Origin of the sequence: Mesotoga sp. H07.pep.5.3 (assembly GCF_002752615.1) — a bacterium.
Taxonomy (GTDB): domain Bacteria; phylum Thermotogota; class Thermotogae; order Petrotogales; family Kosmotogaceae; genus Mesotoga; species Mesotoga prima.
In genome coordinates, this window is record NZ_AYTV01000001.1 from 173,015 (window position 1) to 220,612 (window position 47,598).

The 47,598-nt window shown below is 44.0% G+C and carries 43 protein-coding genes (1 of these 43 running past the window's edge); 21 read left to right on the top strand and 22 right to left on the bottom strand.

The window, feature by feature from the left end; translation table 11 throughout:
* The 3 genes in view from V513_RS00775 to V513_RS00785 are tightly spaced (each overlapping or abutting the next) and all read right to left on the bottom strand, a layout consistent with a single transcriptional unit that may run on beyond the window.
* Window positions 1–227, bottom strand: partial view of an L-erythro-3,5-diaminohexanoate dehydrogenase gene (locus V513_RS00775; RefSeq protein ID WP_099771265.1) — the start only. The gene continues 805 nt to the left of window position 1, outside the view; the window shows 227 of its 1,032 coding nt (coding positions 1–227); the start codon lies at window positions 225–227; its stop codon lies off the left edge, out of view.
* The gene (locus tag V513_RS00780) at window positions 224–1,048 is read right to left on the bottom strand and encodes a 3-keto-5-aminohexanoate cleavage protein (protein ID WP_099771266.1); all 825 of its coding nucleotides are present in this window, start codon (window positions 1,046–1,048) and stop codon (window positions 224–226) included. The genes V513_RS00775 and V513_RS00780 overlap by 4 nt, the downstream gene beginning before the upstream one ends.
* Window positions 1,041–1,433: a hotdog domain-containing protein gene (locus V513_RS00785; protein ID WP_180274795.1), complete on the bottom strand. Its 393-nt coding sequence runs from the start codon at window positions 1,431–1,433 to the stop codon at window positions 1,041–1,043. Before V513_RS00785 ends, V513_RS00780 begins: the two co-directional genes overlap by 8 nt.
* Window positions 1,434–1,649: 216 nt before the next feature.
* Here V513_RS00785 and V513_RS00790 point away from each other — a divergent pair, with 216 nt between their 5' ends.
* Both V513_RS00790 and pepV read left to right on the top strand, forming a co-directional pair.
* Window positions 1,650–2,660 carry a mannose-1-phosphate guanylyltransferase gene (locus tag V513_RS00790; protein WP_099771268.1) on the top strand — a complete coding sequence of 337 codons (1,011 nt, stop codon included), beginning with the start codon at window positions 1,650–1,652 and terminating at the stop codon, window positions 2,658–2,660.
* 12 nt (window positions 2,661–2,672) lie between these two features.
* A complete protein-coding gene (pepV, locus tag V513_RS00795) occupies window positions 2,673–4,058 on the top strand; it encodes a dipeptidase PepV (protein ID WP_099771269.1) in 1,386 nt (461 codons plus the stop codon).
* Between the two features lie 74 nt (window positions 4,059–4,132).
* Here the strand turns inward: pepV and V513_RS00800 are convergent, their stop codons facing one another.
* The gene (locus tag V513_RS00800; RefSeq protein WP_099771270.1) at window positions 4,133–5,464 is read right to left on the bottom strand and encodes an MATE family efflux transporter; all 1,332 of its coding nucleotides are present in this window, start codon (window positions 5,462–5,464) and stop codon (window positions 4,133–4,135) included.
* A 140-nt stretch (window positions 5,465–5,604) separates the two neighbouring features.
* Between V513_RS00800 and V513_RS00805 the strand changes: the two genes are divergently transcribed.
* From V513_RS00805 to V513_RS00830, 6 genes are all read left to right on the top strand, one after another.
* Window positions 5,605–6,048, top strand: coding sequence for a CGGC domain-containing protein (locus tag V513_RS00805; protein WP_099771271.1), 444 nt, complete (start codon window positions 5,605–5,607; stop codon window positions 6,046–6,048).
* Window positions 6,049–6,558: 510 nt separating this feature from the next.
* Window positions 6,559–6,861 carry a hypothetical protein gene (locus V513_RS14045; RefSeq protein WP_257211845.1) on the top strand — a complete coding sequence of 101 codons (303 nt, stop codon included), beginning with the start codon at window positions 6,559–6,561 and terminating at the stop codon, window positions 6,859–6,861.
* A gap of 231 nt (window positions 6,862–7,092) precedes the next feature.
* A complete protein-coding gene (purB, locus tag V513_RS00815) occupies window positions 7,093–8,394 on the top strand; it encodes an adenylosuccinate lyase (RefSeq protein ID WP_099771272.1) in 1,302 nt (433 codons plus the stop codon).
* Window positions 8,395–9,648: an adenylosuccinate synthase gene (locus tag V513_RS00820; protein WP_099771273.1), complete on the top strand. Its 1,254-nt coding sequence runs from the start codon at window positions 8,395–8,397 to the stop codon at window positions 9,646–9,648. It abuts the gene before it with no gap.
* Window positions 9,649–9,678: 30 nt separating this feature from the next.
* Window positions 9,679–11,067 carry a cysteine--tRNA ligase gene (gene cysS, locus V513_RS00825; protein WP_099771274.1) on the top strand — a complete coding sequence of 463 codons (1,389 nt, stop codon included), beginning with the start codon at window positions 9,679–9,681 and terminating at the stop codon, window positions 11,065–11,067.
* 374 nt (window positions 11,068–11,441) lie between these two features.
* The gene (locus tag V513_RS00830) at window positions 11,442–11,882 is read left to right on the top strand and encodes an OsmC family protein (RefSeq protein WP_099771275.1); all 441 of its coding nucleotides are present in this window, start codon (window positions 11,442–11,444) and stop codon (window positions 11,880–11,882) included.
* 50 nt (window positions 11,883–11,932) lie between these two features.
* On the opposite strand, the gene V513_RS00835 is transcribed toward V513_RS00830, so the two are convergent.
* The 3 genes from V513_RS00835 to ggt all read right to left on the bottom strand — a co-directional run bounded on the left by V513_RS00835 (window position 11,933) and on the right by ggt (window position 16,061).
* Window positions 11,933–13,579 carry a S8 family peptidase gene (locus V513_RS00835; protein ID WP_099771276.1) on the bottom strand — a complete coding sequence of 549 codons (1,647 nt, stop codon included), beginning with the start codon at window positions 13,577–13,579 and terminating at the stop codon, window positions 11,933–11,935.
* 169 nt (window positions 13,580–13,748) lie between these two features.
* Window positions 13,749–14,201 (bottom strand): large conductance mechanosensitive channel protein MscL, encoded by a 453-nt coding sequence (gene mscL, locus V513_RS00840; RefSeq protein ID WP_099771277.1) that lies wholly within the window; start codon window positions 14,199–14,201, stop codon window positions 13,749–13,751.
* Between the two features lie 177 nt (window positions 14,202–14,378).
* Window positions 14,379–16,061, bottom strand: a complete 1,683-nt coding sequence (gene ggt / locus V513_RS00845) for a gamma-glutamyltransferase (RefSeq protein ID WP_099771278.1) — start codon at window positions 16,059–16,061, stop codon at window positions 14,379–14,381.
* A 166-nt stretch (window positions 16,062–16,227) separates the two neighbouring features.
* On the opposite strand from ggt, the gene nadE reads away from it, so the two are divergent.
* The gene (nadE, locus tag V513_RS00850; RefSeq protein WP_099771279.1) at window positions 16,228–17,067 is read left to right on the top strand and encodes an NAD(+) synthase; all 840 of its coding nucleotides are present in this window, start codon (window positions 16,228–16,230) and stop codon (window positions 17,065–17,067) included.
* On the opposite strand, the gene V513_RS00855 is transcribed toward nadE, so the two are convergent.
* From V513_RS00855 to V513_RS00865, 3 genes are all read right to left on the bottom strand, one after another.
* A complete protein-coding gene (locus V513_RS00855; protein ID WP_014731530.1) occupies window positions 17,054–18,130 on the bottom strand; it encodes a hypothetical protein in 1,077 nt (358 codons plus the stop codon). The genes nadE and V513_RS00855 overlap by 14 nt on opposite strands.
* A gap of 434 nt (window positions 18,131–18,564) precedes the next feature.
* Window positions 18,565–21,015, bottom strand: a complete 2,451-nt coding sequence (locus V513_RS00860; protein WP_099771280.1) for a hypothetical protein — start codon at window positions 21,013–21,015, stop codon at window positions 18,565–18,567.
* A 53-nt stretch (window positions 21,016–21,068) separates the two neighbouring features.
* Entirely contained in the window at window positions 21,069–21,530 is a 462-nt protein-coding gene (locus V513_RS00865) for a hypothetical protein (RefSeq protein WP_014731532.1), read from the bottom strand.
* Window positions 21,531–21,665: 135 nt separating this feature from the next.
* Here V513_RS00865 and V513_RS00870 point away from each other — a divergent pair, with 135 nt between their 5' ends.
* The 7 genes from V513_RS00870 (at window position 21,666) to V513_RS00900 (ending at window position 30,084) form a co-directional block, all read left to right on the top strand.
* A complete protein-coding gene (locus V513_RS00870) occupies window positions 21,666–22,517 on the top strand; it encodes an aminotransferase class IV (RefSeq protein ID WP_099771281.1) in 852 nt (283 codons plus the stop codon).
* Window positions 22,518–22,652: 135 nt separating this feature from the next.
* Complete coding sequence (locus V513_RS00875) at window positions 22,653–24,740, top strand: peptide ABC transporter substrate-binding protein (RefSeq protein WP_099771282.1); 2,088 nt, start codon at window positions 22,653–22,655, stop codon at window positions 24,738–24,740.
* Between the two features lie 65 nt (window positions 24,741–24,805).
* Window positions 24,806–26,173, top strand: a complete 1,368-nt coding sequence (locus V513_RS00880) for a M14 family zinc carboxypeptidase (RefSeq protein ID WP_099771283.1) — start codon at window positions 24,806–24,808, stop codon at window positions 26,171–26,173.
* Window positions 26,174–26,184: 11 nt separating this feature from the next.
* Window positions 26,185–27,165 (top strand): ABC transporter permease, encoded by a 981-nt coding sequence (locus tag V513_RS00885; RefSeq protein WP_014731536.1) that lies wholly within the window; start codon window positions 26,185–26,187, stop codon window positions 27,163–27,165.
* 2 nt (window positions 27,166–27,167) lie between these two features.
* Window positions 27,168–28,100, top strand: a complete 933-nt coding sequence (locus V513_RS00890) for an ABC transporter permease (protein ID WP_014731537.1) — start codon at window positions 27,168–27,170, stop codon at window positions 28,098–28,100.
* 5 nt (window positions 28,101–28,105) lie between these two features.
* Window positions 28,106–29,092 carry an ABC transporter ATP-binding protein gene (locus V513_RS00895; RefSeq protein ID WP_099771284.1) on the top strand — a complete coding sequence of 329 codons (987 nt, stop codon included), beginning with the start codon at window positions 28,106–28,108 and terminating at the stop codon, window positions 29,090–29,092.
* Window positions 29,089–30,084, top strand: a complete 996-nt coding sequence (locus V513_RS00900) for an ABC transporter ATP-binding protein (protein WP_099771285.1) — start codon at window positions 29,089–29,091, stop codon at window positions 30,082–30,084. The genes V513_RS00895 and V513_RS00900 overlap by 4 nt, the downstream gene beginning before the upstream one ends.
* A gap of 61 nt (window positions 30,085–30,145) precedes the next feature.
* On the opposite strand, the gene V513_RS00905 is transcribed toward V513_RS00900, so the two are convergent.
* From V513_RS00905 to V513_RS00915, 3 genes are all read right to left on the bottom strand, one after another.
* Window positions 30,146–31,426 carry an alpha/beta hydrolase gene (locus tag V513_RS00905; protein ID WP_099771286.1) on the bottom strand — a complete coding sequence of 427 codons (1,281 nt, stop codon included), beginning with the start codon at window positions 31,424–31,426 and terminating at the stop codon, window positions 30,146–30,148.
* Window positions 31,427–31,552: 126 nt separating this feature from the next.
* Window positions 31,553–32,740 carry an ABC transporter permease gene (locus tag V513_RS00910; RefSeq protein WP_099771287.1) on the bottom strand — a complete coding sequence of 396 codons (1,188 nt, stop codon included), beginning with the start codon at window positions 32,738–32,740 and terminating at the stop codon, window positions 31,553–31,555.
* Window positions 32,733–33,482 (bottom strand): ABC transporter ATP-binding protein, encoded by a 750-nt coding sequence (locus tag V513_RS00915; RefSeq protein ID WP_099771288.1) that lies wholly within the window; start codon window positions 33,480–33,482, stop codon window positions 32,733–32,735. The genes V513_RS00910 and V513_RS00915 overlap by 8 nt, the downstream gene beginning before the upstream one ends.
* Window positions 33,483–33,741: 259 nt before the next feature.
* Between V513_RS00915 and V513_RS00920 the strand changes: the two genes are divergently transcribed.
* Genes V513_RS00920 through V513_RS00930 form a run of 3 tightly spaced genes read left to right on the top strand, consistent with a single transcriptional unit; the run spans window position 33,742 to window position 37,129 of the window.
* Window positions 33,742–35,172 (top strand): TldD/PmbA family protein, encoded by a 1,431-nt coding sequence (locus tag V513_RS00920; RefSeq protein ID WP_099771289.1) that lies wholly within the window; start codon window positions 33,742–33,744, stop codon window positions 35,170–35,172.
* The gene (locus V513_RS00925) at window positions 35,172–36,446 is read left to right on the top strand and encodes a metallopeptidase TldD-related protein (protein WP_099771290.1); all 1,275 of its coding nucleotides are present in this window, start codon (window positions 35,172–35,174) and stop codon (window positions 36,444–36,446) included. The genes V513_RS00920 and V513_RS00925 overlap by 1 nt, the downstream gene beginning before the upstream one ends.
* Window positions 36,447–36,463: 17 nt before the next feature.
* On the top strand, window positions 36,464–37,129 hold the full coding sequence (locus tag V513_RS00930) for a nitroreductase family protein (protein WP_014731545.1): 666 nt from the start codon (window positions 36,464–36,466) through the stop codon (window positions 37,127–37,129).
* Window positions 37,130–37,240: 111 nt separating this feature from the next.
* On the opposite strand, the gene V513_RS00935 is transcribed toward V513_RS00930, so the two are convergent.
* From V513_RS00935 to V513_RS00960, 5 genes are all read right to left on the bottom strand, one after another.
* Window positions 37,241–39,289 (bottom strand): heavy metal translocating P-type ATPase, encoded by a 2,049-nt coding sequence (locus V513_RS00935; RefSeq protein ID WP_099771291.1) that lies wholly within the window; start codon window positions 39,287–39,289, stop codon window positions 37,241–37,243.
* Between the two features lies 1 nt (window position 39,290).
* Window positions 39,291–39,641, bottom strand: coding sequence for an ArsR/SmtB family transcription factor (locus tag V513_RS00940; protein ID WP_014731547.1), 351 nt, complete (start codon window positions 39,639–39,641; stop codon window positions 39,291–39,293).
* Window positions 39,642–39,740: 99 nt separating this feature from the next.
* Window positions 39,741–40,085, bottom strand: a complete 345-nt coding sequence (locus tag V513_RS00945; protein WP_099771292.1) for a hypothetical protein — start codon at window positions 40,083–40,085, stop codon at window positions 39,741–39,743.
* Window positions 40,086–40,257: 172 nt separating this feature from the next.
* Window positions 40,258–40,449, bottom strand: a complete 192-nt coding sequence (locus tag V513_RS00950; RefSeq protein WP_099771293.1) for a PhoPQ-activated protein PqaA family protein — start codon at window positions 40,447–40,449, stop codon at window positions 40,258–40,260.
* A gap of 528 nt (window positions 40,450–40,977) precedes the next feature.
* Window positions 40,978–41,655, bottom strand: coding sequence for a hypothetical protein (locus tag V513_RS00960; protein ID WP_099771294.1), 678 nt, complete (start codon window positions 41,653–41,655; stop codon window positions 40,978–40,980).
* Between the two features lie 129 nt (window positions 41,656–41,784).
* On the opposite strand from V513_RS00960, the gene V513_RS00965 reads away from it, so the two are divergent.
* The gene (locus V513_RS00965; protein ID WP_014731549.1) at window positions 41,785–42,444 is read left to right on the top strand and encodes an HAD family hydrolase; all 660 of its coding nucleotides are present in this window, start codon (window positions 41,785–41,787) and stop codon (window positions 42,442–42,444) included.
* Here V513_RS00965 and ltaE read toward each other — a convergent pair.
* Window positions 42,422–43,459 (bottom strand): low-specificity L-threonine aldolase, encoded by a 1,038-nt coding sequence (gene ltaE, locus V513_RS00970; RefSeq protein WP_014731550.1) that lies wholly within the window; start codon window positions 43,457–43,459, stop codon window positions 42,422–42,424. The two genes, V513_RS00965 and ltaE, sit on opposite strands and share 23 nt — an antisense overlap.
* A 511-nt stretch (window positions 43,460–43,970) precedes the next feature.
* Window positions 43,971–44,195, bottom strand: a complete 225-nt coding sequence (locus V513_RS00975) for a DUF3795 domain-containing protein (protein WP_099771295.1) — start codon at window positions 44,193–44,195, stop codon at window positions 43,971–43,973.
* A gap of 97 nt (window positions 44,196–44,292) precedes the next feature.
* On the opposite strand from V513_RS00975, the gene V513_RS00980 reads away from it, so the two are divergent.
* Entirely contained in the window at window positions 44,293–45,021 is a 729-nt protein-coding gene (locus tag V513_RS00980; RefSeq protein WP_257211851.1) for an acyl-[acyl-carrier-protein] thioesterase, read from the top strand.
* A gap of 20 nt (window positions 45,022–45,041) precedes the next feature.
* Here the strand turns inward: V513_RS00980 and V513_RS00985 are convergent, their stop codons facing one another.
* Both V513_RS00985 and V513_RS14050 read right to left on the bottom strand, forming a co-directional pair.
* On the bottom strand, window positions 45,042–46,136 hold the full coding sequence (locus V513_RS00985; protein WP_099771297.1) for a KamA family radical SAM protein: 1,095 nt from the start codon (window positions 46,134–46,136) through the stop codon (window positions 45,042–45,044).
* Between the two features lie 376 nt (window positions 46,137–46,512).
* The coding region (locus tag V513_RS14050; RefSeq protein WP_257211847.1) for an Ig-like domain-containing protein at window positions 46,513–47,598 on the bottom strand (1,086 nt) is incomplete at its 5' end.

The following is a 47,598-nucleotide window of genomic DNA, read 5'->3' on the forward strand; positions in this document are numbered from 1 at the left end:
CCTCTCTTCATTACTATATCCATTATCATGGACGAGATTTTTGTCACATCATCTTCACAGGCTTCTCTTATCTGAGTAAAACTTGCCGAGTCTACGTTTAAAGTTGTGACGTCCACCAGGATTTCATTATCGTATAGGTCCAAAGAGTTGTCGATCCTTGATGCTGCCTGCGGAAGGAATCCCGCGGGCTCGATTACTCTGTGACTTCCATAAGGGCATCCTTTCACTGATTCTTCCTCCTGATTCCAAGGATTTCTCTCGCTTCTTCGGGGCTGGCTACGTCCCTACCCAGTTCATTCGAAATTCTTACAACCCTCTCGACTAGTTGAGCGTTCGAAATTGCCAGCTCACCTTTCTTGTAGTAGATATTGTCTTCGAAACCAACTCTGACATGCCCTCCAAGAAGAATAGCGGCAGTTGCCAGAACAAGCTCGTTCCTTCCAATTCCGGCCACCGTCCACGTGCTTCCTTGAGGAATTGCTCTCACCATGTGGATCAGATCTTCAATATTCCCGGGGCAAGCTCCAGGAACACCGAGGACAAAATCAAAATGTATGGGGCTATCTATCAAACCCTTCTTAAGCAATTTCAAAGCGTTTTCGATCATTCCCCTCTCGAAAACTTCAATCTCAGGTTTAATTCCTCTTGCTTTCATCTCCTGTGCGAAAGTCTCCATAGTATCCTGTGAATTGAAAAAAACATCTTCACCAAAGTTACAAGTACCTGCCGAAAGAGTCGCCATCTCAGGATTGAGCTCTAGAGGCTGAGCCCTCTCTCTTACTCTGTGCCATACTGCTCCGCCAGTTGAAGGCTGAAAGATCAAATCGCATTTCTCTGCGATCCTCTCCTTGATTTCTCGGTAAACTTCTAAATTCTGCGTAGGTTTCCCCGAAGAATCCCTAGCGTGAATATGAACAATACTTGCTCCTGACAGAAAGCAGTCATACGCTGCCTCAGCAATCTCTTCAGGAGAAATCGGAAGAGCGGGTTGCTGATCCTTCATTACTTCTGCGCCCGTTAATGCAGCAGTAATTATGAGTTTATTCATAGCGCTTCCTCTGTCTGCTTTTCGGGACAACGCATGTTCCACTTGCCCTGCATACCAGTACTGGTTCTGGCAGTAACTCTGCGGCAGAATCGCTTATTTCTGGTCTGGTCTGTACGACCTTGAATGCCTGAAACAACATTTTTCTGGATGTATTTCCGGTCGAAATAATCTCTCCTGTGGCTTCAATGTAATCTCCCGCATAGACCGGCGCGATAAATTCGATATTATCATAGGCCTTGAATAAGCCCTCGTCTCCATCGTTTCTTATAAGAAGTTCTGTGGCGACATCGCCGAACATCTGAAGGATTCTTGCCCCGTCAACTAGGTTGCCTCCATAGTGAGCATCGTTAAGACTCATTCGCAGCCTGATCATGACTTTTGTCATCAAATTCGCCCCCTTATTTAATTTTGCCTCTAAATTGTGACGGTCGCAAAGCTTGAGGCCAGTGATTAAAGGCTTATAGAGTCGAACATTCGTCTCTAAGTCTTTCTTCCTATTCTGTTATACACGATTTTTCCGAAAATAGCCTCCCGAACTTCACGGGGTAAAGGTCTGACTTTCTGGTATGCTATAGATAATGGGATGCGGCGGGAAGGAGAGATGTATGTGGTAAGGACCTTGATAATGGCAGGCGGCATAGGTGAGAGGCTTTGGCCTGTAAGTGTTAAGAAAAGGCCAAAGCAGTTTCACAAGTTTGGTTCATCGAAGACAATGATTGAAGAGACTATTGAAAGAATGGAAAAGGTAACAGATGAGATAATCATTATTACAACAAGGGAGCAGTTTCCTTTAATGCAGTACTATCTACCGCTCTTCCCGGGAGAGAACGTAATCTTTGAGCCTATGAGAAGAAATACAGCTCCCGCAATAGCATTGGGCAGTACCAGATTTAGCCCTGATGACATCATGGTTGTCGTTCCCGCCGACCATGTTATAAGAGATGAAGAGAGTTTTTTCAAGACTCTGAATAAGGCAATCAAATACGCCGAATCAAATGATTCGCTAGTTACGATAGGGATTACCCCCACTCATCCTTACACTGGTTATGGTTATATCGAGCGGGGAAATGCTGTTGATGATAATGAAGAAGTATATTCGGTAAAGAAGTTTCATGAAAAACCAGACTATGAAACTGCTCAGCATTATGTCCAGTCCGGCAGATTTCTATGGAATTCCGGCATCTTTGTTTGGAAGAAGAGCGTTTTCGATTTGGAGCTCTCGAAGAACTTCCCGGATCTGTTTTCTGCAATTTCAGAGATTAGTAAGAGACCAGAAGACATAGAAAAGATCTACGAAAGGCTTCCAAAGATCTCAATTGACTATGGTTTGATGGAGAGGTCCTCAAAAGTAGCAACTGTACCGGCAAGTTTCTACTGGAACGATATTGGCTCGTGGGATGCAGTTTATGATTTGTTGATCAAAGACAAGAACGGGAATGCCGTCGAGGGGGAGTTTTCTCTAAAGGACGTGAAGAACTGCCTTTTGATAAATCATACCCAGAAGAAACTAGCCGTATCGGGAATTGAAGGCTTCATATTGGTAGCAACCAGTGAGGGAACGTTGGTTTGCAGACGAGGAGAGTCACAAGATATAAAGAAGATAATAAAGTAAGGAGGAGAAAAAGTGGATAGGAAACTTGACGAAATGGTGATCGCCCTTAAAGATGAGCTGGTAAGTGCTGTGTCTGATTCAGTTAGGATCAAGTCAGTTCAGGACACACCTGTTGATGGCGGCCCCTTTGGTAAAGGTGTTAAGGAAGTTCTTGAAAAGACAGTAAAGTTGGCAAAGGATCTCGGTTTTGAAGCCAGAAACGCTGATGGATACGTTGGGATAGTTGATTACGGATCTGGAGAGACGTTCGGCGTTTTAGGACATCTCGATGTAGTTCCAGAAGGAGAAGGCTGGGAAGTTCCACCATACAGCGGACTTGTAAAGGACGGGGAAATCTGGGGAAGAGGGACCCAGGATGACAAAGGTCCTATGATAGCAGCCCTTTACGCTCTGAAGGCTGTAAAAGAGTACGTAAAGAAGCCTTCGAAGAGGATAAGACTGATTTTTGGCACGAACGAAGAATCTGGGTGGGAGTGCATGAAATACTACGTCAAACACGAGGAGATCCCGGACATGTCAGTGACTCCAGATGCTGATTTTCCTGTTATATTTGCAGAGAAAGGTATCGTTAATTACGGGATATCAGCACCCGCGCACAACGGAGGGGAAGGAATATCAGTAGAGGTTCTTTCTGCCGGTGAGGCTCCGAACATGGTTGCATCTTCGGCCAGGGCAGTACTCCGGGGTGTGGATGCCGAGACTTATGAGAAGATTGAAGCCTTTTCGCCGAAAAATGATACAAAACTGAAATTAACCAGATCGGAGGATAAAGTCGAAATCTTGATTACAGGTTCTTCCGCTCATGGGTCGACTCCTTACAAAGGGCAAAGTGCTATAGCTGCTATTGTAGATCTTCTGGCCGATCTTAGACTTGGAGACTCTGAAATCAAAAACTTTCTTACTGCTATAAAGTCCAAGATCGGTTATGAGTTCTATGGTGAATCTCTAGGAATTTCTGGAAAGGATTCTATGTCTGGTGAACTGACTTTGAATGCAGGTACACTAAAACTTCAGGCAGGTGTATTGAAGCTGGTTATCAATATAAGGTATCCGGTTTTCTTCAACGAATCGATGGTTAGATCACAAATAGAAGAAGCCTTCAAAGGATTTCGCGTCGAGACTTTTCATCACCAGAAGCCGCTTTATATCTCTCCAGACTCTGAACTCGTTAAGATGTGCAGAGAGGTGTACAAGGAAGTAACGGGACATGATGAAGAACCAATAGCTATCGGCGGTGGCACTTATGCGCGTGCCGTACCAAACGCAGTGGCTTTCGGAGCGCTTTTTCCTGGAAATTTTGAGATGGCACACCAGCCAAATGAAAGAGTATCGATCGAAGATCTCCTTCTTGTTTCGAGAATATACGCTCAGCTGTTCTTGAGATTCCTTCAGTCATAATCGTTTTAATTGTTTAGATATGATAATCAAGGGATCGAAGAATTTTTTTCGGTCCCTTTGTTATTTGCATGCGTTCAATCAACTACGTTTTTCAACCACTTCCAGGTTAATGTTCTCCTAATTCCCAGGATTGATTTGAAAAGCTCTTCGACCATCATTGCAATGTAAACTAGAGTAAGCGGCCATTTAAGAACGAGACCTGTTATCGCGACAAGGGGAATTCCAACTCCCCATAGTGAGACAATTTCAATTATCATTGCTGCTCTGGAATCACCCCCACTTCTAAGAACCCCCACTATATTTACCGCATTGAACATCTTGATCGGCTGTGAAAGGCCAACAATAATTAGCACAGTGAGAACGGTGTTCTTAAGTGATTGATCTATATTGTAGAGATTCACTATAAATCTTGATAAAAGGATGATAATAAAGCCCGTGGCCACTGCGGTGATGACGGTAAGCTGAAGCAATTTTCTCGCATTGTATTTTGCCTGAGAGAAATTGTTCCTTCCAAGTTCTGCTCCCACCATTACAACCGTCGCCGAGGAAAGTCCACCAAAGATAACAAAACCAAAGTTCTCAATTGTGCTGGAAATATTCCTGGCAGCTATGAATTCTGTGCCCATTCTTGCCATAACCAGAGAATACATTGTAATACCAAGGCTCCACAAGAATTCATTGATGATTACTGGAGTAGCATATTTCATAAGCCTTCTGAAAAATGGAATTTCGAATTTTAAGGCTGATCTAGAAAGCCTTATTGGAGTTTTCTTGCGGTAAACAATACTGACGAATATTGCGAATTCCACAAATCTAGAGAGAAGCGTTGCAAAAGACGCTCCAAAAACCCCTAAAGGTTCAATCGGGCCAAGACCGAAAATCAGAATGTAATTTGCCACCGTATTGATCGAGAGAGCGACAAGACTAACATACATTGGAATTCTAGCCTTTTCCACAGTCCTCAAGGCCATTGCAATAATGAAGGAAAAGGATGTTAGAAATGTGGAGAAAGCGACAGGCCTTGCATATACTGCCCCTGTCTTGACCACTTCGACATCTGTCGTGAAGATCATGAGTATTCTCTCAGGCAAGAAGAAGAGTAGGACAAAGAATAAGGCAGAGGCTCCTATGGTTATATATAGCATGTGTCCAATGGTCTTCTCAATACTCTTCTCGTCTCTCTTGCCCCAAAACTGAGCGACAAATATCCCGGCTCCGCTGGACACACCAAATGTAAGTATGTTGAGAATGAATACTACTTGATTGACCAAACCCACTGAAGCTATGGCAGTTGTACCCAGCTGCCCGATCATCAAATTGTCAACGAGATTAAGGCCGGTAGATATAAGGTTCTGAAGAGTAATTGGTACGGCAATGGAGAGCATTCGCTTCGTGAAATCCTTCATAACTACCTCCGATGAGATTAACGCCGTAAAATTATACAGCTATTTCTGAAGATAGGCAATGATGCATGTTGAAGGATTATCGTTGCTAATACTTGCTATAATGAGAATGATAGATACTCGAGAGTGGAAGGGGTGTTCATGTGAAGAAGATAGGGATAATTATTTGTGGGCGTTATCAGAATTGCGGTGGTGGTAAGTGTCTCAGGGCCATGAGAGAACATGTCGGGGGTTTTGCATTATATCCGAAAGATGAAGAACTGCAGCTTGTTGGTTATTCCTACTGTGGAGGATGTCCCGGTGGAAATGTAGAATACGTACCGCAGGAAATGATAAAAAACGGTGCAGAAGTCATACACCTGGCGACGGGAATGGTAGTGGGATATCCACCATGTCCGAGACTGAGTCATTTCAAGGAGTTCATCGAAAGCTATTATGAAGTATCGGTTGTAATCGGCACTCATCCAATTCCCATGAAATATCTCATTGCCCATCAGAAGCTTTCATTCTGGGAAAAAACCGATATGTTTTCTATCGCAGAACACTTGATGAAGGAAGACCCGGCGATAATGAAAGCATATGATTGAGTGTGATAGCTGGGTTCTGTAGTATGGGACACCGGTGAGTGAAATGATCAACAAGAAGAGGGCTTCTCAGTACTTGACTTCCGGATCTCTTTGAGCTCGAATTCTATTCGTAGAATGTCCAAAGAAGACCTGAGAAGAGAGATGTATTACGATATCCAAAACAGAGTTTTCGACAGTGGCATGGATAACCCTTTCAAGGTGTTAGCCTCCCCCAATGAATATGCAAGGAGGTTTTTGGAAGAAAGGAAGCCGCTTTATCCAAAGGCATACTCAAGAGCTTCGGTTACTGGTCGTAAGAGAAGTCTCTATGGACATGAGTGTGTTTCAAAGAGTGCCGCTGCCGGACACTCGATTGTTAATATTAATACCAGCTCTTTTGTATTGCTAAGGGGATCATCGCAATTGGAAACATTGCAGTAGGTGTACTCTTGACTGGCGGTATCTCATTCGGTCTATTTAGCTTTGGCGTTTTCCATTTTGCTTTCCCTAGGAGGAGTATCATCAAGCCTGATGTTTACACTTGGTGGTCTTGCTTTCTCTTTGTATTTTGCGGCTGGAGGTCTCGTTGCTTCCTATGATCTTGCCCTCGGTGGAATGGCTATCGCCAGAAACTACGCGGTTGGAGGCTTTTCAGTGGCAAATGTTGCCATTGGAGAAGACGCCAGAGGAGCTATCACCATCTATTGGCAGACAGGGACTGGTGATTATCTACTTAGATTACCGAAGATAGCCGATCAGACAAAAGACTTTGTGACATCTAGAAAGGTAGAGATAAGCACTCTCTTTGAATGGATAATCAGAACAATCTACTGACATTTCATTCTCCTGGAGAATTTTCAGTATTCGATTTGATCGTGTGAATAGTCTCTTCAGCTAATTACGCATACTTCTTGTGACGTGCAAAAGCGTCGCTATGTGTTGCGAGTTTTCGCTTTCTTGGTTCAACGGTCGGGCCGAAGGATCTTTTGAAATGGATGACATTTCCGAAAGACATTGATGTTAGCTTTGATGTAAACTATTATTTGTTGGTCATGGAGGTGGATCATGATAGAAAGATATGCGCTTTCACCCCTGAAAGACCTCTGGGAGCTTAGAGCCCAATACGAAAGATGGCTTGAAGTGGAGCTGGCTGTAGTTGCGGCCTACGAGAAGACAGGGTTAGTCCCTCAGGGCACGCATGATAAGATTGCATCGTCAGCAAGAGTGGATCTAGACTCAATACTGAAGATTGAAAGCGAAGTTGATCATGATGTAATAGCCTTTATCAAATCAGTGACACAAAATATGGGGGACGAGGCGAGATTCTTCCATCTCGGACTTACTTCTTCCGATGTTGTAGACACAGCGCTTTCACTTGCAATTACGGAGTCGGGAAAGCTCATAATCCATACTTTGGAAAAGCTCTCAGAGGCGTTGAAAGAAAGAGCGGTCGCTTACAAAGATGTTGTTTGCATGGGAAGGACACACGGCGTTCATGCAGAGCCCACTTCGTTTGGTTTAAAGCTTCTATCCTTTTACGTGGAGATAAAGAGGGCAATAGATCGTCTGAAGAAGGCCACGGAGAATTGCGCGGTTGGGAAACTAAGTGGGGCCGTTGGGAACTACGCCAACATTTCACTCGAGATTGAGAGAATTGCTCTTGCGGAACTTGGCTTGAAACCCACTGTTGTTTCTACTCAGGTGATACCGAGAGATGTTCACGCAGATTTTTTTGCGGCGCTGGCAATAGCCGCCTCGTCGATAGAGAGAATGGCAACCGAATTCAGGCATCTTCAGAAGACCGAGGTGCTGGAGGTTCAGGAGCCTTTCAGAGAGGGTCAAAGAGGTTCTTCCGCAATGCCTCACAAGAAGAATCCGATTATTTGCGAAAGACTTACAGGTATGGCAAGAATAGTCAGGAGTTATGTGCTAGCGTCATTAGAGAATATCTCTCTCTGGCATGAAAGAGACATCTCGCATTCCAGTGTAGAGAGGATAATCTTTCCGGACGCCACTATGCTTCTCTATTACATGGCAGAAAGGTCAGCCTATTTGGTTAGCAATCTTGTTGTATATCCAGACAGGATGAGGGAGAACTTCAAGGCCTCTAGAAACCTTGTCTTCTCACAGAGGGTTATGTTGTCACTTGTTGACAGGGGTATGTCCAGGGAAGACGCTTATCAATTAATTCAAAATCTCTCTATGAATTGCTGGGATAATGGACTGGATTTCAAGGAGGTCGTCTTATCAAACGGAGAAATAGCTAAGTATCTTGATTCAGAAGAAGCGTCACGGCTTTTTGAACCTGAGTATTATTTGAGAAACGTCGGCCAAATATTCGAAAGAGCTTTTGATGGAGGTAACTAAGTGAGGAAACTTGCCGTTGTCGGTGCCCAATGGGGCGATGAAGGGAAAGGGAAAGTGGTCAATTACTTTTCCAAGAATTTCGAGTGGATAGTCAGATTTTCTGGGGGAGGAAACGCTGGTCACACGATTTTTGTGGAAGACAAGAAATACGTGAACCATCTTTTGCCTTCGATCAATCCTCGTAGTTGTTCAAAGGGTTTTCTTGGTGCCGGGATGGTGATAGATGTAGAACAGCTGATCGATGAACTCGAAACACTGGAAGCGGACTTTCCAGGTATTTCAAGTAGATTCTATCTTGATCCTGAAGCCTTTATAGTTCTTCCATGGCACAAAGAAGAGGACTTGTTCATAGAAGAGATGCGAAAGGTGCCAATAGGGACTACAGGAAAAGGAATAGGCCCCTCATACACTGACAAGGTCTCTAGGGAGGGGCTGAAGCTCTATGTTCTCTTTGATGAATCACTCTTGAAAGAAAGACTTGAAGCTCTTTATCACATGAAAAGAATGAAATACAACAGGGATTTCACACTTTCATTTGGCGAAATGACGACCTATTTGCTTGGGCTCAAGACTAAGCTCGAAAGGCTCAGCGTCAATTTCACCAGCGCAGTAGACATGTTCAGGGTCTTCAGGAGTACTTCCATACTCTTTGAGGGAGCGCAAGGTGTCCTTCTCGATCTTGATTTCGGGACATACCCGTTTGTCACTTCCGGGGCATGTATGGCTCACGGTGTATCATCGGTGGGTTTTTCGACCTTCGAGCTTGACAACGTGTATGGGGTTCTGAAAGCCTACACGACTCGAGTGGGTTCTGGACCCTTCCCGACCGAAGAGTTCTCTGAAGTGGGGAACCTCGTTCGCGAAAGAGGAAAGGAATACGGTGCAACAACGGGGAGGGCTCGAAGAGTGGGCTGGCTTGACCTTCCGGCACTCAGGTACGCAAGGATAAGGTCAGGCCTGACAGGTTTCGTCATCACTAAGGGCGATGTGTTAAATGGGTTGGATGAAGTCAAGGTTTGCGTGGCTTATGATGTTGAGGGTGCGGTTAAGGAAATGCCTTCAACTTCATATGATTTCTTCAAGGCAAGACCGATTTATGAAACTGTTAGCGGCTGGCCTTCCACGGATCATATTAACTTTTTGAAATACATGACCTTCATTGAAAGAGAAACCGGTGTGGAGATAGACTACATATCGTACGGTCCTAGAACAGAGGAAATGAAGACTAGAAACGACCTTATAATGAATATTTAGAAGGCAACTGGGAATGAGGTGAGGCAGAGTATGGAAATAAGACTGACGAACACCATGTCAAGAAGGAAAGAGATCTTCAAGCCTTTGAAGATAGGCGAGGTGGGAATATATACGTGTGGACTGACAGTATATAATTTTGCCCATATTGGCAATCTTAGAGCTTACGTCTTTGCCGATACCCTCAAAAGGATGTTTCTTTTCAATGGCTATAAAGTAAGACACGTAATGAACATAACTGATGTTGGCCATCTTACGGGAGACGAAGACGAAGGCGAAGACAAGATGGAAGCCGGTGCAAGACGTGAGGGAAAGACAGTGTGGGAAATCGTTGATTTCTATACGAAGGCTTTCTTCAAAGATCTAGAAAGATTGAGGATCATTCTTCCAACTGTTACATGCAGGGCGACCGAGCACGTGCAAGATATGATAGACATGATCCGAAAAATTGAAGCCAACGGCTACACCTACATAGCCGGCGGTAATGTCTACTTCGATACTTCAAAGGTTCCCGACTATGGAAAACTAGCAAGGCTCCAACTTGATGAAGAGAAAATTCGTTCAAGGGTTGAGAGCGACCCCTTCAAGAAAAACCCCTTTGATTTCGTTTTGTGGTTCACTCGATATAAATATGAAAACCACGCAATGCAGTGGGATTCACCATGGGGTAGGGGCTTTCCCGGATGGCACATTGAATGTTCCGCGATGGCTTCAAAGTATCTTGGAGAGAGATTTGACATACACACAGGCGGTATAGATCACATTCCAGTTCATCATACGAATGAAATCGCTCAGAGTGAGGCGGCTTTCGGACATGAATGGGTGAACTTCTGGTTGCATTCGGAGTTTCTCGTCATTGGGGAAGGGGAAAAAATGTCTAAATCGCTTGGAAACTTCATTACTCTTCAGACTCTTATTGACAGGGGGTACGAGCCTGCAGATTATCGCTACTATCTTCTCGGCGCCCATTACAAGAAGCAGCTGACCTTTACAATGGAAGCTCTCGATGGCGCGAAGAGCGCCATGAAAAAACTCATCACTAGAATTGAGGAGCTAAAGGAATTAAATGAGTCAGAAACCAGACCCGATGGTGATCTTATGAATGAATTTCATGAGGCCATAAATGATGATCTGAATACTCCAAAGGCCCTCGCCGTTCTTTGGAAAGTCGTCGATAGCGAAGATCTTCGACCTGGTGAAAAGCTCTCCCTAATCGACAGATTTGACGAAGTTCTTGGCCTTGGCCTCTCTGAGGTCGAAAGCAAGACCATTCCAGAAGAAATTATCGAATTGGCCAATGAGAGAGATGCTGCTCGAAAGGAAAGGAATTGGGAGAAGGCCGATGAGCTTAGACAGTTGATCTCAGAAAAGGGATATGAAGTACTCGATGAGAGAGATGGGTATAAGATAAGAAGAAGGTAATCAAAAACTCCTTTCTCCCGCTACGAGCGTTGAATTATATGGATACTTCCTGAAATTGGGATTTCCCGATTTGCTCTCTATGTAAGAAGGATAACCTCATTACTTGAATCTAAACAGAAAAAATCCTTTCCAAAAATTCGAAGGTCTTTTCTTCGTTGTTTTTTATGCAGCAAAAGTATCTAAATTCAAAACCGAAGAGTTCCTTGAAGATTAAGAAAAAGCATGCGGAGAAAAAACGCAGGATGCGGGGCTGTTTAATCAAACAACGAGTGATAGTTGCCTTATTTACGGATAATTTATCTCGGCTTAACTCTTTCATGCCCAATGACGGTTACACTATTTGTGAAAGAAGTAACAACAAAGGAGGAAATAGTATGCCAGATGCAAGTTTCAGAGTAAAGGCAATTTCAGAAAGTGCAGCCAGAGTATCGGTAAAGGCAAGAAACTTCACTATGATCGTTGACGAGCCACCCAATCTCGGCGGAGAGGATAAGGGTGCCAATCCAGTGGAATACGTTCTCGCCGCACTGGCCGGTTGTCTGAATGTAGTAGGACATCTCGTTGCAGATGAGATGGGTTTCAAGATAAGAAGATTGGAGATAGACGTCTATGGCCCGTTGAATCCGGCAAGGCTTAATGGGAAGTCCTACGAAGACAGGGCCGGTTATAAGGAAATTATAGCCGAAATGAAAGTCGATACGGATGCCGAAGAAGAAACCCTGGAAAAGTGGGTAAAGTCCGTAGAGGATCGATGTCCGGTTTCCGACAATCTTGGTAATCCAACACCAGTTAAGGTCATTGCTAAGGAACTCTAAGAGACTTAGTTTAAAAAAGGGCTCCCTTCAGGGAGCCCTTTTAATTGATCCTATTCCGGAAATTCTATTATTGGAAAAAAGTGTAAGGGATTAGTGAGTTCGTAACTACCACTGCTGAGATAAGATAAAGTTTCCGCGTAATCAAGAGGGGGGTTCCAGGCGTGATACTGGTCGGATTTCTGATACCCGTAATAACCAATTAGGTCTCCCTTGTCTATCTCCTCGTTTCCGTTGAAATCTCTCCATACCCTTATCTTTATGTCGTTTTCGGTGAGTCCATCGAATAGAAAGGATCCGTCCGGATTGACTTCGGTCTCCCTAATGACTTCGCCCGAGGTGGACAAGATCTGAACCAATAGTGGCCTGCGTTCTTCCTCGTAGGTAAGAAGAGAATCATATGCCTGAACTAGTCCGAAGCCATAGTACTGATCCCATCCCGGTTCTCCTAGATCAAGGGCCGTTTCTCTCAGGATCTTCCTTATTATCTCCTCACCCGAGTCGTCCTTGCCCGCATATCCTTTTGCCATAAGAAGTGCTGCAAGCCCTGTAACATGTGGCGCCGCCATGGATGTTCCAGCCATGTATGAGTATGTATTCCCCTTAATCGCTGAGTATCCTGTACTAAGTATCTGAACGCTGCTTGATCCGCCCGGGGCGACAAGATCAAGGTGTGATCCATAGTTTGAGTAATTCGCCCTTTGCATAGTATTGTCGACTGCTCCGACTGATATCACTTCTTCGTAAGAAGCCGGATAGTATGGGCTTGAGGAACTGTAATTGCCTGAGGCGGCGATCATTAAAACTTCATTTTCCGATGCATATTGAACGGCTGCCGCTACAACCGAAGAGTCCGGCCCTGCAAGGCTCATGTTAATTATCTTTGCGCCGTGCTCAACTGCGAAGATTATGCTGCTTGCAAGTATTCCTGCTGTCGTTTCCTTTCCAGCTTCGAAAATCTTGATTGGCATGATAGCACGATACTCTCCCCATGTCATCCCCGAAACGCCCAAAAAATTGTTTGTTTTTGCAGCAATCGTTCCTATCACATGTGTCCCGTGGGATTGAACGGGGTCATAATCTGTAGGGTCGTCATCATTGTTTATTAGGTCGTATCCCGGAAGAAAGATACCTTGCAAATCTGGATGATCCAGTCTAGCACCGGAGTCTATTATAGCTACAACGACAGTGGAAGAACCCTTTGCAATTGTCCAGGCCTGAGGCATCTGAATCATCGGATAGTTCCATTGCTTCGGATATTGCGGATCGTTGGGGACACTCTCCTCGGATTGAAGAGTGAAGATCTTCTCAGGCTCGACTGACTTGACTCCTTCAATTCCAGACAGCGAAGATGGATCGTTTGTCTTCACAACGGCATAACCAACAGAACCGTCTCTTGAAAAGAACTCATCGAGGATCTCTACTCCAGAAACGCCCGATATTATTGTTGAATCAAACCCTCTATCGAAGAGGACAATAAATTGATTACTCATGAAACCCTGCTCTATGTCTTTACTGGAAAATATGGGAGTGTATGCTGCAGTTCTTTGAAAACTATTGCGAGCTGAGGTTTCTGGAAAGTAAGGAACGACCTGGCCTGAAAGAGAGTAGTAAACCTCAGGTTTAATGCATCCAGTGAGAGAGAAACAAAGAACCACAAAAAGAGCTGTTATAAGCGTTAAGACTTTAATAAGCCGCATCTTGAACCTCCGGATCTAGATGGAATGATTGTACCATCATCGCAAGAGTTTTCGTGTTATTCATTTTTGATGAAATGGATCCGGTCTGTAAATCGGTACGGACAAGAGCGACGAATGGAAACATGCAAAAACAAGAGCGACCCGTAGGTCGCTCTCTTCGAAAAGGGTCTCAAGCCTTCTTTTCAAGTTCAGACGTACAGTTGGGACACCTTATTGCATCGATCGGAATCGAAGTGTGACAGAAAGGACAGATCTTCGTCGTTGGCGCTGCCGCTGCCTCTTCCTTCTTCTGCCTTTCCCGTATCTTGTTAATGAGCCTCACAATCATAAAGATTACAAACGCAAGGATCAGGAAATTTATGACTGCGTTGATGAAAAGGCCGATGTTCAGAGTTGCGGCACCTGCTTCTTTTGCTTCTGCGAGAGTTGCGTAGCTTCCTCCGGAGAGACTGATGAATATGTTTGCAAAGTCAATCCCACCAAGGAATAGGCTGACAATAGGCATGATAATGTCTTCGACCAGCGATTTGACAATGACCTGAAACGCACCGCCGATAATGATTCCGACCGCAAGATCAATCACATTACCACGACTAATGAACTTCTTGAATTCCTTCCACACACCACTCACCCCCCTCTACAATACGCACGTTATGAAAAGATTATGATCATGTATCGTTCTATAATCAAGGATTTGAAACACAATCAAAGAGCGATTACCGATTTGATTACTGAGTTTCATCCTTAAAAAGAAAAAGATCGTTGCTTTGTTTTCGAAGAGATGATCTTCTGTGCTACATCAGAACGCAACAGCCTGTCCATCTCTTCTGGGATCGGCTCCGCCAAAAAGAATGCCTATATCTCTGTTGAAAAGCACTGCATGAACCCCTCCAAAATAAGGATCATAATCATTCCTTATTGATATCTCATGACCCATTTGGATCAGTTTGCTGTAAGCATTTATTGAGATGCGGCCTTCAATGTAAAATGGCCCAGACTGAGATCTGAAGACTCTAGGGGCCAGAATCGCTTGTTGAACAGTCATCCCGTGATCAATGATATTGCTAATTGTCTGGGCCACAGTGGTAATAATTCTTGTGGCACCCGGAGCGCCAATCGTCATATATGGTCTTCCCTCAGGGTCCAAAACCAGAGTGGGGCTCATGCTGCTAAGAGGTCGTTTGCCTGGTTCAACTGAATTGACGGAACCTGGGGTCTTAACGAAATCGTCCATGTGATTGTTTAACAGAATGCCGGTTCCAGGAACAACGACACCTGACCCGAAGAAGTAGTTAATCGATTTGGTTATCGCAACCATGTTTCCTTCTTTGTCCATTACGGAAAGATGCGTGGTGCTGCCGCTCTCAAACTGCCAGGGATCTCCGGCCTCCACCGATTCGATTGGTCTGTTCATATCAATCTTGTCGGCCAGCAGTTTCGCATAATCTTTTGAAGTTAGGCCCTCAAGGGGTACTTCTGCAAAGTCGGTATCGGCCATGTATTTGGCCCTGTCGGCAAATACCAGCTTCATTGCTTCAGACCAAATGTGCAGAGTCTCAGCGGTATTGTCTCCGAGTGATTCAAGATCGAAGTTCTCCATAATGTTTAGCAGTTCGATAACGTGAGTTCCACCCGAACTGGCGGGAGGCACCGAAAGAATTGTATAGTCGCGATAACTTCCGCAAACTGGTTTCCGGATCTTCACTTCGTAATTTGAAAGGTCTTCTAGAGTCATAACTCCGCCACGTTTTTGAACCTCGGCGACGATCTTCTCGGCAATTTCACCGGTGTAGAATGCATCTTTTCCTTTCTCGGCGATTAGCTCGAGAGTGTTGGCCAAATCATTCAGAACAATAGTCTCACCTATTTCATAGGGTATGCCGCCATACTTAAGGTAGATATCGGCGCCGTTTTCCATCATCATTATCTTTTCGTAGTTGTCATTGATAATCGAGAACAAGTTGGTTGTTACCGGAATTCCCTTCTTCGCCCAGTCTATAGCCGGTTTTATAACTTGCTCGCGGGAGAGCGTTCCATAGTGCTCAAGCGCATATAGAAGCCCGGCCACTTCACCGGGTACTCCTATGGCTTTTCCACCAACAGTACTTTCATAGTTAATGGGACGATTGTTCTCGTCGAGATTAAAGAATGAAGGACTCGTTGCTCCTGGTGCAGTTTCTCTGAAGTCTATGACGACAGCATCATCCATGTCAGCCAGCTGGATGATCATGAATCCGCCGCCCCCTATTCCTGATGCGTTAGGTTCCAGAACACCCAGCGCAAATGCAGTGGCGATCGCTGCATCAACCGCATTCCCACCCATTTCTAGAATTGCAACACCGACTTGTGAGGCCTCAGGCTTTGCTGCCGCCACAACTCCGTTTCTGCCCTCTGCATCTCTTCCATAAAGATTGATTGGATTTGAAGCCATGAGAGTTCCGGCAGCTACTATGATGGTAAGTACAAATACAATTCTCTTCATTATTGACCTCCTAATTTAAGCTTAAGAGCTTCATAATCACTAGTTTAGCACTTTCATCCGACGGAACCTTTCCAGCCAGAGAGTCTAGTTGCTCATTGCGATATGACTTATATACCCTTTCAGGGGAAAAGACCATTTATCTAGTATAATTTGTTAGGTGGACACTATGGATGAGATCATAAACTTCATAAGAGATTCTGTTACGAAATATGGTTATAAGGGAGCTGTGATAGGTATCAGCGGAGGAATCGATTCTGCCGTTGTTGGAAAACTTGCCGTCGAAGCTCTTGGAAAGGAGAAGATATTCGGGCTACTCATGCCAGAACGCGACTCTTCAAGAGATACGATTAAGGATTCGAAGCTCGTCGCAAAGTTTCTTGGGATAGACTTCAAAGTCAAAAACATAAGCTCAGCTCTCAGAGCGATTGGCTCTTATAAGCTTCAGCCTCCCGCATTCTTAATCCCTCAGACAATTAAGGAGAAGTATGTTAAACACAAGTGGGAGGAGCTGTCTTCTGACCCATTTCTTGACGATCTTTGTAATGAAGGAAACGATGAATTCAGAAGGGGACTGGCCTATTATAGATCGAAGCACAGAGTAAGGATGATCTCCCTTTACCTTGAAGCTGAAAAACGAGGATACGCGGTGCTGGGAACCACCAACAAGACCGAGCTGTTATGTGGGCTTTATGTGAAATGGGGAGACGATTCAAGCGATATTGAGCCAATAAGGCATTTGTTTAAAACCGAAGTAATCGAACTAGCAGGGCAATTGCAAATTCCAAGCAGGATAATAGAAAAACCTCCAAGTCCAGATCTCATACCTGGTGTTACTGACGAAAATGTTTTTGGAGTGACGATTGACGATCTGGACAAATCTCTTCGGCGTATTGAAGGAGGAGAAGTTCTAGACCCCCATGATACGAAATCCACGAGGGTCCTGAGAATACTTGAATCAGCCAGGTATCGAGAACTAAGAAATCTAGCTATTTCTAGGAATCACTAAGCGTCTTTAGACCGTTGCTCCACGAAATACTCATGAGATTCACAACTACTCGTTCCAGTTGCTGGTCGGCAAATTCCGGAAAGTCTGTGAACACTTGTTTTTTTGCCTCTCCCGGTCCGACACTCAATCCCTCAAGTTCTTTTTCTGCAACGTAAAGCTCTTTACCCATAGGATCTATGAGCCTGAACGATATATGAATTCCCTTGATCGTTCCGAGGTCGGAATTGTTCATAATCCGTAGGACAACCGCTTTCTTTTTGCTGAAAGTTCCCACCTTTTCTATGCTCGATTGAATAACTACTTCGCGATGAAGAGAGTCGGTTGTCTTTCTGTCCTTTGAAAGGTAAAGGTCGGCAGCCTGAGGTATAGAGTCTTCAAGGTCTAGATCCGAAACAGTGATTTCTTCTCCCAGTGGTTCGGGAAGAGACTCGTTTTTCGTTTCAAAGCTCTCCAATGATTTGTACAGTTGATACAGGTCCCAAAGGTTGTCGGTGAAGACCCTGTGTTTTCTAAGTTCTTCCACAACTATTCCTGTACTAAGAGAATCTAAGTCGATCTTTGCGTTCTCCCTGCGGATTTTCGCGCCATCCTGGCCAAAATATACACTGGAAAGAACAAACCATTCATCTGGCAACGGAAAGATCAATCTCCCAGTATGCGCTTCCTTCGAGGAGAACTCTATTGTATTCACAATAATTGGAACAACGAAATTCGTATCCCTTTTTGCAGGTATCTTTGACGCTTCTCCATCTGACACAATTCTCAGAGTTTTGCCGAGCGTTCTCGACTCGAAGGCCCAAAGAGCAACCGAATCTTCAAATAACTTGTCTTCAACTATCTTGACGCCATGAAGCTTAACCCCGCTAAGGTCAAGCTTGCTCTTTGTGAGAGAGAACTTTGATGATTCCATTTTGACTTCGATAACAGCCATGAGACGGCCCCTGTACTTCGCAAATACTGGATCGGAAGGAAATGTGAGCGTTATTCCGTCATGTTTTGATTCCTCAATAATCACTGAACCGGCATCGCTTATAAGAAAAGCCGAGTACCCCATTGTCTTCATGTTGATTCCCCCTTTCTTTTTGCTATCTCCGATAAAAGCATTATACCTTATACATTCGTCATCTCTTAAGCAAAGTTAACTAAAGGGCAGCTACCGAGTTTTCTCGAGTGAACGCCCTTCCGCCGTGGTCAAAACTAGGAGAAAACTCGGAAATATAACTGAAAACGGACCTAAATCAGATTTCATCGAAACCAATTGATTATGAGAAAATCACATGAAATGATCTCGACGGATTTCTCTTATTGGAACCTGAAAAGAATAAGCTCTTTTCGGCTCCCGAAGCTCTTTTATCTGTAAGTGTTTTGATGAATTGAGAGCCTTCCTCTTAACCTCCAGATGTAGCTTTTGAATCGTTGAAGAAAGATAAAGAAAAGGGTTTCCCCCTTTCTTTCGTAGTTTTTCACCTGGATCGTTATAAAAAGCCAGGTCTTATATCAAGGTTTAGCATCCAACTCGAAATAGAACCCAAAACCAGAGTCGCTGTGCTGAATTCCTATCTTCGGGAAAACATCTCCCAAGCCCAGGGTAGAACCTACGTTCACAAACATGTACAGCGCAGAGTGATCAAGGCTGGTATTGGTTCCACTAACTTCGACCCCGATCCCAATCTCTTTCAGGAAGAACATGGGACTCCATCCCCAGTCGATTCGATACAGAAGCTGAGCGCCGTTTGCATACCAGTAAAAATCGTCGAAGAAACCCACACCAAGATTGATAGAAGTCCCCAAAGTCGGGGCAAAACCGGCATCAAGAGAGAGCAGTGGAGTGATCTCCCCATCAGAGAGTTTTATGCCGGGTTCCAGAGAGATCGCGAAGAGATTTCCTTTCAAACTCAAAGGAACTGAAGTTGTCATTCCCCCTGATGTGTCAAATCCAATGTGCGCGTATGATCTAAATCTCGTGGAGGGGTTCAAAGGCATCTGGAAGAGTTCAGAAGATAGCTCTGCAGTTGCCACAGGAACGTTGGGAGTGCCTAAGTTTACTTTCAGAGAGACATTTACTCCTTCCAAGAACTGCCCGGTATACTCCCCCTGGAAGGAAAGCTTGTTGGTACCAAAAGTGAATAGAGGCTTCAGCTCCATAGAGTGCTTCGAATCATGTGAAAGGTGAACGGTAAGTAATCCTAGGGAAATGTTTTCGCCATCATATGATACAAACGGCGCTCTTAGGACGGGATTCAAAAAATGAAGGAAGGACTTCTTCAGGTAGTCCCCAACCGTGTACTCTACTTGTAAAGGCTCAAAGTCATCAGACTCGACTGCTGTCACGACATATGGGGTACTCTCAAAATCGAAAGCAAAAACAGACATACCCTTTTCTCTACGAGAGTGTCCGAACCCGTAGACTTTGGAGTCTAGAACGACTGCTTTTTCAAGATTTGCACCGTGAGTAAGCCTAGAGATCTGCAAAGACTCTAAATCTACTGCGAAGGCATCCATGAACCCTTCCTCATAGGCAGCAGTGAAGACCACTTTGCCTTCATAATAGTCAATCCCTCTTCCTTTTAGGTATGGATCATCGAGAATTACTCTGAACTCGCCTTCTTTGAAAGTTGCTATGGCTCCATTAATACCGCTGCTGGATAGCATCATTATCAGACTTCCATCTTCAAGGATGAGCATATCTTTGACAACCCATGGGATTCTGATAAGTTGCATTTCATCAAAAAAGATCGTTGAAATCTCTGTCTTTGCATCATAAACTGCTTTGATCAGTCTTCCATTGTAGATTTCAAATGCGGTAATCATACCTTTGTCGAGAAGTCTAACAGATAGAGGCAGCTTGTGAGACCATATCTCTCTTGACGTTGTGTTTCTTTCAGTAACAGACGTCATCAAGTAGATGTTTCCTTCGTGCCATTTCAAAGTCAGTGCTCCAAAATCGGAAAGCCTTCGGGAAAAGCCCCCATCGACGTACTCTTCGATCCCGCGTTCCACAGAACCGTTCCAGGAAGTAGCTTCCCCAAAAATCGAATAAGAGAAGATTACACCATTTGCCGTCTTTGCAATATCATAGATCTGCCCGTTCTCAATTGTCCTGACTTCCGTAAGAGTGGCATACTTTGTTGCTCTCAACTCGGTCTCTTCTTTCCAGTCTAAATAGAGATTGTCGAGAGTTTCACCAAATGCAATCCTTGAGGCGTTTATGGGACCGATAATGGGAAGTCTTCCGGAAACTTCTTTGTGAAATTGCTTAACGGATTCTATTCCAAATCTTTTCACAAGATAATCATAGAAAGTGGCCAAATAATTGTAATAAAGCGCCCCTCCTCGGTAATCTTTGCCAGATACGGATAGCGCATAATCAAGACCGGGAAAAGAGTTTGATTTCGAATTCTGATAAGTCATTTCCCTTCCCCACATTGGATTGTTCAATCTGCCTTCGGAGAAGAAGTTAGACGATTCTGCAAAAAGCGTCACTCCTTCTACGAATGGTGAAAGCTGCTGAGGTGAAAGCATTTCCGTTCCAAAAATCACCCTGGAGACAAAGGCTGGAAAACCCGTTGTGTAGGTCAGGTGAGCAATATGTGTGAACTCATGCATAAGAAGCAGCCTGTAATGGTTCGATCCATTCATTCTAGTCGAAAGCATTGTATCGGCAGGCCACACGAAGATCTGAATAGTCTTGTGATTGTGAGGTTGAGCCAGACCGTTTGTGTTCGCTCCGAAGTCGGCTAGAACAATGTTTATCCTGCCAGGATCGTTGCCGATTAGTTCAATGGCTTTTGATCTTATCGATTCGAATGTATTACCTACATTAACGGCAACTTCCTCATATCCCTCGGGATAGTAAATGTCAGCATTTGGGAATTCAAGAACACAATTAGCCATTAAGGTGGCCGTGATAAGAGTGATAATTGCAAAGAATGGTAAAGATTTCCTCATTTTATACCTCCCGCCTCAGACCATCGATGAAGGGACTATTCCCCAAGATGAAGCTACAAACCAAACGTCTCCTCAAAAACGCGTTTAACCTTTCTTTCATTCAAATCCGTTCTGAAAGTCAGCTTAATCTTGCCTTCATTCCATACGATTTTGATTACTGTGCTATCGGAAGAAGTTCCCTGAGAAGAATTCGTATTGCTGGAGACCTTGATTTTTCTGAGTGATTCTTTTGGAATAAAGAGATTACCAGGTGTTTCATTCAAGATCTCCTCTTTTGTCTTCTCGTTGTATCTGTCAAGCAGGGAATAGCCTGACGACATCACAGATGCCATCTTCTTAAAGAACCCTTCCTTCCGCTCTTCAGAGGCATCCTTTGCTTTTTTAATGGCTTCATTCGTTAGTTCTCTGGTCAACTGCACCAACATGATTCCCTCTGGAATTAAAACAACATCGTACACCTTACTTCCAAAGAGTCCTGTAGAGCCCCCGGGAAAAAGCGCCAAAACGTTGTCCATAAAGAAACCCTCCAAATGAAAAGTCTGCTTACAGTTACGTTATATTCTAACACTGATGAGCTGTCTTACCGCAAATCGATAGCCAGTTTGATGCATAATATTGTTGCAGAGACTCAAAAACCCAAGGAGGTTTCTATGTGGGCATTTCTTGATGGTGAATTTGTTCAGGAAAAGGAAAGGCTTGTTCAGCTGGAGAACCGCGGACTGACTTTTGCAGACGGTCTCTTTGAGGTTATTAGAACACTGGAAGGGAGAATACTGTTCTTTGAGGATCATTATTCAAGGATGAAAAAAAGTGCCGAATTCTTCAATATTGAAATGCGATTCCCTTCTGAAGAGGCAAGGAGGATTGCAGTTGAGTTAGTCAAAAGAAATGGTATAGAAGACGGGGAATTATATATCGAACTCACTAGGGGCACCGACCCTCACAGAGATCACAGATACCCGCCGAAAGAAACCAGGAGCACGTTTTTCATGCTTGCACTTCCTCTAAGAAAGATAGATTCTACTAGCTGGAGAGATGGAGTCAAGCTTCTTACATATCCCGACTTGCGCCACGGACTCTGTGAACACAAAACGATAAACTTATTACCAAATGTTCTTGCCAAGAATTTTGCGTACGCCAGAGGAGGTTATGAAGCTCTGATGTTCAGAAAGTCAAACGGAAAAAAGTACGCTACCGAAGGTGGAAGCTCAAATTACTTCTTTGTGAAAGACGGCGTCTTCTACACTCCCGAGGTTGACAATATTCTTTCCGGCATCACAAGAGGGAAGGTGATCTCTCTTGTCGAGGATCTTGGTTATGAGGTCGTTGAAAAGCGCATCGCCTTGGAAGAGTTCTTCAATGCAGAGGAAGTCTTCCTTGCCAGCACAGTTTCTCGTGTTATGCCCGTTAGGGCTATAGATGATGTCTCCTTCGAAGTATGCGGCAAGCATACTGCTAAGGTCATGAGAGCTTATGAGGATCTCTTTTTCTCTGCCAGATGAACGATTCGGTTCGAATTTTCGATTAAAGTAAACAATAGGTGTAAATTCCGCTTACTGGCCTTTCGTAAGCTAAGCCAGTATATAATTGCATAAATCTGTCATGTTCCACATCATCTTTCTTGGAGGTGTCACGCGATGAAGAAACTCTTTGTCTGTATGCTCGTTCTTTTTTTCTCGGGTCTGTCTTTGGCGCAGATTTCCGCAGAAGAAGCGATACCAGTAATTGAATCTAGAGGGATTTTGACTTCAGTTGACGAGTCACCACTAACTTTCACAGAGTTTAAGGCGGCTATTGAAAAGGCCTTCCCTGGTAAGGAAGAAATCATTAAGGGGAAGGGTGAAGTTTCAAGAGCGGATTTTGCAGTTGCAATGGTTGAAGTTCTTGGACTGCAGTCCGAAGCAGAGGCATTTGACGAGATTTGTACGACTGCTCTCGATGAGTGGGAAGCTCCGGAGGAAGCTTGGGGAGCGCTTACCGTTGCTTACAGAAGCAACCGCCAGCTTCTTGACTTCAGGTACGGCCATGTGATCGAGGCCAGTTCGCCAATCACTAGGAAAGAGGCGGCAATATCCATTTATATGGCAATAAATCCACCCGCGAAGGGTGGTACGGCCACTACAGCTGTTACTGCAGATGCGCCCGGTTTCAACACGCTGTTTACTTCTGCGGGTTTGACATGGACAATCTGTAATATCATCGGCGATGGAGTCACCGGCACAGATAAGGATGGGTTCTATTTCCCCAGGATGATAAAGAGAATGCCGTCTCTTGAGAACGGTCTAATGGTAATAAATGAAGATGGTTCTCTCACCATAACTTATGAACTGAGAAAGGGTATGAAGTGGCATGATGGAGAACCCGTTACTGCTCACGATGCGAAATTCCAGTGGGAAGTAATGAACAGTGGTGCTCCTGTTACGACGAACTACTTCGAAAGTTCCGTTTCGGAAGTAGAAGTTATCGACGATTACACATACTCTATCACTCTTCCAGAACCTCTGAGTAATGCAGAGCTAGGTTCTTCTGTTTACGCTTACTACTTTGGATGGTTCCAACTCCCCGAACACGTTTTCAGAGATAGTTACGAGGAAGCGAAGCATTCTGGAAGCTGGGACAGTTTCGTGGAAAATGCGACAAAGAATCCGATTATGACAGGACCGTACAAGCTAAAAGAATACGTGGAAGGCCAGTATGTGATAATGGAAGCTTTTGATGAGTACTACATGGGTAGACCGAACATCGACCAGTTGGTTATGAGAATTATTCCAGACATGGATGTCGTATTCGCATCCACACTTAATGGGGAAATCGATTTCGGAAGATACACTCTAACTCTAAAACAATCAGTGCAGCTTGAGAATGAACGAGCAGATATGTTCAACGTTTTCTACACACCAAACATTGCTTATGATAACCTGAATCTGAATTTGAGAGATCCAGAGGATACATCTAAGCCACATCCGATCTTTGGAGACAAGAGAGTAAGGCAGGCCGTTCTCTATGGTCTAAATAGAGAACAGATAAGCAATGTAGTCTACGCAGGCCTTGCCGAAGTCGTAGATACCTGGATAACCGATCTGCACCAGATGAGAGATGCTCTCAAGAGCCCGGAGGTTAAGCACTACGAGTACAACCCCGCGAAAGCCAAAGCTCTTCTCGAAGAGGCAGGCTGGAAGCTTAACAGTAAAGGCATATACGAAAAGGACGGAACGCCTCTGAAGTTTAGCCTTTCTCTCGCCTCTGGCAGCGGCGATTACCAGATGATGGCCCAGATGATCCAGGGAATGTTGAAGCAAATTGGAATGGAAGTAGAAATTGAGGTGATGCCAGCGCTGGTAATCTGGACCGAGATATTCCCCTATGGGGATTTTGATGCACATATCTCAGGCTGGGGGTATGGAGTCAGCGACGAAGCGGCGAATTATTGGACCACTGATCAGATACCCTCTGAAGAGAATTATTGGGGAGGAATGAACTTCACCGGCTGGGCAAATGCGGAAAACGATGAAATAGTCAACGCAGCCGCCAGGGAGCTCGATCCGGAAAAGAAGCTGGCACTCTATGAAAAGCACTTCGCGCTTTGGACCGAGGAACTCCCTGTTCTACCCCTGGTTGTTGCGCCGACACCCCATTTTGCAAAGAAATACATTAAGAGCTTCAATTCCGGCTACGACAACGGTTTGGGCTGGATAATTCAGAACTGGTACATTGACGAGCAATAAGAATCTTTGGGGGAGAAGAGGATCTTCTCCCCCATCTTCATTTTCATAATTTCGGAGGTTTAGATATGAAGTTCATCGAGCTTATCGATTCTGTTCCCGATTATAAGGAGTTTTTCACCGTTGAGGAGATGGATCGGCGATCTCTAGAGCTGGCAAAGAGATATCCTGGAAAAGTCAAAGTTTACGAAGCAGGAAAATCACGCGGAGAAAATCCAATCTACGTACTTGAAATTGGCAGCGGAAAGAAGAATGCTCTTCTCTTTGGCTGTCCGCACCCTAACGAACCGATTGGCGCAATGATGCTGGACTTCCTAAGTGAAAGACTTGCCAGCGACGATACCTTTCGGGATCAGTTTGACTACACCTGGCATTTGATTAAGGTAATAGATGTTGACGGTACTAAATTGAATGAAGGTTGGTTCAAGGATTCTTCATCCATAAGGAAATACGCAGCCAACTTCTACAGACCGCCCGGTCATGAGCAAGTTGAATGGACCTTCCCGGTCGACTATGAAACGCTTCACTTTCACTCGCCTTTACCAGAGACGCAAGTGCTCATGAAACTTATCGAGGAGAAGAAACCCGAGTTCATGTATTCTCTTCACAATTCTGGTTTTGGAGGCGTCTATTATTATGTGAGTGACGCAGTTCCAGAACTCTACGAGACTTTCAGGAAACTTCCCGGTTTGTTTGATTTACCGCTTTCTCTTGGAGAGCCCGAAGCACCTTTTTTGGAGCAGCTTGAACCAGCCGTTTTCAAGCTTTTCGGAATGGCTCAAGAGTACGATTATCTGAAGAAGAATCTTGGTCCCGACAAGGACCCGGCAGAGGTCATCAAGGCCGGGACTAGTTCTGATGATTTTGCTTCATCCGTAGCCGATACGTTTTCCTTAGTTTGTGAGATGCCATATTACTATGATTCAAGGGTAGAAGACATGTCTGAAGCCGATATTACGAGGAAGGAAGCGCAGAGATTCAATTATCAAAGGTCCGTTGAGAATTTTGAGTTCGTCAGCGAAGTGATGAAAGCAGTTGAACCATATGTTATTGACAGAAATTCCCCGTTCTACAGGGTCTTCAAGAATGTTCTTGAAACCTATCCCGATCAAATGCAGGCGCAGAAGAACTGGATTGAAAACGATCCGTCTCTGGAGAGAAAGGCAAGTGTGGCAGAGGTCTTTGATAATAAGATAGTCAGCCAGTTCTATCAATCATTGATGCTCGGGATGCTAAGAAGGCTATTAAGAGAAAACGACAATGGATCTAAGGAGCTAGCGGCGATCTCCAAGATGGCAGATGAGGCATTTGAGAGAAAAATGGAGTATCTTGAAAACAATCTGAACTACACTGCAGTCCCCATAAAGAGCCTTGTCAGTGTTCAGTTGATTGCAGGTTTGAACGTCGCCGACTATATTCAGAGAAGGGAAAGCTAGAAGTCGTGAAGGTGTATTTTCTAAAGAGGTTTCTTGAACTTATCCCGATTTTCTTCGCAATCTCAATAATAATATTCGTCATAATGAACTCAATGCCAGGTGACCCACTACTGCAAATGAGAATGCAAAACCCTCGTGCAATGACCAATGACCCCGAAAGAATGAAGGAACTCAGAGAGTACTATCATCTTGATGACCCTCTTCCGGTTAAGTACTTTACCTGGTTGAAGAGTGTTCTAACCGGTGACCTGGGTTATTCAAGTATGTACAAGTCTCCTGTAATAGATCTGATTGCTTCACGTTTGCCCAACACGCTAGTGCTCACGATCACTGCCTGGCTAATCGGGCTTGTATTTGCACTTCCAATAGGCATTATTTCAGCCGTTAAAAAGTATTCGACCTTCGACTACGCAACCACCATATTTGCTTTTATCGGCATTTCATTGCCGGGCTTCTGGTTTGCTTTGATCGCAATCATTATCTTCAGTGTTAATTTAGGCTGGTTCCCCGTTTCGGGTATGGCAACCTATGGAATAACCGGTTTTTGGAATATCTTTGCAGACAGAGTGAGACACCTTGTGCTGCCTGCCTTTGTATTGGGATTGGTTCAGGTGGCATCATGGGTAAGATACATCAGGACGTCGCTGCTCGAAGTTCTCGATCAAGACTATGTAAGAACTGCTTACGCTAAGGGAGTGCCCGACAGAAAAGTAATCATTAAACATGCGCTGAAAAATGCGATGATACCGATAATCACTATAATTGCACTTGATATTCCGTATTTCTTCGGTGGAGCGTTGATCATTGAAACTGTCTTTTCATGGCCCGGAATGGGAAGGCTTATGTACAATGCAGTTATTTCCAGCGACTATAATCTTGCGATCAGCTGTCTAATGTTTCTGGCAATAATAACGTTGATTTCGAATCTTGTTGCCGACTTCCTGTACGTGATGGTCGATCCCAGAATCAGAATGGGAAGAAAGGGAGCTTAGTTATGGCAAAGTTTTTTTACAAGAGAAAACTGGATGAGATAGAGGAGAAAGCGCGACCTGTTCACATAAACAGCTACAAACAACTCGTGTGGACGAAATTCAAGAGCCACAAACTTGCCCTTTTTGGTGCCGTGGTGTTGATTGGTGTAGCGTTTTTCACTCTGCTTGGCCCCCTCTTCGTTGAGGTAGGGTACGAAGATATGGATTTTTCAAATCTCTTTTCTCCACCGTTGACTGAGGGTCATCCCTTTGGTACCGATGAACTTGGACATGATGTACTCGTGAGAGTTATGTACGGCGGAAGGATATCGTTATTTGTGGGTTTTGCTTCAGCAGTCATTACGACTCTAATAGGAACGCTCGTGGGATTGTTTTCGGGTTTTTACGGTGGAATCGTTGATAGGTTGTTGATGAGATTCGTAGACGTAATGCTTTCTATACCGATGTTCCCAATTTTGATAACCCTTACTCTTGTTTTTGGTTCGGGAATTATGAATATCATTCTTGTACTTACTGTGTTTGGCTGGATGGGAGTTTCAAGATTGGTTAGAGGACTGGTTCTTTCGATAAGAGAGACTGAGTACGTAATGTCAGCAAGGGCTATGGGTGTGAGAAATGGAAGAATCATATTGAGGCATGTTCTGCCCAACGTTATACCGATAGTTATTGTCTCTGCCACCTTGAACATGTCTTACGCAATTCTTGCCGAATCATCGCTGAGTTACCTGGGACTTGGCATTCAACCTCCGATGCCTTCATGGGGAAATATGCTTCAGAGGGCAATGAATTACATATTGGGAACCACTGCTGGTACTAATCCCTGGTGGCTTACCGTCTTTCCAGGGTTCTTTATTTTCATAACCGTGTTGAACGTAAACTTCCTGGGAGATGGGCTTAGAGACGCTTTAGATCCCAAATTTGTGAGTGAGAGTTGAAGTTCATGGAGAGAATACTAGAAGTTGATGACCTGAAAATCTCTTTCAGGACACAGCTCGGAAAAATAACACCGGTCGATGGCGTTTCTTTTGGATTGTCAAAAGGCGAAACTCTAGGAATCGTGGGAGAGTCCGGGTGTGGGAAGACGATCACAGCCTTTTCAATTATTAGACTACTTCCCAAAAACGCATTCCTGGGCTACAAAACTAAGATCTCTTTCAGGGGAAGGGACATTTCTACGCTGAGTAAACAAGAGCTACAGAAAATCAGGGGAAAGTCAATATCCATGGTATTTCAAGAGCCCATGACTTCTTTGAATCCTCTTTATACAATTGGATGGCAAATCTCGGAAGTGTACAGACTGCACGAAGGTCTTGATGAAGATGATGCGATGAAGAGAAGCATTGAAATGCTGCGACTTGTAGGAATTCCGGAACCCCAGAAGAGAGTGAAGGAGTTTCCTCATCAATTATCCGGGGGGATGAGGCAGAGGGTAATGATTGCCATGGCTCTTGCTTGCAGTCCTGAGCTACTGATAGCTGACGAGCCGACTACTGCACTGGATGTCACGATACAGGCCCAGGTGCTTGAACTTATGAACGAATTGAAAAGCAAGTTTGACACCGCAACTATAATAATTACTCACGACTTGGGCGTAATCGCTGAAATGTGCGACAGGGTTGTTGTGATGTACGCCGGCCAGATTGTTGAAAGCGGAGGAGTATTCGATATCTTTGACAAACCAGTTCATCCCTACACAAAAGGTCTCATAAGTTCTATACCTAAGATAGATGTTGCAAAAAAGGATCAAAAGAAGCTCAATGTAATAAACGGTTACGTACCACATCCATCGAATTTTCCGGAAGGATGCAGATTCAGGCCCCGATGTCCTATAGCGTTCGAAAAGTGCTTACAGCAGCCGCCAGTAGTTCAGATTGAGAGACAGCACTCCGTTCGATGTTGGCTTTTCGAAGGGCGTGATGTATTATGAAAGCCTTTCCGATGGTAGAGATTAGGGATCTCAGAAAATGGTTTCCCGTGAAGAGTGGGTTTAAAGTGAAGTCCCATTTGAAGGCCGTGGATGGTGTTGACCTAGAAATAGTAAAGGGAGAGACTCTTGGATTGGTTGGAGAATCGGGTTGCGGTAAGACAACGATAGGAAGGACTTTGATAAAGATTTACCAGCCTACTGGAGGTGAGTTTCTCTATAGAGGAGAAGGCTCCCCCGAAGGTGGCATTGATATCTTTTCCCTCTCTGAATCCAAAATGAGGCCATTCAGAAGAGAGATACAGATGGTGTTCCAGGATCCGTACGCTTCTCTGAATCCACGCATGACTGTATTCGATATAATTGCAGAAGGTTTGAGAGTCCATTCAGTTGGTAGGAGCAAAGAAGAGCGCAAGGCAATGATAGCCGAGATACTTGAAAAGGTCGGTCTTAGACCGGAGTACATGTTCCGCTATCCTCACGAGTTCTCTGGTGGTCAGAGACAGAGAATTGGAATAGCAAGGTCAATAATTCTTAACCCGAGTCTGGTCATTTGTGATGAGCCGGTTTCGGCTCTCGATGTCTCAGTTCAGGCTCAGGTGATAAATCTTCTCGAGGATCTGAAACATGATTTTGGCCTCACATATCTCTTCATTGCTCACGATCTGGCAGTCGTAAAACACATCTGTGACAGGATTTCTGTGATGTATCTTGGAAAGATTGTTGAAACGGCCGAAACCGATTGCCTTTTTAACGATCCTCTGCACCCTTACACTAGGGGATTGTTATCCTCGATTCCTATCCCGAATCCCCACTTAAGAAGTGCCAGAAATAGAGAGATAGTGAAAGGGGATATTCCCTCACCTGTCGATCCACCAGAAACGTGCAGATTCGTTAAGAGATGCCCAAGGGCATTCGATAGATGCTGGAAAGAAAGCCCTTCATTGAAGGAAGTGAGTGACGGTCACTTTGTTTCGTGCTTTCTTTATGATTAATAGATTGTTCTGAAGAAGTTCTCGACCCGTCTTGAATTGCGAACCGCTGTGAGCAAATCTCTCAATCGAAAATATAGATCCATGAAAATAGGGTATCTATGAGACGACCATCGACATGTCGGAACTCATAGTAGTTGTCAGGCGTTGATATCTCACCCTCTACAGGCATGAAGTAATGATCGAGGCCGGGCAACAACTGGAAATAGACATTGATTTTTGTCCAGAGTGCGTTCATGAACATTATGTAATCCTGGACGGTCGACTCAAAGTCGGCGTCACCCTGCACTATCAACACAGGTATTTCCAGCTCCCTTATTGTTTCTATTGGGCTCATCCTGTCGAGTTCATAATAGTAACCGGCTGTCGCTGCAAGCACGGGAGCTCCTGGAGGTAGCTTCCCTTCCAAAGCGATCTGCAGATAATCTGTTAGGAGCTGAGTCTGTTGTCCAATCTCCCCCTTGTTGAGCGAGGAAATGTACTTCTGTTTGTCAATTATTACCTGGAGCTCTCTTCTAGAGGGAGTAGCCATCAGAATTATTCCATCGACTCTTGAATCTCTCATTGCTATGGTGGGGGCAACTCTTCCTCCAAGTCCGTGACCGGCAAGAAAGATCGAAGAAACCGAAGGAATTCTTGAAGCGGCAGTTATAGCCTTGATTACATCTTCTATTACTTCCGTCTCGATACTTGGAGAAGTCTGGGATAAGCGCTCTCCGAACACGAATGTTCTCTTGTCATAACGAAGAACGGCCACGCCCTGGGTCGCAAGGCCCCATGCAATCTGTCTGAAGGGTTTGTTGGGACCTATTGTCGAATCTCTGTCAAGAGCTCCGGAATCGTGAATCAGAATGACAAGCGGGTACCTGTCTATCTCCTTGGGGACCGTTATTACTGCTGGGAGACGGTATCTTCCCTCACCTATAGTGATCTCAAATTCATCGAACTTGCTAGTATCTATATATTCAGCTATTGCACCCGGCTGTGACGTCGGTTGGACCACAAATGTATCGATTTTGCCCTGATCATCTACCACCACGTTGAAGTCAATGAATCCTCTCTCAAACTGAGCGTGGAAGATATATACCGTGTAGCCTCTCAATACACTTGTTTCGGTGGAGAAGATGAACAGATAATTGCCATACTCCTCTTCTAACTGCTGAAACTCCTGCACCATGTTATCGACGGTATAGAGAGCTCTGGCTCTAACGCTTTGCATCTCGTAAGCGAGATGGTAATTGCCTCGCAATAAAAGCTGAAGGTACCTGTCAGCAAGTACCTCAGATCCAAAAAGCGTAGCAATAATCAGAAATATAAAAGCGCCAATCGAAAAGATTCTCTTCAACCGGATTTCTCCCATTACAATTATTAACGTTCTATCTCAATGATAACTCACTTTGCCTTGAATGGAGAAAGAGTTGGAGAGCCTCGGCTCTACAATGGCATTACACTCGAGTTTATCTTGAACCTTTCATGATCCGGAACTATCCATTATCCTTTCACTGTTGAAAACCCTTGTAAGAAAGTAAATGAAAATCGAAACGTATGCCAGATTACTGATTAGCATAAGCAGAAATCTAGCAATTACGAAATTGACGGTGATAATATCCTTCATTACGAAGATTGAATTTACCAGAGGGATAAGATAAAGCAGCGGATTATCTGGCGATTCCATCTGCATCGTTGCTATTCCGAGGACAATAGCCATGATATATATCGGCATCACGTATCCGCTTCCTTCCTTTACGTTTCTTGCAATGGAACCCAGAAGAACGATCAGAGCGGCGGCAACTCCCGACATGGTAAGCAGTGTAATGAAAAGACCCACAAGAGTCGAGGCCGAAAGAGATGATAAATTTAGATTCTCTGCCCCAAATGCCGGGCCTCCTAATTTGAAGGCAATTATCAATCCTATGAAAGTGAAAATGCTGTTCAGAATCGCTATGGTCATTACGTAGAGAATCTTGCCCGTTGCGATCGATGATCTAGAAACCTGATTCACCAAGAGCACAGGCATGCTTCCTCTTTCCTTTTCGCCAGCGGTTGTATCTAGCCCAATGTTCATTGCTCCGGCAAAGATATAGATAAGTAGAAAATATGGGATCAGTGTCGCGAGCATTTCCGTTCCCTGAGATTCCTCGGGAGCAACATCCATTTTCTCTACATTAACAGGGTTGAGGTCTTCGATGGTTAAACCGTGTTCCAAGAGCTTCTCCGATAAGAGAAACGAAGAATAAGAAGCCAGAGCGTTCTGAACCATTTGTGCTCCATACGCCGATCCTCTCGAAGTAGAGTTGTAAAAGACGAGGGCATCAATTCTTTCTCCGTTTTCAATTCTCTCAGCTGAATTTGGAGGAAACTCAACCACTATCGAGTTTTCGAAGTCCTTTACCGTCTCTTCGTTTAGTTCATCTACGAGCTCGAAGGAGATCATTCCTTCGAGAATCTTCAAGAATCTTTCGTCGGGCAGGTTGGTCACCTTCAGACTGTAAACGGCGTTTTCATAAGTTTTTGCCTGTGATTGAGATACGGCGTTCATAACCAGGAAGATTATAGGCATAATCAACATCGGCAGTATTAGTACCGCGAATATTGTTCTAGGATCTTTGAACACATTCTTTAATTCTTTGCGGAAGATTATTAGGGCGTCTCTAAACACTCTCAGTCACCCCTTCCAAATCGGCGATCTTGAAGAAGACATCCTCCAGACTGGACTCATCGAATCTTCTGTAAAGTCCCCCAAGAGTGTCATCGGCGACCAGCTTGCCTTTGAAGATTATTCCCACCTTGTTGCAAAGCTTCTCGGCCACGGACATGATATGTGTGGAGATAATTATTGTCTTTCCCTTCTTGCGATAGTCCTTTAGAAATTCGGTCACGGTTCTTGCTGTAATAATATCTAGACCATTGGTCGGCTCATCAAACACGATTACCTCGGGATCATGGATCAGGCTGACTGCAATAGCAGCCTTTTGCTTCATTCCCGATGATAGCTTCCCGATTCTTTTGTCGAGAAAATCATTCATGTTCAGATAGTCAGAAAGAAATTTCGTCCGCTCAGAAATATCAGATTCTCGCATATGGCTTAGTTCTCCATAGAATCGAAGAAGCTCTCTTGGGGTGAGATTACCCGATAGCTTCATGTCGCTCGTCAGGAATCCAATTCTCCTCCTCACTTCTGTGGGGGCATCTACAGAATCAAACCCCATAACGGTTGCTCTTCCGCTATCGGGCTTAAGGAGAGTGGAAATGATTCTTAGTGTTGTGGTCTTTCCCGCTCCATTGGGACCCAGTAGTCCGTATATGCTACCTGGTTCTGCGACAAAACTGAGTGAATCTACAGCGGTTACTTTTTTCCTTCGATTCTCGAAGGTCTTCGTGACTCTCTCAACCTTTACCATTTATCCTAACCTCCAGCTATCTTTCTTAATGAAGAATAACACTGGTATGTTACATTAGAGTTTAGTAGTGAAGATATCAGAAAAATTATTTCATAATTGAAGAAATAATTATCAATTATATTGAGTGTTAGATTCATTTATTTCATTTTAAGATGAATTATAGTATAATATTGGAAGTCAAGGGTATCGATTTGCTTCCATGCGATGCTACAGTAGTTCTTAGTATGAAAAATAACCCTTTGATAATGGGAGGTTCTAAATGAAGGTAGCCAGTTCAAAGTATCTAGACGATAGACGTGACTTGTTGCGGAATCTTGTTTCAATTTTGGAGAATGATTTCCCCTACGTTTCTATTCTGGGTACCGATGTGAAGGGAAAGTTATTCCAGGTAACTACTACTGGGATAAGCGTCAACGATTCCAGATGGTCAGAAAGGGGCTTTGTTCTGAGAGTTCATGATGGAACAGGCTATTTTGAATTTTCTTTCAATGAAATAGATAGTGAATCTCTTAATGGAATTGTTGAGCTTGTGAAGAAGAGAGTCGCCGTTTTCAGAAAGGCCATGGTTAAGAACAATCTTGAGGCGGCAAAGACACCGATTCCAGAGGAGAAGGAATGGAAACTCAGTTTCAACGACGAAGTTAAGATCCTGCCGGGTATGCTGTCGGCCGAAGAGATCTTGGGCAGATTATCCAACCTAAAAGGTAAGGCTCATTCATTATCTGTGGAAGTAATAAACGTAATGACTTTAATGGAGAACGTACAGGTGAGCAAGCTCTTCATATCAAGTAAGAAAGACCTCTTTCAATCTTACATATGGTCGCAGGGATACTTGTATGTTGTTACGAGAAGGGGAAAGATGACAAAGTACAGCATGAAGGGATTTTCAGGTCTCAAGGGAGCAGAGATTCTAGATGAAATGGATGAGTATGTGGAGAAAGTTGTAGAAAACGCAAGAATGCTGCTCTCTGCGGAACGAATAAATCCCGGTACTTACGACGTTATATGCTCCCCCGACGTAGCTGGACTCATTGCTCACGAAGCTTTTGGCCATGGAGTGGAAATGGATATGTTTGTGAAGGAACGCGCAAAGGCTGTCGAGTATTTGGGGAAACAGGTTGCGTCTGAGTTAGTTACTATGCATGATGGCGCGGCTGGTGTAAGAGAAGTGTCTTCCTACGCTTTTGACGATGAGGGATGCGAAGCAAAAGATACTGTGATAATTGATAGGGGGATTCTTTTAACGGGAATATCTGATGTGATCTCAGCATCCATTCTTGGAACTGAGCCAACGGGAAACGGAAAGAGGCAGTCCTTTGAGAGGAAGGCGTATGCTCGAATGACCAATACTTACTTCTCGCCAGGGAAGGATGATCTGGTGGAAATGATAACTTCGATAGATTATGGATTTCTTCTCGAAGATTATTATAGTGGAATGGAAGATCCCAAGAACTGGGGTATCCAATGTGTCATAGCTTATGGTAGAGAAATCGTAAAGGGAAAGCTGACAGGAAGAATCGTATCACCGGTTATGATGACGGGATATGTTCCAACTCTGCTTAAGTCGATTTCAATGGTGTCAAAGGATTTCAGACTTTCTGGCACCGGAGCCTGTGGCAAGGGACACAAAGAGTTCGTTAAAGTCTCTGCTGGTGGTCCATACATAAAAGCGAAAGCGAGGTTGGGATAATGATAGATAAGATTTCTAGACAGCTTAAGTCGGTTGCGATAAGTGGATGGAAGATCAAGGAAGAAAACGTCGAAAGTGAGGAATACTTTTTTGTTAAGGACAAGGTTGACCTCGGAAGATCCAAGAAGGTAAGTAAGTACGAGGTTACCCTGTATAAGGATTTCGAAGATAAGAACGAGAAATACAGGGGTAGTTCTGTATTCTACATTAGCCCGGGGATGGAAGATGCTGAAATCAGTAAAGCAATTGAAGAGGCATTCTTCGCTGCCGGGTTTGTCAAGAATTCCTGGTATCCATTAGCTCCAGCCCTTTCGAGAAAATTTTGTTCAGAGGAGTATGAGTTATCCGAACTAGCAAGCGAGGCAGTTGGGGCAGTGTTCTCTCAATCGAAACCCGTAAATTCCTGGTTGAACTCCGTCGAGATTTTCGTCATAAAAAACAGGGACAGAATTCTCAGTTCCGAGGGAGTAGATGTCTCACTTTCGAAATACAGAACCTATATAGAAAGCATAGTGAGCTCATCAGGTAGAGAAGAAGTGGAGCTTTATGATCAACTTCTCCTATCAGTTCCTGATCACGAGCGGATTAGTATGAGAATTTCAAGACTGCTGGAAATGGTCCGTGAGAGAGCTAATGCTACTGCCACTCCCGCAGTTAAAGGAGTTCCGGTAATACTTACAGGAGAACCTGCTAAAGAGGCATTGAGGTATTACTTGATGCAGTCTAATGCCCATCTCAAGTACGACAAAATTTCTGAAGCCGAGCTTGGTAACTCTGTTCAGTCTGAGGAAGCAGGGGACAGAATAACAGTAGAGGTTGTACCTGAACTGGAGGGTTCATACTACAGCCTTCCATTCGATAATGATGGTCTTCTTATGAAGAAAAGGAAGGTAATTGAGAACGGTATCTTGAATAGTTTCTGGGGTGACATAAGATACTCTTATTACATAGGAATCGAACCTACTGGCGCTGCAATGAACTTCTCTGTCGGAGAAGGAAGTCTCAGTGTTGAAGAGATGAGAAAAGAATCTCATTTAGAAGTCACACATTTTTCTGCAGTGGATGTCGATGAGACGACAGGAGATTTCGGTGGAGAAATCCGACTCGGATGGTATTTCGATGGTTCAAAGAGAATTCCCGTTACTGGGGGTTCTGTGACAGGAAATTTGAAGAGTCTTGATTCTCTTTATCTCTCTAGAGAGACAGAGCTAAATGGAGACTACTACGGGCCTGTTTCGCTGATGATGAAAGGAATGAAGATCTCGGGAGAATAGGGTTTCTGGAGGTTCATATGATAATCGAGACAATAAAGATGAGACATTCGACTAGAAAGTTCCTTCCATATGGACTCTCTTCTGAGGAGCGGGAAAGGCTTGTCGATTTTTTTGAAGTTATTCCCACTCTCCATTCCTTGCGTCTGAAATGGGCCTTGAAGGATCTAAATAAAGGATCATCCGCGATCTATGCACCTTGTACCAATAAGCCAAACTGTCTCGTGGAGTATGGCTTTCAGGGAGAGATTATTGTCCTGGAAGTGACGAAAATGGGCTTTGGTAGTTGCTGGAATGCCGGTATCAGAGAGGCGGGATCGCCGGCAGGTATAATTATCGGTAAGGAAGACCAGGGGAAAGTTAGTATCAACGACATTCTTACGGGTATGGGTAGGAGAAAGGAACTTCGAGCTCTGATTGATGGACCAGTTCCCGAAGACGAGAGACTGCTTCAGATACTTGAATCGTGTAGACTAGCCCCTTCGTCCATGAACAGGCAGCCGTGGAGATTCAGTGTTCTTGAAGGCGATCTTTACATCTGGACAAAGGCAAACATGATTGGAGGAGGTCACTGGTTAGATCTTGGAATTGTTCTTTCACATGCATACATAACTGCTTTAGAGTTCTTTAAGAATGTCTCTATAGAAAAGGCTGCCGGGGATCGTTACAGAGTGATAATGAAGTAATCCCTAATGCCAGACCAGATCCTCTACATTTGGAGTGACTTGATGTGCACATTGAGATGGTAGCATCCCCGAGAGGTTTATGCGGGAAGAGCTTTGAAGACTCACAGTACCTCATTTGTTCAACATTCTGAGTGAGTTCAGAACCGCAAGCAAAGTTACCCCAACATCGGCAAATACTGCCCCCCACATGTTCATTAAGCCAAACGCGCCTAGAGCGATAAATGCCATTTTCACTCCGAGGGCTGCTGTAATATTCTGGATGGCATTTCTGTTCGTAGATCTCGATATCTCTATAGCTCTTGCGACTTTAGATAGAGACTCGCCTGAAAGAACAACATCGGCCGTCTCTATAGCTGCGTCGGCTCCAGAGAAGCCCATAGCGATTCCAACATCGGCCCTTGCAATTACCGGTGCATCATTAATACCATCACCGACGAATGCAGTACGCTTCCCGCTTTTGATAGCGTCTTCTACTGCTCTCATCTTATCTTCAGGAGTTGCTTCGGAAATCAGACCGTCAAGGTTCAGTTTGGACGATATAGAACCAGCAATATCATGACTATCACCCGTGAGCATAACTATCTCATGAATTCCGAGTTCTCTAAGCTTGATGATGGCATCGGCAGAATCAACCTTCAGAACGTCGGACAGAGTGAATACTCCCTCTACTCTGCCATCGATGGAAAGAAATATCTTTCCTGATTCGCCTCGCTCTTTATAATCAACTCCGAGATCTTTTAGCAGAGAGGAGTTGCCAATGCCCATTTTCTTGTCGTTGATTTCTGCTGTGATACCTTTCCCGGCGATTTCTGAGTGGTGAGAGATTTTCATGTCTTCGGGAATCTCTGGGATAAAACTTCTAAACGAACTTGCCACTGGATGGGTGGAGTAGCTTTCCATCAGGGCCGCGTATTCCAATAATTCTCTCTTGTCATATCGGCCAGAAGTCTCTATTTGAGAGATCTCTAGCTTTCCCTTGGTCAATGTTCCCGTTTTGTCTATGAAAATCGAATCAATCTTGCCAAGAGATTCCAGATAATTACTCCCCTTGAATAATATTCCCTCTCTTGAGGCCTTTCCAATGCCGACGAAATAGCTTAAGGGAACAGAGATGACTAATGCGCAAGGGCAGGAAATGACAAGAAGGATCAAGGCCTTATGAACCCAATCTGAGAATCCCCCTCCGAACAGCAGAGGGGGAAATACCGCTATTGCGGTAGCAATGGAGACCACAGTGGGAGTGTACAGCTTCGAGAACCTGGTAATGAACCGCTCCCTATTAGATTTTCTAGAAGTTCCCTCTTCAACTAACTCCAGCATTCTGCTAGTGTAAGATTTCTGAAGATTTGTGGATGCAGTGACTTCTATTACACCTGATTTGTTTATGGTTCCGGCAAGAACTATATCGCCTTCTTTTACAGGTACGGGACTACTTTCTCCTGTGAGAAGTGATTTATCTATCCAGGTGCTTCCAGAGTTAACAAGACCGTCTATGGGAATTCTCTCTCCTGGTTTGACAACAAATCTGTCACCCGGCTGGATCTGACTTGCCGGTACAGTCCGAAGTTGTCCGTCAATGATCTGATTTACTTCTTCAGCCCTTAAATCTATCAGTTCCTTCACCGATCTTCTCGATTTTCTCAAGGCGATTGCCTCCAGAAGCTCTCCTAAACTGTAAAAGATCATCACGGCAACAGCTTCAGGCAATTCGTGGATTGCAAATGCACCCATAGTAGCGACGGTCATAAGAAAACTCTCGTCGAACAAGTCCCCCTTGAAGAGATTTCTGAAAGCCTTTAAAACGGTGTTTCCCCCAGCGACAAGATACGCAGTTACAAATAAGCCGTATTCAAGCAACTCATTATTCCCATGAATAAAGGGAGAAAAGACCAAAGCAATGAAAAAAAGGACTCCTGAGAAGAGAAGTTTCACAAGTTCTTTGATGGGTAAATCCTTCTCAACGTCCGGAGATTCCAACAGCGTTATCTCCGGTGAGTGTTTGTGAATAACTTCTTCTACTTCTTCGAAAGTTTGACCATCGATTATTAGTGTCGAAGAAGAGAAATCTATTCTTGCATCAACTCCTGATCTCTTTAGCTGGTCCTCCAGTTTGGCTGCACATTTAGGACAATCAAGTCCTTCTATTCTGTATTTCTTCATTCTAATCGCCCTCCGACAGTTCCTGGAAATGTTCTCTGGCAAGTTTTATGAGCTCAACAACGTGAAAGTCTTCTAAGGAGTAGAAAACAGATTTACCTTCCCTACGGCTTTTCACGAGTCTGTAAGACTTCAGTTGCTTTAGGTGATGGGAAATCGTTGGGAGTGATAGCCGGAGAATCTCTGCAAGATCACATGTACACAGTTCCGTTTCAGACAGAAGAAATACTATTTTCGTTCGCGTCTCGTCGGCGATAACCTTAAAAAGATCCGAGAGACCCGAAACTTCCTTAGCTATCAGTCTATATTTATCTACGTCGACGTGAATTTCTCTACTCGGGCAAAGTTCACTCATAGGATGTCTCCAAATCAATTAGACGGTCATCTAATTGATTGTAACTGCATTCTCTTCTCAAGTCAAGTCATCTGCCCATAACTCTCGCGGATGTCGATATCAAGAGCTCCTTTCCACCAAAGTTGAAAACGCCTTCGAAATAAAACGCGGTTGGGCTTTGAGAGTCAGTTCTTTTGAACTGCATTCTTTGACATGGATCGATTCGAATCTTGTCTTTCGAAAATCTCCATCCGGGGAAGACGATCTGAATAGCCTCAGTTCCTTTAGATTCGCATTTTCTTTTTCCATCAAGGTTCTAACCTTCAACGTTCCTTCTGATTGCTCTTCTACATAACTCATTGAAGAAAGAGGCTTACCTGTGTTCAGGTGATGAATCATTGAACTTATCGCCTGAGAAACTCTGAAGACTTCGACCCCATGTCCTGCCTTTGGAGCATAGACCATTGATGAACAGCCGGGCAGTTCTTCTATGTATTAGTTAGCTGAGTCTATGGGCCATATGGATCATTCGTTCCGACAGCAATTTGCTTTGGAATTACGAGTTGAGATCGATATGTGAAAGATCTATGTACTCTGGCAAATCTAGTTATGCCGAATTATTTAGATCATCAAGGATTCATCTCTGTACATATTCCTCAATGGAGTGACAAAAGCCTCCCCAGAAGTCAAGCTTGTGTTCCATCTGTACAGCAATATTGAGGTTGTCAAAGGCTGTGGGAACGATTCCTTTGACTCTCTTGTGCATCGGGGCAGTTAGCCATGTAGTCCAACCTCGCTTGGAGCCCCCCCGATAAAGTGAAGCCTTCAACTCCGTCCCCCTTGTTCCCTATAAAGTCATTCATGATGTTCATTGAAGCAATAGTGGCTTGAACCATGGGCAATAAGGCGGGTCATGTGTAATCACAACTCTTAAGACATCTTACAAGAGAATAGCTAAGTAACCAGTCCTCTTTGGGACCGCCAAAAAGTGGTTGATTTGGGATGTTGAATAGGACGGCAACGTAAGCTCTATTTGCAAAGCCAGCAGTCCGAATAATGCCAGCTCTTCCTACGAGTATCCGTGGTCACCAGTTATGAACATCACTGCAACTTTTGACTCTATCCTTGGTGGTTTTATGATCATCGGATCGTTTAGCCACTTAATCCTCTGCAATACAACCGAGTCGAAGTTTAACGTATCTATTTCGATAAGCCCCTCTGAAGGCGACTCCACAATCTTGACATTTGCATTATCCATAGTTGATGGAATTGAGTGGAGTTCAGAAAACTATCCACTGTAACCGATGAAAGAGAGGCCGCAACAATCAAGAGCAAGAAAACTGGAATTGCTCTCATCTCAGTCAGCTATTGTCTTCAGAAGATTTTCGGCAACTTTTCTGAGTTCGTCAATGATCTCCTGCGGCCCAATAACCTTGAAGGAGTTCTCAGAAGCCAGGAACATCACCAAATCTCCTATCTCGAAGAAATGGTATTTATGGCGATCGCCACCAAAATCTAGGTCTACTTCGTGGAATTCAGCTTCTCGCGGGAATATTCGGTTCCAGAGCATTGGTTCTTCCAAATACCTCTTGTTCGAAAAGATGACCTTATCAATCTCGTCTGGCCTGACAAATCGGACGTTACCATCCTCTTGAAGACCACAAAATAACTCGCGTCTTTCATCGAAACAGGCGGGATAGAAAATGAATTCTTTGCCTGCTCTTTGAAAAATCTTCACAGCTTTCTTACTAGCTATCGCGTTCAGAAAGACTGAGCTTATTCGATATTCTGTTCTTAGTTGAAATTTCATGCTGTCTTCGAAAAGAGAAGGCAAATGATAGGGTTCGGAATAGAAGTACTCGCCTCTTTTCCTAGAGTATTTCATGGGCGCTCCAAGATTTGCTCTCAGATACTTGAAATCTCTATGGGCCTGTCGGACTGAGATGCCAAACTTCTGAGTGTAGTCTTTCATGGCCGCAAAATCATTCTTTAGCAAGCGATTGTGCAGCCACATAATCCTCATTTCCCTAGACACATTTGCCACCTCCAGTGGCCCAGACGAGAGACATCTGAACATCGCAGAACAGAATTCGAAGGTGCTAGAATTGCAATAGTATTATACAAAAATTCGAAAAGTAAATCTAGAAGATGAAATGGAGACATGATGGTTAGAGGAATCATATTTGACTTGTTTGGAACCATTGTCAGTAACGCGAGGCTCTTCAGACCTGTATGCTCCAAGATGGCAGAAGAGTCGTCAGCTGAAGTGGCGGAAATAGAGAGAGACTTTGTGAATCTCTACGGCCACTACTTCAAGGACTGTCATAAAATGCCCTTTCAGCCGGAGAGATACTATTATTATCTTCTGATAAGCGATTTGATTGACAAGTACGATTTGCCAGGAGACATGGAAGCCTACTGTAACTTCATGTACGATTCCTTCTCTAAGTTCCGCGCCTATCCGGATGCAAGGATCCTAAGGGCGATCGTAAACAAGTATTCCGTTGCAATCCTAACTAATGCCGATAATTCCTTTGCTGAGAAGGTTGTAAAAAGAAATAAAATTCCACATCATTTTCTGCTGACTTCGGAATCGGCAAGATCGTACAAACCATGCGAAGTTATCTTTGAGAAGCTACTGTCTATGATGGAAATCGAGAAGAGGCACGTCATTTTTGTTGGTGACAGCATTCAAGTAGACATGCTTGGCGCTTCTGCAGCCGGAATTAAGGGAATTCTTATCGATCGGTCAAGATCTTACTTAGACTACGCACCAAGAATCGAAAGCTTGGAAGAACTGCCTAGCTTGCTAGAGTCCTTGTAAGAGCACCTTCGAATTCCTCAAGAACTATATCGAGATCTTCTCTGGTAACGTTTAGATTGGTTACGAATCGCCATTCGCCAGCTTCAGGCGGATTTATCTTTATTCCCTTATCGTGAAGAGTTTCAACGATAAACTTTGAACTTGCTTTACCGGTGATTCTGAAGAAAACCATGTTTATGTCGAGACGATCAAAGAAGACTTCGATTTTTGGTAATTTTGAAAGCCCTTCAGCCAGGTATTTAGCATTGTCGTGGTCTATTTGAAGACGATCGATCATTCTCTCGAGTGCGAATACTCCGGCGGCAGCAATAATACCTGCCTGGCGCATAGCTCCTCCCATGATCTTTCTTCCCTTTCGTGCCTTGGCTATGAATTCTCGTTTACCTACCAGCATTGACCCTATCGGTGCACCGAGTCCCTTCGAGAGGCAAAACATAACCGAGTCGGAACAAGAGGCAATTTCTGCGGGGCTAACCCCTTCGGCAATAGCAGCGTTGAATATTCTTGCACCATCAAGATGCAGGGGGACTTTCTGTGCTGAAGCCAGTTCGTAGATCTCCCTGATGTAATTCATGGGGAGGATTCGTCCGCTGGAGTGGGCATTTTCCAGACAGATTAATCCGGTTCTCGGATAATGAAGATCCTCAGATCTGATGGCACTTCTGATTCTTTCGGCTGAAGGTTTGCCATCATCACAGTCAAGAGTTCTCATCTGAACTCCCGCTATCACTGCAGAAGCTCCGGCCTCGTGGACAATGATGTGATTGGACGCTGGAATAATCACCTCATCTCCCCTTAGAGTGTGTGTGAGGATTGAAAGTTGATTCCCGAATGTTCCTGAAGGAACGAAAAGGGCGGCTTCCTTCTTCAAGATGTCTGCTGACATCTCTTCAAGTCTGTTGACTGTCGGATCGTCTCCGTACACATCGTCTCCTACCTCTGCGCTGGCCATAACCCGCCTCATTTCTTCACCGGGGACCGTAACTGTATCACTTCTAATATCTATCCACTTCAAGACAGCACCTCCATAAGGTAAGTTATGAAAACAATTATAAACCAGAATTACTATCAAGAATAACAAGAATAAAAAAAGCCGGATCTAATGATCCGGACTATATGGGGTTCCTATCTAAGGGGGATAGGGGGGTTATAAACTATATTTATTCTAGTTTGTTTGTATGAATATTGCTTTGTGAAAATAGGGCGAAAATATGCAGTGTGCATTACCTATAGATTACCTGTTAAAATAAACATTAACATTAACACACCGGATGCCACATCTCATGAATACTATGGGTTGTTATTTATGGAGCGAGCGGTAACCAGATGCAGTATATCAATGTTACACTTTAAAAAATATCTTATCAGTAAGGAGATACATCAGGACATTTGTTGTATAAGTGACTGCGAGGATAAGTTGCTTGTTATTGTGCTTTACTCCGAGATACGGTAACATTTCTCGTGTATGGAGTCCAATCTTCTTCTAGCATTTGGCAGGGATTTCAAAAATCTTTCCAGCGTTTCTTTCAGATACTTTTCGCAACCCCCGCAGTTTGTGAGATTCCCTTCTCTTCACAACAGAGTTTAAATGTGCACCCGCTGCAGCTGATGTTGGTCGCCAAAATCAAAAAACCAAAATCCTTCGACCACCCATTTGCAGTCTCTCTTCTTAGTGAATTATCATCAGCAATAATGACCCTGTATGTATCGCACTGAGTGCAGCCTATCCCGCAGAATGCTATCATTGTCATGCACCAGGTCTCCAATCAACTAAGGTGTTTGCTCGTCTTTAGAACATAGCATTATTGATTGAACTGCCATATCTTTGGAGGTAGAGCTTTGAAACCTGTGATTACCAAAGAAGTTTACAGAGTCAGATACTACGAACTGGATTGTCAGTGGAAGGCTTCAATTTCTTCACTAATGGATTATTTCAATGACGTAGTGACTCTTCAGACTGTGGAGATGGGTCACGGAGTTGACATCATGAGCAAGGGCGAATACGCTTGGCTTCTTCTTCGTTGGGATGTCAAAGTGAACAGGTATCCTGATTATTTGGAAAACGTGGTTGTTCAGACTATTCCTTATTCAATGGATAGATTTTATGCATATAGGCGTTTCGAGATATTTGATTGTTCAGGTAATGTCATTGTCGACGCGAATTCTCAATGGATTCTGATTGACCAGAGGAAGCGAAGACCAATAAGGATCGGAGACCAGTTCTACGAATTATATGGTATTGACAGTGATTTCCACGAACCTCTTTCTTTTCCAAAGGTCAACGAAAATGAATCTTCTGGTGAAGAGATCACCTTTATAGTAAGCAATTCGGACCTGGATACAAACGGGCATTCTAACAACGTGGCATATGTTAGATGGATTATGGAGACAGTTCCCAGCGAGTTTGTGAAGAGATTCTTGAGGAGACTTACAATCGAGTACAAACGCGAATCTAGAAAGGGCGATGTAATTTCGGTAGAGAGTGTATTTGAGAACGGAGCCGACTTTGCTGAAGGTAAACACAAAATAATCAGTTCTGGAAGGGTACTTTCCCTTGCCAGAACTGAATGGAAGTGAAGGGCTGCTGAAGCCGCCTACTATACAAGTGAGTCTGGATCTACATAATCATCCAACCAATAGGCATCGGGATTCCTGTCGAAAGCCATAAAGAGATCGTACCGTTTTGGATCAGCCGCTCTATGGTATTTCATGTATATCTTCTTCTCATCCAGACCGACATATTCGATTTTGCCGGTTGCGTGCGACATTACGAATCTAGCCCTCTTTGCCAAACCTGAAACTGCGTCTATGGACTTCTTGAAAATCTCATAACCTTTCTCGGCCGGCACTGCATAAGTGTGATTTCCCTTTGTGGGTCTACACTGAAAGACATAGTAAGGCGGAATTCCAATAAATGAAAGTTTCCTGAATAGTTCTGTCATTACGTCGACACTGTCATTCACGCCGCGGATCATTGGCGTCTGATTGCATATAACTGCACCAGCATCTCTCAGAATGTTCAGACCTCTTATTGCTTCATCGGTTAGCTCTCTAGGATGATTGAAATGTGCCATTATATATATCCTTTTCTTTGGGGTGCTGTATTTCTTAACCATATCTGGCAAATCTGGATCGTTAATAATTCTGTAGGGGTTAAAAGCAACCATTTTGCTTCCAAATCTTATTATGCCAACATGGTCAATCTCCCTCAACTGTCGAACAATATCTCCCAGTTTTTCTGTAGATAGTATTAGAGAGTCCCCACCGGTGAGAAGTACGTTCGTGATTTCCTTGTGCTTTCGAATGTACTCAACACCAAGAGTAACGTCATTTACCACTTCTTTGTTTTCTGTGGAGAACAGTCTCTTCCTGAAACAGAATCTGCAGAAGCTTCCGCAAACCTTTGAGACAAGAAGCAAGGCGGTGTCTTTGTACTTATGCTCCATACCGGGAGCAACGGTGTATATATGCTCCTGAGAAGCATCCAGATCCCCCCACTCATCGAGTTCTTCGAAGTCGGGAAGGATAATTCTCTTTATAGGATCGTGCGGATCGTTCCAGTTAATGAGCCCCAGATAGTAATCATTGGCTCTGAAGGGGTAAACATCGGTCACCTTCTTCATTTCAGTTATCTGTTCATCATTTAGCTCTTCGATCTTCTCTACACTAGTAAGATATGTTGGTTTCTGCAAATCTATCACTCCTTTGTTTAATATACAGACTAAAAACATACGAAGCCTGTATTCGATCAATCCGAAGAGGCCTTTGGCAGAGACTGCCCGCAATGGTAATCGACATTGATCCCTTCTAGTGAATCTTCACTTGTTCGCAAATCGATATTTGATCTGAATCAAACGAGTAAGCCGGCATCGCGCAAATACAAGCAATCATGCAGGCACTAACAATAATTAATTATAGCATACTCAAAACTCTGATAAAAATGATGCAGTTAGACTCTCTGAGTTGCTTTTCAAATATGCTTCACAGAAGTATACTCACATAGGGTATTTGGTAAACAGAAAAGCCCCTCTTCTTGGAGGGGCGAATAGACAAAATCTAGCGTTGCAGTTATTCGGTCACTAGTATGATATTTCCCACATAATCTCCGGAGGGAGAGTAGATCTTTCTGTTCAGTGAATCGTCTGTAGAATCGAATATCGCCGTTCCGATTAATGTTTCTTCAGATTCGTTGATCGAATAGAACCGAATCTCATCGAAACTGAATTCCCAGTTGGTTTTGATAACAGCCTGTTTTCGGTCGGATACGATTTCATACTCACCGGCAACAATCCTAACGTTTTCCGAACTAAATAAAGGAAGCGCATATGATACCCTTACAACCTTTTCTGACGCTATGACTTCAAGTCTAAATCCCTTTTTCGTCTTCATACCTAGTTCATCTGAGACTTCTAGAATTACCTCTCTTTCTCCGATGTCGGCTCTTTCCGGAAGGAAAAAGTATCTATCTCCCACGACTTCACCCGGACCAGAAATCAGGTTGAATCTGAGGGCGTCGCCATCTGGATCAGTTGCGAATGCCCGAAGGTACAAAGAGAACTCCTTTCCAGACTCCGCGATGCAATCTGGCAAAAAAACGTCCGGTGGCCTGTTCAGATTTCTTACTTCGATTCTGATTGGAAGACTCTGGCTTGAGCCATTAGAGTCTATGGCTGTGACTGTGGCTGTCTTCTCACCGCTGTCATTAAACCCGGGAGTGTAAATGTAACTATTGGCTGATATGCTCCCGATCCCCTGTAATTCGAATTGAAGATCATCTCCGTCAGGGTCAACGAAAAGACTTCCCAGATCGAGGTCAAGAGTGAAACTTTCCATGATGCTGGTGTTTATCGAGGGTGATAACGTTACGGGCGATCTGTTTACGTTTTCTACCGTGACTTTGAAGAACCCTACGCTTTCAAGTCCTTTATTATCTTTTGCCGTTAGTGTCACTTCATGTATTCCTTCGGAATCGAAGTCAGGAGTGAATAGATAATGGTCATCCTCAATGAAGCCCGGTCCGTCTGCGATTTCGAAGGTGACCTCATCTCCATCGGGATCGAAAATGAAACCCTTCAGGTATATTTTCAACTGCTCTCCCTCTTTCACCGATTGATCGGGAATAGATATTTGAGGAGGTCTGTTGACATCTATTAC

Excerpts from the sequence above, each read along its gene's own strand:
- V513_RS00780 (WP_099771266.1), bottom strand. The coding sequence starts at position 1,048 with ATGAATAAACTCATAATTACTGCTGCATTAACGGGCGCAGAAGTAATG.
- V513_RS00785 (WP_180274795.1), bottom strand. The coding sequence starts at position 1,433 with ATGACAAAAGTCATGATCAGGCTGCGAATGAGTCTTAACGATGCTCAC.
- V513_RS00790 (WP_099771268.1), top strand. The coding sequence starts at position 1,650 with ATGTATGTGGTAAGGACCTTGATAATGGCAGGCGGCATAGGTGAGAGG.
- V513_RS00800 (WP_099771270.1), bottom strand. The coding sequence starts at position 5,464 with ATGAAGGATTTCACGAAGCGAATGCTCTCCATTGCCGTACCAATTACT.
- V513_RS14045 (WP_257211845.1), top strand. The coding sequence starts at position 6,559 with ATGTTTACACTTGGTGGTCTTGCTTTCTCTTTGTATTTTGCGGCTGGA.
- purB (WP_099771272.1), top strand. The coding sequence starts at position 7,093 with ATGATAGAAAGATATGCGCTTTCACCCCTGAAAGACCTCTGGGAGCTT.
- cysS (WP_099771274.1), top strand. The coding sequence starts at position 9,679 with ATGGAAATAAGACTGACGAACACCATGTCAAGAAGGAAAGAGATCTTC.
- V513_RS00830 (WP_099771275.1), top strand. The coding sequence starts at position 11,442 with ATGCCAGATGCAAGTTTCAGAGTAAAGGCAATTTCAGAAAGTGCAGCC.
- V513_RS00835 (WP_099771276.1), bottom strand. The coding sequence starts at position 13,579 with ATGCGGCTTATTAAAGTCTTAACGCTTATAACAGCTCTTTTTGTGGTT.
- ggt (WP_099771278.1), bottom strand. The coding sequence starts at position 16,061 with ATGAAGAGAATTGTATTTGTACTTACCATCATAGTAGCTGCCGGAACT.
- nadE (WP_099771279.1), top strand. The coding sequence starts at position 16,228 with ATGGATGAGATCATAAACTTCATAAGAGATTCTGTTACGAAATATGGT.
- V513_RS00855 (WP_014731530.1), bottom strand. The coding sequence starts at position 18,130 with ATGAAGACAATGGGGTACTCGGCTTTTCTTATAAGCGATGCCGGTTCA.
- V513_RS00860 (WP_099771280.1), bottom strand. The coding sequence starts at position 21,015 with ATGAGGAAATCTTTACCATTCTTTGCAATTATCACTCTTATCACGGCC.
- V513_RS00865 (WP_014731532.1), bottom strand. The coding sequence starts at position 21,530 with ATGGACAACGTTTTGGCGCTTTTTCCCGGGGGCTCTACAGGACTCTTT.
- V513_RS00870 (WP_099771281.1), top strand. The coding sequence starts at position 21,666 with ATGTGGGCATTTCTTGATGGTGAATTTGTTCAGGAAAAGGAAAGGCTT.
- V513_RS00875 (WP_099771282.1), top strand. The coding sequence starts at position 22,653 with ATGAAGAAACTCTTTGTCTGTATGCTCGTTCTTTTTTTCTCGGGTCTG.
- V513_RS00880 (WP_099771283.1), top strand. The coding sequence starts at position 24,806 with ATGAAGTTCATCGAGCTTATCGATTCTGTTCCCGATTATAAGGAGTTT.
- V513_RS00890 (WP_014731537.1), top strand. The coding sequence starts at position 27,168 with ATGGCAAAGTTTTTTTACAAGAGAAAACTGGATGAGATAGAGGAGAAA.
- V513_RS00895 (WP_099771284.1), top strand. The coding sequence starts at position 28,106 with ATGGAGAGAATACTAGAAGTTGATGACCTGAAAATCTCTTTCAGGACA.
- V513_RS00900 (WP_099771285.1), top strand. The coding sequence starts at position 29,089 with ATGAAAGCCTTTCCGATGGTAGAGATTAGGGATCTCAGAAAATGGTTT.
- V513_RS00915 (WP_099771288.1), bottom strand. The coding sequence starts at position 33,482 with ATGGTAAAGGTTGAGAGAGTCACGAAGACCTTCGAGAATCGAAGGAAA.
- V513_RS00920 (WP_099771289.1), top strand. The coding sequence starts at position 33,742 with ATGAAGGTAGCCAGTTCAAAGTATCTAGACGATAGACGTGACTTGTTG.
- V513_RS00925 (WP_099771290.1), top strand. The coding sequence starts at position 35,172 with ATGATAGATAAGATTTCTAGACAGCTTAAGTCGGTTGCGATAAGTGGA.
- V513_RS00930 (WP_014731545.1), top strand. The coding sequence starts at position 36,464 with ATGATAATCGAGACAATAAAGATGAGACATTCGACTAGAAAGTTCCTT.
- V513_RS00935 (WP_099771291.1), bottom strand. The coding sequence starts at position 39,289 with ATGAAGAAATACAGAATAGAAGGACTTGATTGTCCTAAATGTGCAGCC.
- V513_RS00940 (WP_014731547.1), bottom strand. The coding sequence starts at position 39,641 with ATGAGTGAACTTTGCCCGAGTAGAGAAATTCACGTCGACGTAGATAAA.
- V513_RS00945 (WP_099771292.1), bottom strand. The coding sequence starts at position 40,085 with ATGGTCTATGCTCCAAAGGCAGGACATGGGGTCGAAGTCTTCAGAGTT.
- V513_RS00965 (WP_014731549.1), top strand. The coding sequence starts at position 41,785 with ATGGTTAGAGGAATCATATTTGACTTGTTTGGAACCATTGTCAGTAAC.
- V513_RS00975 (WP_099771295.1), bottom strand. The coding sequence starts at position 44,195 with ATGACAATGATAGCATTCTGCGGGATAGGCTGCACTCAGTGCGATACA.